46 protein-coding genes, 1 tRNA gene and 1 pseudogene (1 of these 48 cut by a window edge) are annotated in these 57,671 nt (G+C 58.9%); 30 read left to right on the top strand and 18 right to left on the bottom strand.

Annotation, left to right across the window (positions count from 1 at the left end; translation table 11 throughout):
* Nucleotides 1–175 precede the first annotated feature (175 nt).
* Nucleotides 176–1,129 (bottom strand): D-2-hydroxyacid dehydrogenase family protein, encoded by a 954-nt coding sequence (locus BT199_RS13090; protein ID WP_072434629.1) that lies wholly within the window; start codon nucleotides 1,127–1,129, stop codon nucleotides 176–178.
* 25 nt (nucleotides 1,130–1,154) lie between these two features.
* On the bottom strand, nucleotides 1,155–2,159 hold the full coding sequence (locus BT199_RS13085) for an alpha/beta fold hydrolase (RefSeq protein ID WP_371914257.1): 1,005 nt from the start codon (nucleotides 2,157–2,159) through the stop codon (nucleotides 1,155–1,157).
* A 196-nt stretch (nucleotides 2,160–2,355) separates the two neighbouring features.
* On the opposite strand from BT199_RS13085, the gene BT199_RS13080 reads away from it, so the two are divergent.
* The 3 genes from BT199_RS13080 to BT199_RS13070 all read left to right on the top strand — a co-directional run bounded on the left by BT199_RS13080 (nucleotide 2,356) and on the right by BT199_RS13070 (nucleotide 8,478).
* Entirely contained in the window at nucleotides 2,356–4,344 is a 1,989-nt protein-coding gene (locus BT199_RS13080) for an RCC1 domain-containing protein (protein WP_072434627.1), read from the top strand.
* Nucleotides 4,345–4,452: 108 nt separating this feature from the next.
* Nucleotides 4,453–6,429, top strand: a complete 1,977-nt coding sequence (locus BT199_RS13075; protein ID WP_072434626.1) for an RCC1 domain-containing protein — start codon at nucleotides 4,453–4,455, stop codon at nucleotides 6,427–6,429.
* A gap of 144 nt (nucleotides 6,430–6,573) precedes the next feature.
* Nucleotides 6,574–8,478: an RCC1 domain-containing protein gene (locus tag BT199_RS13070; protein WP_050587225.1), complete on the top strand. Its 1,905-nt coding sequence runs from the start codon at nucleotides 6,574–6,576 to the stop codon at nucleotides 8,476–8,478.
* Nucleotides 8,479–8,574: 96 nt separating this feature from the next.
* Here the strand turns inward: BT199_RS13070 and BT199_RS13065 are convergent, their stop codons facing one another.
* The 5 genes from BT199_RS13065 to BT199_RS13045 all read right to left on the bottom strand — a co-directional run bounded on the left by BT199_RS13065 (nucleotide 8,575) and on the right by BT199_RS13045 (nucleotide 14,295).
* On the bottom strand, nucleotides 8,575–11,601 hold the full coding sequence (locus BT199_RS13065; RefSeq protein ID WP_072434625.1) for a hypothetical protein: 3,027 nt from the start codon (nucleotides 11,599–11,601) through the stop codon (nucleotides 8,575–8,577).
* Nucleotides 11,602–11,723: 122 nt separating this feature from the next.
* On the bottom strand, nucleotides 11,724–12,164 hold the full coding sequence (locus BT199_RS13060) for a YqaA family protein (protein WP_072434624.1): 441 nt from the start codon (nucleotides 12,162–12,164) through the stop codon (nucleotides 11,724–11,726).
* 3 nt (nucleotides 12,165–12,167) lie between these two features.
* A complete protein-coding gene (locus tag BT199_RS13055) occupies nucleotides 12,168–12,614 on the bottom strand; it encodes a DUF411 domain-containing protein (protein ID WP_014718602.1) in 447 nt (148 codons plus the stop codon).
* Between the two features lie 93 nt (nucleotides 12,615–12,707).
* Complete coding sequence (locus BT199_RS13050; RefSeq protein WP_038450277.1) at nucleotides 12,708–13,166, bottom strand: SRPBCC family protein; 459 nt, start codon at nucleotides 13,164–13,166, stop codon at nucleotides 12,708–12,710.
* Nucleotides 13,167–13,299: 133 nt separating this feature from the next.
* The gene (locus tag BT199_RS13045) at nucleotides 13,300–14,295 is read right to left on the bottom strand and encodes an aldo/keto reductase (protein WP_072434623.1); all 996 of its coding nucleotides are present in this window, start codon (nucleotides 14,293–14,295) and stop codon (nucleotides 13,300–13,302) included.
* A 116-nt stretch (nucleotides 14,296–14,411) separates the two neighbouring features.
* Here BT199_RS13045 and BT199_RS13040 point away from each other — a divergent pair, with 116 nt between their 5' ends.
* Entirely contained in the window at nucleotides 14,412–15,323 is a 912-nt protein-coding gene (locus BT199_RS13040; RefSeq protein WP_072434622.1) for a LysR family transcriptional regulator, read from the top strand.
* Here the strand turns inward: BT199_RS13040 and BT199_RS13035 are convergent.
* Nucleotides 15,320–16,225, bottom strand: a complete 906-nt coding sequence (locus tag BT199_RS13035; protein WP_058409931.1) for an AraC family transcriptional regulator — start codon at nucleotides 16,223–16,225, stop codon at nucleotides 15,320–15,322. The genes BT199_RS13040 and BT199_RS13035 overlap by 4 nt on opposite strands.
* 103 nt (nucleotides 16,226–16,328) lie before the next feature.
* Here BT199_RS13035 and BT199_RS13030 point away from each other — a divergent pair, with 103 nt between their 5' ends.
* Genes BT199_RS13030 through BT199_RS13010 form a run of 5 tightly spaced genes read left to right on the top strand, consistent with a single transcriptional unit; the run spans nucleotide 16,329 to nucleotide 20,734 of the window.
* Entirely contained in the window at nucleotides 16,329–16,889 is a 561-nt protein-coding gene (locus BT199_RS13030) for a carboxymuconolactone decarboxylase family protein (RefSeq protein ID WP_032902407.1), read from the top strand.
* 39 nt (nucleotides 16,890–16,928) lie between these two features.
* A complete protein-coding gene (locus BT199_RS13025; RefSeq protein ID WP_072434621.1) occupies nucleotides 16,929–17,990 on the top strand; it encodes an acyl-CoA dehydrogenase family protein in 1,062 nt (353 codons plus the stop codon).
* Nucleotides 17,987–18,790 carry an ABC transporter ATP-binding protein gene (locus BT199_RS13020; protein ID WP_014718595.1) on the top strand — a complete coding sequence of 268 codons (804 nt, stop codon included), beginning with the start codon at nucleotides 17,987–17,989 and terminating at the stop codon, nucleotides 18,788–18,790. Before BT199_RS13025 ends, BT199_RS13020 begins: the two co-directional genes overlap by 4 nt.
* Nucleotides 18,777–19,976, top strand: a complete 1,200-nt coding sequence (locus BT199_RS13015) for an ABC transporter substrate-binding protein (RefSeq protein ID WP_072434620.1) — start codon at nucleotides 18,777–18,779, stop codon at nucleotides 19,974–19,976. Before BT199_RS13020 ends, BT199_RS13015 begins: the two co-directional genes overlap by 14 nt.
* The gene (locus BT199_RS13010) at nucleotides 19,973–20,734 is read left to right on the top strand and encodes an ABC transporter permease (RefSeq protein ID WP_032902405.1); all 762 of its coding nucleotides are present in this window, start codon (nucleotides 19,973–19,975) and stop codon (nucleotides 20,732–20,734) included. Before BT199_RS13015 ends, BT199_RS13010 begins: the two co-directional genes overlap by 4 nt.
* A 50-nt stretch (nucleotides 20,735–20,784) precedes the next feature.
* Here BT199_RS13010 and BT199_RS13005 read toward each other — a convergent pair whose 3' ends face one another.
* Both BT199_RS13005 and BT199_RS27480 read right to left on the bottom strand, forming a co-directional pair.
* Nucleotides 20,785–25,704, bottom strand: coding sequence for a membrane-targeted effector domain-containing toxin (locus tag BT199_RS13005; RefSeq protein WP_072434619.1), 4,920 nt, complete (start codon nucleotides 25,702–25,704; stop codon nucleotides 20,785–20,787).
* 235 nt (nucleotides 25,705–25,939) lie between these two features.
* Nucleotides 25,940–26,071, bottom strand: a complete 132-nt coding sequence (locus BT199_RS27480) for a hypothetical protein (RefSeq protein ID WP_256575962.1) — start codon at nucleotides 26,069–26,071, stop codon at nucleotides 25,940–25,942.
* Nucleotides 26,072–26,243: 172 nt separating this feature from the next.
* Here BT199_RS27480 and BT199_RS13000 point away from each other — a divergent pair, with 172 nt between their 5' ends.
* The gene (locus tag BT199_RS13000; protein ID WP_014718591.1) at nucleotides 26,244–26,438 is read left to right on the top strand and encodes a hypothetical protein; all 195 of its coding nucleotides are present in this window, start codon (nucleotides 26,244–26,246) and stop codon (nucleotides 26,436–26,438) included.
* 10 nt (nucleotides 26,439–26,448) lie between these two features.
* Here BT199_RS13000 and BT199_RS12995 read toward each other — a convergent pair whose 3' ends face one another.
* Nucleotides 26,449–26,829 carry a fe2+ zn2+ uptake regulation protein gene (locus BT199_RS12995; RefSeq protein WP_072434618.1) on the bottom strand — a complete coding sequence of 127 codons (381 nt, stop codon included), beginning with the start codon at nucleotides 26,827–26,829 and terminating at the stop codon, nucleotides 26,449–26,451.
* Nucleotides 26,830–27,071: 242 nt separating this feature from the next.
* Here BT199_RS12995 and BT199_RS12990 point away from each other — a divergent pair, with 242 nt between their 5' ends.
* From BT199_RS12990 to BT199_RS12965, 6 genes are all read left to right on the top strand, one after another.
* The gene (locus tag BT199_RS12990; protein ID WP_072434617.1) at nucleotides 27,072–29,351 is read left to right on the top strand and encodes a bifunctional acylase PvdQ; all 2,280 of its coding nucleotides are present in this window, start codon (nucleotides 27,072–27,074) and stop codon (nucleotides 29,349–29,351) included.
* Nucleotides 29,352–29,565: 214 nt separating this feature from the next.
* A tRNA-Cys gene (locus BT199_RS12985) sits at nucleotides 29,566–29,639 on the top strand.
* A gap of 344 nt (nucleotides 29,640–29,983) precedes the next feature.
* Entirely contained in the window at nucleotides 29,984–30,703 is a 720-nt protein-coding gene (locus tag BT199_RS12980) for an META and DUF4377 domain-containing protein (RefSeq protein ID WP_233085901.1), read from the top strand.
* A 218-nt stretch (nucleotides 30,704–30,921) separates the two neighbouring features.
* Nucleotides 30,922–31,089: a hypothetical protein gene (locus tag BT199_RS27255; protein ID WP_166644900.1), complete on the top strand. Its 168-nt coding sequence runs from the start codon at nucleotides 30,922–30,924 to the stop codon at nucleotides 31,087–31,089.
* A 136-nt stretch (nucleotides 31,090–31,225) separates the two neighbouring features.
* Nucleotides 31,226–31,834 (top strand): LysE family translocator, encoded by a 609-nt coding sequence (locus BT199_RS12975; RefSeq protein WP_069868529.1) that lies wholly within the window; start codon nucleotides 31,226–31,228, stop codon nucleotides 31,832–31,834.
* 767 nt (nucleotides 31,835–32,601) lie between these two features.
* Nucleotides 32,602–33,585 (top strand): GlxA family transcriptional regulator, encoded by a 984-nt coding sequence (locus BT199_RS12965; protein ID WP_019817121.1) that lies wholly within the window; start codon nucleotides 32,602–32,604, stop codon nucleotides 33,583–33,585.
* A gap of 110 nt (nucleotides 33,586–33,695) precedes the next feature.
* On the opposite strand, the gene BT199_RS12960 is transcribed toward BT199_RS12965, so the two are convergent.
* The 5 genes from BT199_RS12960 to BT199_RS12940 all read right to left on the bottom strand — a co-directional run bounded on the left by BT199_RS12960 (nucleotide 33,696) and on the right by BT199_RS12940 (nucleotide 40,228).
* Nucleotides 33,696–34,943, bottom strand: a complete 1,248-nt coding sequence (locus tag BT199_RS12960; protein WP_072434616.1) for an NAD(P)/FAD-dependent oxidoreductase — start codon at nucleotides 34,941–34,943, stop codon at nucleotides 33,696–33,698.
* A gap of 2 nt (nucleotides 34,944–34,945) precedes the next feature.
* Nucleotides 34,946–36,517 (bottom strand): aldehyde dehydrogenase (NADP(+)), encoded by a 1,572-nt coding sequence (locus BT199_RS12955; protein ID WP_072434615.1) that lies wholly within the window; start codon nucleotides 36,515–36,517, stop codon nucleotides 34,946–34,948.
* 162 nt (nucleotides 36,518–36,679) lie between these two features.
* A complete protein-coding gene (locus BT199_RS12950) occupies nucleotides 36,680–37,627 on the bottom strand; it encodes a dihydrodipicolinate synthase family protein (RefSeq protein WP_038450257.1) in 948 nt (315 codons plus the stop codon).
* A gap of 37 nt (nucleotides 37,628–37,664) precedes the next feature.
* A complete protein-coding gene (locus BT199_RS12945; RefSeq protein ID WP_072434614.1) occupies nucleotides 37,665–38,591 on the bottom strand; it encodes a 4-hydroxyproline epimerase in 927 nt (308 codons plus the stop codon).
* 11 nt (nucleotides 38,592–38,602) lie between these two features.
* Nucleotides 38,603–40,228, bottom strand: a complete 1,626-nt coding sequence (locus tag BT199_RS12940; RefSeq protein ID WP_072434613.1) for an APC family permease — start codon at nucleotides 40,226–40,228, stop codon at nucleotides 38,603–38,605.
* Between the two features lie 187 nt (nucleotides 40,229–40,415).
* Between BT199_RS12940 and BT199_RS12935 the strand changes: the two genes are divergently transcribed.
* Together BT199_RS12935 and treS are read left to right on the top strand one after the other, a co-directional pair.
* On the top strand, nucleotides 40,416–41,225 hold the full coding sequence (locus tag BT199_RS12935) for an AraC family transcriptional regulator (RefSeq protein WP_069868523.1): 810 nt from the start codon (nucleotides 40,416–40,418) through the stop codon (nucleotides 41,223–41,225).
* A 153-nt stretch (nucleotides 41,226–41,378) separates the two neighbouring features.
* Nucleotides 41,379–43,442 carry a maltose alpha-D-glucosyltransferase gene (gene treS / locus BT199_RS12930; RefSeq protein WP_014718575.1) on the top strand — a complete coding sequence of 688 codons (2,064 nt, stop codon included), beginning with the start codon at nucleotides 41,379–41,381 and terminating at the stop codon, nucleotides 43,440–43,442.
* Nucleotides 43,443–43,506: 64 nt separating this feature from the next.
* Here the strand turns inward: treS and BT199_RS12925 are convergent, their stop codons facing one another.
* On the bottom strand, nucleotides 43,507–43,935 hold the full coding sequence (locus BT199_RS12925) for a glycine zipper domain-containing protein (protein WP_014718574.1): 429 nt from the start codon (nucleotides 43,933–43,935) through the stop codon (nucleotides 43,507–43,509).
* Between the two features lie 227 nt (nucleotides 43,936–44,162).
* Here BT199_RS12925 and BT199_RS12920 point away from each other — a divergent pair.
* Nucleotides 44,163–44,621: pseudogene (locus tag BT199_RS12920) on the top strand (Hsp20 family protein).
* Between the two features lie 66 nt (nucleotides 44,622–44,687).
* On the opposite strand, the gene BT199_RS12915 reads toward BT199_RS12920, so the two are convergent.
* Complete coding sequence (locus BT199_RS12915) at nucleotides 44,688–45,584, bottom strand: LysR family transcriptional regulator (RefSeq protein WP_072434612.1); 897 nt, start codon at nucleotides 45,582–45,584, stop codon at nucleotides 44,688–44,690.
* Between the two features lie 338 nt (nucleotides 45,585–45,922).
* Between BT199_RS12915 and BT199_RS12910 the strand changes: the two genes are divergently transcribed.
* From BT199_RS12910 to BT199_RS12860, 11 genes are all read left to right on the top strand, one after another.
* A complete protein-coding gene (locus BT199_RS12910) occupies nucleotides 45,923–46,612 on the top strand; it encodes an isochorismatase family protein (protein WP_003191543.1) in 690 nt (229 codons plus the stop codon).
* A 63-nt stretch (nucleotides 46,613–46,675) separates the two neighbouring features.
* Complete coding sequence (gene ycaC / locus BT199_RS12905) at nucleotides 46,676–47,302, top strand: isochorismate family cysteine hydrolase YcaC (RefSeq protein WP_003191542.1); 627 nt, start codon at nucleotides 46,676–46,678, stop codon at nucleotides 47,300–47,302.
* Between the two features lie 445 nt (nucleotides 47,303–47,747).
* Nucleotides 47,748–48,779: a phosphate ABC transporter substrate-binding protein PstS gene (gene pstS / locus BT199_RS12900; RefSeq protein WP_020302728.1), complete on the top strand. Its 1,032-nt coding sequence runs from the start codon at nucleotides 47,748–47,750 to the stop codon at nucleotides 48,777–48,779.
* 74 nt (nucleotides 48,780–48,853) lie between these two features.
* Nucleotides 48,854–49,819: a phosphate ABC transporter permease subunit PstC gene (gene pstC, locus BT199_RS12895; RefSeq protein WP_003191517.1), complete on the top strand. Its 966-nt coding sequence runs from the start codon at nucleotides 48,854–48,856 to the stop codon at nucleotides 49,817–49,819.
* Nucleotides 49,819–50,712, top strand: a complete 894-nt coding sequence (pstA, locus tag BT199_RS12890) for a phosphate ABC transporter permease PstA (RefSeq protein WP_014718563.1) — start codon at nucleotides 49,819–49,821, stop codon at nucleotides 50,710–50,712. The genes pstC and pstA overlap by 1 nt, the downstream gene beginning before the upstream one ends.
* 76 nt (nucleotides 50,713–50,788) lie before the next feature.
* Nucleotides 50,789–51,550: a phosphate ABC transporter ATP-binding protein PstB gene (gene pstB, locus BT199_RS12885; protein WP_019817112.1), complete on the top strand. Its 762-nt coding sequence runs from the start codon at nucleotides 50,789–50,791 to the stop codon at nucleotides 51,548–51,550.
* A 56-nt stretch (nucleotides 51,551–51,606) separates the two neighbouring features.
* Nucleotides 51,607–52,305: a hypothetical protein gene (locus BT199_RS12880; protein WP_019817111.1), complete on the top strand. Its 699-nt coding sequence runs from the start codon at nucleotides 51,607–51,609 to the stop codon at nucleotides 52,303–52,305.
* Nucleotides 52,305–52,922, top strand: a complete 618-nt coding sequence (locus BT199_RS12875; RefSeq protein WP_072434611.1) for a hypothetical protein — start codon at nucleotides 52,305–52,307, stop codon at nucleotides 52,920–52,922. The genes BT199_RS12880 and BT199_RS12875 overlap by 1 nt, the downstream gene beginning before the upstream one ends.
* Nucleotides 52,923–53,291: 369 nt before the next feature.
* Nucleotides 53,292–55,151 carry a calcium-binding protein gene (locus BT199_RS12870; protein ID WP_072434610.1) on the top strand — a complete coding sequence of 620 codons (1,860 nt, stop codon included), beginning with the start codon at nucleotides 53,292–53,294 and terminating at the stop codon, nucleotides 55,149–55,151.
* Nucleotides 55,152–55,422: 271 nt separating this feature from the next.
* Nucleotides 55,423–57,144, top strand: coding sequence for a ShlB/FhaC/HecB family hemolysin secretion/activation protein (locus BT199_RS12865; protein ID WP_083535075.1), 1,722 nt, complete (start codon nucleotides 55,423–55,425; stop codon nucleotides 57,142–57,144).
* Between the two features lie 33 nt (nucleotides 57,145–57,177).
* Nucleotides 57,178–57,671: the beginning of a hemagglutinin repeat-containing protein gene (locus BT199_RS12860; RefSeq protein ID WP_083535074.1), read on the top strand. 16,495 nt of this gene lie beyond the right edge of the window; only the first 494 of its 16,989 coding nucleotides appear in the window; the start codon lies at nucleotides 57,178–57,180; its stop codon lies beyond the right edge, outside the window.

Genomic DNA, 57,671 nt, shown 5'->3' with positions numbered 1-57,671 from the left:
GTAGGACAAAAAACTTTTATCGATATACCGCCCTGCCTCTGTAGGAGCGAGCTTGCTCGCGAAAAACCAAAGGCCGCCGAGTAAAACCAGAATGACCGCGTTATCGTTGGCGTTTTTCGCGAGCAAGCTCGCTCCTATCAAAAGACAGGGTGAAATAACGCACTAAAGTGGTGCGTCAGGTGAGCCCGCGAATGGGCACACCCTTGGCCCAGGCTTGGATATCTTCGATCATCTGCTGATAGAACTGCCGGTAATTCTGCTCGCTCACATACCCCACGTGTGGCGTCGCCAGTAGATTGGGCAAGTGGCGAAACGGATGGTCAGCCGGCAGCGGTTCCTGGGCATATACATCCAGCGCCGCCCCGGCCAGACGACCGCTGCGTAACGCTTGCACCAGCGCCTGCTCATCCACAATCGGCCCGCGTGCGGTGTTCACCAGCCGCGCGGTGGGTTTCATCCAGCCCAACGCTTGCGCATCCACCAGGCCACGGCTGCGCTCGCTGAGCACCAGGTGGATGGTCAGAATATCCGCCTGCTCAAACAGCTCGCGCTTGCTGACCCAGGTCACGCCCGATTCAGCCGCACGCTCCGGTGTGAGGTTTTCACTCCAGGCAATCACCCGCATACCAAAGACCTGGGCGAACTTTGCGACTTTCTGGCCAATGCTGCCCAGCCCCAGAATGCCCAAGGTCTTGCCATGCAGATCGCCGCCCAGACCGACCTGCCATCCGCCCGCACGCAGTGAGTTGGCTTCGGCGAGCAGGCTGCGTGTAGAGGCCATGATCAAGGCCCAGGTCAGTTCCGGTGCGGCGTGTTTATAGCTGTCGGTGCCGCACACCTGGATGCCCAGAGCGTTGGCTGCGGGAAGGTCGATGGCGGCATTACGCATGCCGCCGGTCACCAGCAATTTGAGCTGGGGCAGCCCTTGCAGCAGGGCTTTGTCAAAGGTTGAGCGTTCGCGCATCAGGCAAATCACCTCGAACCCTTTCAAGCGCTCGATCATGGTGGCGGTATCGGCGGGGTAGTCGTGGAGAAAATGCACCTTGCCTACGCTGCCCAGCGTCGACCAATCCACCACGTCGCTGGCCACGTTTTGCCAGTCATCCAATACTGCGATCTGTATCGACATGCACGCGGACCTCGAAAAGTGGCAATTAAAGGGCCTTCAGCCCCTGCAACAGGGCTTTATGAAACTGCTCAGGTTCTTCCATCTGCGGTGCATGGCCCAGACCGGGGAACTCCACCAACGTGGCGCGGGGAATCAGCTTGGCCACCTGCTTGCCCAGTACCTCGTAATGACCAATTTTGGCCTTGACCGCCGCCGGCGCCACATCTTTGCCGATAGCGGTGGTGTCGCTGGTGCCGATCAGCAGGAGGGTGGGCACCTGCAAGTCCTTGAACTCGTAGTACACCGGTTGGGTGAAGATCATGTCGTAAATCAACGCCGAGTTCCAGGCAACCTGAAGATGCCCCGGGCCTTTGTTCAAGCCGGCGAGCATGTCTACCCAGCGCTCGTATTCAGGTTTCCAGCGCCCCACGTAATAGGTGTTTCGCTCATAGTTGCGTACACCGTCGGCGCTCAGTTTCAGCTCGCGCTGGTACCACTGGTCGACGCTCTGGTAAGGCACGCCGAGGGCTTTCCAGTCTTCCAGCCCAATGGGGTTCACCAGCCCCAACTGTTCGGTTTGCTGGGGGTACATCAGCGCATAGCGTGTGGCGAGCATGCCGCCGGTGGAATGGCCGATCACCGTGGCCTTTTGAATGCCGAGCTTTTCCAGCAGTTGATGGGTGTTGGTCGCCAGTTGCTGGAAGCTGTACTGGTAGTGGTCGGGCTTGCTGGAGGTGCAAAAGCCGATCTGGTCTGGGGCGATGACGCGGTAACCGGCGTCACTCAGCGCCTTGATCGAACCTTCCCAGGTGGCGCCGCAGAAGTTCTTGCCGTGCATCAGCACCACGCTGCGACCGTTTGGAGTACCGGTGGCGGGGACGTCCATGTAGCCCATTTGCAGGGATTTGCCTTGGGATTGGAAGGCGAAGTGTTGGAGGGGGTGGGGGTATTGGAAGCCTTGGAGTTCAGGACCATAGGCGGGGGATTCGGCGAATGCCGGCGCTGCGCCAACGAGTAGCAGGCCTGTGAGAGAAACTGTGTGCAAATTCACGATGGGGCTTCTCCAAAGATAAAAAGAAGAGGGTGAGTCTGCTGCATTAACGTTTGATTAATCATCGGTGCGCGCCGCTTGGCAGCGTGCCACCGAAATCGGACGGATGGTGCACTTACCTGTTACTTCTGACAGTAGACGGGTTATGTCAATACGCGCCAACTAGTGGGGTCAAGCAACGTTGGAGAAGAGTACCATGAGCAAAACTACTTTATCGGTTCCCATCGCAACCCATGTCACTATCATTGGCGAAAATATGCCCGGAGGCACGGTACGCGGAAGTTATAAATACAATGCGACAGGAGGAGAAACGGAAGAAGGGCGGTCACTGTGCCGCTGGTATGTGGGTGAAACCCCGGGGCCTCTTACGGACAATTTCGACCTCACTATTAAGCAAGGTATGATTGGGCAACAAGTCCGATTTGCAGTCACACCTGTATCCGCTTCCGGGGTTAGCGGTATTGAAGTGTATTCGCAAGTTAAAACCATCGTCAGTGGCTATCAAAACATTTCGGAAGAGGAAAGCAATAGTAGTTTCATTAAGCAGTACGGTGCTTTTTCCTTGTATCGAAACGAACCCAATGATCGACTCGTAAACTCCACTTCGGGCGCATTTGCGTGGATGAGTGGTACCACACAAAGTATCTTTGTGAAGGGCCGCAACGATTCTGGTGGTATCCCGCCAGCAGAAATAGCTCAGTACCTGAAAAATAACCCCGCCACTCGGATGTTTTCAACCGCATGGGATTTTGCTGCGTTGGTGCCGGTGGTTGGCACTGCAAACCAACTGCTCCTGTGGGGAAGAAATATCGGGCCTATTCCACATGATTTGGATTTGAGCAATATTAAATACGTGTATTGCAATGAGTCGGCAATTGCCTGGATTTATGATAATCCGCCGCCGGGTAAAAACAGGATTGGTGCGTTCGGCAGCGTTGCCAACGGCGGCGGGGTACCTGATGAGATACAAAAGTTTCTTTTCTTTGATCAACCCAAGGCTATCTACAGTACTGCGGCGGCTTTCGCGGTTCTCACCGAAAGCGGGCGGGTTTACGCGTGGGGGAGCCCAGCAGCGGGAGGTACCTTCGACCAGAACAAGCGAAAAGAGTTGGATCAGATAAACGTCACCCGAATTGTTGCCACAGCAGGCGCTTTTTGCGCGATCGGTGCGGTACGCATTGGTGATCCTACCGTTAGCACCTTGGTAACTTGGGGCCCGGCCAACAGTGGTGGTGCAATCTCCTCGGCTGACTTGGAAAGAATCCTGGATGGTGATGGTGCAAAACATGTGGTCGCCAATCGTGACTCTTTTGTCGTGATTACCAAGCGACGCGCAACCGCGTTGAGTTGGGGCGGCCCCTATGGTGGAGTAATGAGCGAAGAGGCCCGGGTACTGGCCGCACGCGGCTACATCGTGATGTGTGCAAGTACGGCATATGCGTTTTGCATTGTTAACGATGGCGGCGGTATTGCGGCCTGGGGCGTCAATGGCATGGGCGGAAACACGCCCGCTGCCGAGGGCACCGCGGACTCAGAGGAGTCGTTCACGGTCGTAGATGCGGGTGAAGTGCTTGAAGCCAGCGGTGCGAAGGAGCGTGTGCGGGCTGTGTTCGAAAAATTGCAGGTGGCAAATGTAAATCCACAGCGGTCGCACACGTCTGACACCGCCTGTGTCTGCCATAGCATCGGCAAGCAGCGCGTCAGTCTGACCCATCTTGTGACTCAGTTGGGCGATGTCACGTTGAGCTCGAATGATTCGAGTTTTTTTCTGTCGAGCAAGGGCAGTGGTGGTGTAACGATTGATTTGATTACGTGGGGCCATGCAGGGTTTGGCGGGGCGATGCCTTCAGCGACCCGTCAAGTGTTGATGGCCAGTCAAATCACCGATGTGTATTGCACGAACGGTGCCTACGCAATGATCACCAATCAGGGGGGGGTCACCGGGGCCGTCGTCGCGTTCGGCGCCAATAATGCTCAGCAGGAAGCAGGGCAGATACCTGATCTGCTCCAACCGCATTTGCGAACGGAGATTAAAGAGCTCTATTCCATCCAACAGATGCCACCCTATAACCCAAATATTGGTCGGTACGGCGCTTTCTCTGCAAGGCTTGGCAATGATACATGGGTCAATTGGGGAGGCACGGTGCTTGTTCCGAATGAACATCTTGACCCCACAAAACCGTAAATCCGAAACGACTGGAGGAGGCTCCTATTGGAGTCTGTAACGGTAGGCGCAAACGCGGTCAAGTCTTAAGACTTTCAACGTGCCTAACCTGCCGAGTTGGAGGGTATTATGAAAATAACTGAATCTACCGACACTGTACCGGAAGCAACCCAGGTTCTGATTTTGGGTGATGTGCATGTCAGTGCTACCGTGCGGGGGTTTTATCTCTACAGCAACAACGGTGGCAGCCCAGAGGGATTGTCTGAGTTTTATTGGCATCTCAATGGCGAACGACTTGAAAAAGAAGGCCAATTGGACCTGAAACTAAGAGCCGCTGATGGCGGTAAGTACTTACAGTTTTCGGTCATTCCTGTTGCGTCTGACGGTACGCGAGGTATGGAGCGATTTTCTGAAACCTATAAAGTAATTTCAGGTTTTCAGAATATATCGGACGATGAAAATGAGTGGTGCTTCCTGAAGCAGCGCGGCAACTTTTCCTTTCACGTTCCGGAGCCTGCGGATCGGCTGTTCGTTTCGACGGGCGGGGTGTTTGCGCTGCTCGAGCCTAATACGGGTGACGTTCATCTGGAAGGTCAGACAGGCTGGGGTTTGCCGGTGCCACCGGAGATTGTGAATTTTCTGAAAAACAACAAGGCAATCAAGTTGTTTTCTTCAGAGGTGAGTTTCGCGGCGCTCATTCCATTGGGCGGTACCAACCAGTTGTTGATGTGGGGGCCCACCATTCCACCAACCCTTCCGCCGCTGCAAGGCATACGGTCGGTCTACAGTACAAGAAGTGCATTCGCGATCATTTATAGCAACCCTCAGGGTGCCAGTAACCGAATCGCTGCCATCGGTCCGGTGGGCAGGCCCGTTTCCACTGTGCCCGATGAGATTCAATCAGCGCTGGTATGGGATCAACCGGAGGCCATTTATGCGACAGATGATGCATTTGCCGTGCGAACCAGTGGCGGTAAGGTTTACGCCTGGGGGCATCCTCACAACGGCGGCATCATCCCCGATGACGTCAGGAGACGACTCAACGCAATGTTTGTCACTCGGATTGTGGCAACGGCGATGTCGTTCTGCGCCATTGATGACAAGAATGGTGATTGCGTAGCGTGGGGGAACCCCGGTGGTGGCGGCGTCATCCCAGTTGCCCAGTACGGTAAAATTATTGAGGAGGGCGGCATTGAATCGCTGATTGCCGCCGAGAACGCATTTTGTGCCATCACTCGAAACCCTCGTCGGGCCTACAGTTGGGGGGCGGCCGGCCAGGGCGGAACCATGTCGGCCGGTGCGGCAGACTTGGCTGTTCGTGGGAATATCATTCTTTGCAGGGCCAATCGTTGGGCTTTCTTGATGGCCAATGCTTCCGGCCAGGCGGAGTCGTGGGGCGCAGCGCTTTATGGTGGTGCTCCACTGCCCAACAACGTGAAACGGGAAATAGAGAAGGCCTTCAGGATCAGCGCGGATCCTAACGTATCGCCCACGGACCTTCTCGCCGTGCCGGGGGAGCCAGAGCGCTCGCCTATCAAAGGGCAAAAGCCGAGGCACCACCCTAACGTTTCGTCCCGCGCCATTGTGCTGGAAGGCAATATCAGCGTGTATGCCAACGATGTCAGTTTCTTTCTGTTGAGTCGTCACGACGATGGAAGAACTCATGCGATCGTGCTGCACGGCTACCCTAGCCATGGGGCCGTCATGAGCCAGGGACTTCGGCAAACATTGATGGCCAGTTTGATCCGCGACGTGTACTGCACCAACGGGGCGTACGGTGTGATTACCACTCAGGGGGGCACAGTCGGGGCCGTTTCAGTCTGGGGTGCTACGCTGGCGATGGAGGATGCCGGAGAAATACCGCCTGAACTGGCCGAGCATGTTCGCAGTGACGTAGTGGAGCTATATTCCATCAAGCGTTTTCCCTATGTGAAGCAGCCCGATCCTCCACCTCGGCCGCCACCTCCACCACCGCCTCCACCGCCACCACCAAGACCTGTGCACATCGATCCCTCGTTTGCTGCGCGACGCACCGATGACACTTATGTGTTATGGGGCGGCAATGTAAAAAACCAACATTACGACCCTCGGGAGCACGATACGTAAAAACAGCCGCTTGGATGAACCTTATAACCCGCGCTTGCGCGGGTTATTTGCAAGCGACCTTGGTCTTTGTAACGAAGATTTGCATTCGAAGCACCCTCTCATTGTTACATCCAACTACGCCCTATGAAGTGCTTGGAGAACGCTATGAAAAAAATCAAGGCTAAACTTGTGATCCCGGAGGCCACTCATGTTCAAGTGGTGGGGGATGTTTTTGTCGGCGCAACCGTACATGGTTTTTATCTTTACAACAGCAATGGGGGTAGCCCAGAAGGATTGTCTAAATTCTATTGGTATATCAATGGTGAACGCCTGACGGACGAAGGGCAATTGGACATAAAGTTGAGAGCAGCGGACGGTGGGAAATTTCTACAGTTTTCGGTGGTTCCCGTATCGTCTGACGGCGCGCTGGGTGAAGAGGCTAAATCCCCGCTTTATCCAATAAATTCGGATTTTCAAAATATTTCTGATGAAGAAAACGAAGCATGTTATCTAAAACAGCGCGGTAATTTTTCATTTCACGTGCCCGAACCCACTGACAGGTTGTTTGTTTCCACGGGCGGCGTTTTTGCATTGCTTGACCCCTCCAGTGGCGATGTTCATCTAAAAGGGCAAAATGGATGGGGCTTACCGGTTCCACCCGAAATAATCAGTTTTTTGAAAAATAACAAGGCCGTTCGGTTGTTCTCGTCCGAACGCAGTTTCGCGGCGCTGGTGCCGCTGGGAAGTACTAACCAGTTGTTGTGTTGGGGGGGCGATGTTCCCGCCACGTTGCCACCCTTGCAGGGCATTCGCTCTGTTTACAGCACCCGAAGTGGCTTCGCTGTTATTTATAGTAACCCCGCTGCCGGGGCCAACCGTATTGCCGCAATTGGTCCAGTAAATAATCCCATTGCCACGATCCCCAATGCTATTCATCAAGCATTGCTCTTTGACCCACCCTTGGCTATTTACGCGGCAGATGACGCCTTTGCTGTGCGAACCCAGAACGGCCGTGTGTATGCGTGGGGTGATCCGAACAAAGGCGGCACGATACCACCCGCCGTTCGGGACCAGCTCAACTCGATGTTTATTACCCGGATTGTAGCGACAGCTATTTCCTTCTGTGCCATAACCGCTGATGGCGATTTTGCTGTATGGGGACATACGACGGGCGGCGGCACCATTCCCGTTGAACAATTGCGTCAGATCCTCAATGACGGCGGGATCGAATCGGTGATCGCGGCAACGACAGCCTTCTGCGCCATCACCCGAGGGCGTCGCATTGCTGTCAGTTGGGGGAGAGTGGGTGAAGGCGGGAACATGTCTGACGGTGCGGCCAACTTGGCCTTGCGTGGCAATATCATTCTTTGCACGGCCAACCGTTGGGCATTTGTGATCGCTAACCAATCGGGTCAGGCCGAGGCGTGGGGGGCCATCGGATTCGGGGGCGATCCGATACCACCTCAGGTAAAAGTGCAGTTTGAGGCGGCCTTTAACGGCGCTAATGCAGTCCCAGGTGACCCGCCCCGGCCTGGCACAAACAAGGAGCCGCAGAGACAACACAAAAACGTGTCGTCCAGAGCCATTATTGTGGATGGTCATCTCAGCTTATATGCCAATGATCACAGTTTTTTCTTACTCAGTCGCCACGATGACGGCAGGACCAATGCGATTGTTTTGCATGGCCTTCATACGTCTGGCGGCGAAATGAGTGCTGCGCTGCGGCAAACGTTAATGGCCAGCCTCATACGGGATGTTTACTGCACCAACGGGGCCTATGGGGTGATTACCACCCAGGGGGGAACGGAAGGGGCCGTGTCTGTATGGGGCGCCACTCTACGGATGGAGGATGCGGGTGAAATTCCTCCCGAGTTGGCTGATTATGTGCGCAGCAATGTCGTTGAATTGTACTCGATAAAACGATTCCCTTATGTTGGAAACCCTCCACCGCCAAGGCCCGTTCATAACGACCCTTCATTTGCCGCGCGACGCACCGATGGTACCTATGTGTTATGGGGTGGCAATGTGGATAACCAATACTTCGACCCATCAGCCGAAAGCAACGATTAGTCATCCGGAAGAGTTCAACCGGCTTACACCCAAAGAAGAGGCAGCCACTGTGCGACTGCCTCTCAACATCCCCTCTCATTTACTCATCGCATGTATTCATGTCACCAGGGAAGTTTCCTGAACGACAATTTGATCCACCATAAACGTAGCAGCGGTCCCGACTGAGAGTGAAAGGCGGGCAGTGAGATTTTGCACGGGCGGAGCAGCGGGTGTAGTGAACACATGGCTGACCTTTGCCCAGTTTCGATTCGGCTCCACCGACCTGGTCGCGCTCATCGCTCCCAACTCAAGGCGTGCAGTAGTCATAGAAGTCGTGCCGGAAACCTTGCAATAGAAACTAACCTCATAGCGCGTGTTTACCTTCAGATCAAGGTAGGTTTTTTGTAGACCTGGTTGCACGGTTTCACCTGCAGTTTTGCTGGTACGCCAACAAATGTTTTCAGCCCCTTCCACCGCAAGCTCACCTCTTGCGTTGAGAATGTTTTCCCAGCCATTGCGGTCGTAATTGAAGAAATTCGTCAAATCACTGAAATAGGTCGCTCGTACGGTATAGGTTTTAGTGGGAAGCGGTATGGCCCTGGTGATGTCGGGGATACCGCTCAACGCCACCCAACCTTGAATCGTGAGGGGCGAGCCGTCCATCAGCAAACGTAATTGCTCTACCGGTGCGCGGCGGTTCAAGCCGATTAACGCGCCATCTTCACCTAAAGGTTCACCGGTATAGGTGCTTGTGTGAAATGGAAGGCCATTCGTGTCGGTGCCATAAAAGTCTTGCCAGACGATGCAAACAGGATGAATAAAATGCCAAGTGGGCGTTATGGTACGCGCCCCGGCAGTCAACCGAGAGAGCTGGAGTTCAGGCACATCGCCGATACCTTCGATATAGGTATTGGGCAACCCGGTGAGCGTCAGCAGATCCAGGGGTACGATCTCGGACTCATAAGGAATTGCGTCGCGCAAGAAACGGTACTGCACGCTTATTCGATGATTGGCCTCGCGGATTCCCTCGGCGATGATGCGCTCCGGTATCGGCGCCTCAACTTCCTGGGTCGTCGCGTTACCCTTGACCGCTACAGTGGTGCTGCCGGTGCCGTCAGCGGTCAGCCAATCCAGAAAAATATCCTCGTTGTCGCGCATTGGGAATCTTATGATCACCTGGGTGCCGCTCAACGCTGCCAGAGGGTTCAGTTGGTCAGGGAAAACAGAGGCGCCTCGAATAACAGGACGCCCCAAATTGATTCCAGCGCCCACAGTAAGCTTGAGTACCTCGGAGCGTAGCACTTGCTCGGGGGGAGCCTTGCGCAGCAGGCTGTAGGTGATAGTCAGGGTACCGCCGTTATTACGGTCAACGATATCTCGCGGCACCGCTAATGGCAGTTCTTTGCCCTCTGTGCCTGTATTAATGTTGATCGTGCCATGGAGCGAGGCGTCAGGTTTGGAACCCAGTATGGTGTAGTGAAGGACGTCTTTGTCTTGGGTGCCCGTATAAGTAAATATCACCCGTACCGTTGGCCCTATCACATGTTCTGGGTTGATGTTATTGCCAATGCTGCCCTCTAGCCGTGCCACCGGCATTGTAGGGTTGCGTGCACCGACCTGGATGCCCAGCTCCACGGATTTTCGAACGGTGAGTACGCCAAGGCCAGGCGGTTTTTTTGCCTTGCCATCGTCGACCAGGTAATAAGCAACGACATTGCTGCGCCCCCTGAACCTTTGTAGTACCGCTTGGGAGATCAATCGCGTGCCACCCGGTTCGCCCGCCAACTCGCCCTGCTCGTAGTAAGCGCCACCACCGCCGGCAACGACTTCCTCTATGACTAAGGTTTCCCATAAATCGAACGCATACGGAATGTAGTCGTGGGGGATGTGGGCTACGCAGTAATGATCAGGGTCAATCAACCCCAACTCAATCGGTTCGATGGTGAGCGGCGGCATCCTTACCGGCGTGCCCACCACCACGATCATGATGCTGGCTGATTGCCCGAGTGTGTTGCCGGCGCTGTCACGCCATTCGTAAGATGCGTTGAACGATCCTCCTACAATTTCAAAGATGATTTCAGCGGGAACCGACGTGATGGTCTCGCCGATGTTTTGGTCTTCTACGCTATCTAATACGAAGGATTTCGTCGTGCCATCCGCCAGGGTCGCCCTCAAGGTAACGGTGACGAGGTGACGGGGGGCCGGAATGGGAGGGGGGATCACATCGGGGCGTGCTTTCACACTGAACTGCGAGGCGTGATCTCTATCAAAATCTACCTGTGGTGCCGCAGTTCCATTTATGAGGAACTCGGGTGCGCTACGTAAGTTGGGATCTAGTTCACTGATAAGTTGGTACGGCTTGGAAAACTGATATTTTTCACCACCAGAAATATTCTCCACAAAGTCGATCACTCGGTACCTGATGGTAATTGATCCTTTTAGGCTACCCTGAGTAATAATATCCTTCGGAACATGTACTTTGACTTCCCCGGCGTTGACGTCGGCTTGGGTCAACCGCTGCTTAACTTCGATACCGTCCCACCGCAGATCGATAAGATCATTCCTGCGCATATGGAGATACGGGTGTATGACACACCACAATCCATTGGTGATATCAGCAGGCTTAATAGGCTCACCTTCTGCAAAACCCTCCACCTCCATGGTCAGCCCATCATGCCATCCGGGCAATCCCGGTTCTGGGTCTTTACTGACCCCGCCCGGGCGAGTGGTCTTGACGTAAATAAATTGCCCGGGTGAATCGCTGGGGGTGCCAGGGCCTACACGCACGACACGTCCTTTGATAAAGACTTCGCCTCTAGGAACATTGTGTTCAGGTACATGCAGCGGGTAACGAGCCTCTGTGGTCGAAATAACTGAATCACGGGCGAGCGGAAGCGTATCCCTGTCCGTGTACAGCTGGTATTCATCAAACTGATTGAGTGTCGCCCAGCGCTCGAACAGCATGGTGAGATGAGGCACTACTTGGCGGATACCTAGTCCGTAATCATAGGGTTCGTCAGGAAAAGGAGTCATGTCCACTTTAGAAAACCTTGAATAAGGCTCATCTAAGTCAACATGAACCCTTTGCCCTGTCGGAAGGGATTGAGGGCTTTTATCAGGTGGGATAATGGGATCAGTCGGCATGGTCAACACTCCTTGCACTAAGGGACGCACCTAGTAATCGCGGGCGCATGGGCAAGAGTGATGAGGCGCTGGGCAGCAGCGGATGTCTAGCTGTCAGGGTTGACAGTGGCGACAAGTGGTCATTATTGAGCAGAGAGGTGGAGCAGGGTGAGTACAGTCAGCGCGGCATACCGCGCACTCTTGGCCACGCTGACCAACAGCAAAAAACGCCACAACGGCTCACGCATCACACCAGCCACCAACGTCAGCGGGTCACCAATGATCGGCACCCAGCTGAGCAACAACGTCCAATGCCCCCAGCGCGTGTAATGGCTGCGAGCCTTGTCCAGCTGCCTGGTGCTGACCGGGAACCAGCGCCGTTCCTTGAAGCGTTCCACCGAGCGCCCCAGCAGCCAATTGACCAGCGAGCCCAGCACGTTACCCAAAGTCGCGATGCCCAGCAGCAGCCATAGGTTGTAATGCCCGCTGAGCAGCAGGCCCACCAACACGGCTTCCGATTGCAGGGGCAATAACGTCGCGGCGCCAAATGCCGCGACGAACAGCCCCAGGTAACCCATCAACACCGGTCAGTGAGCCGGGTAGTCCGCTACCACTACATCTTTACCGTCTCGGGTCAGGCCAATGATTTGATAGGCCTCGCTGCGTCCGTCCACTTCCATCCCTGGTGAGCCTAAGGGCATACCCGGTGCGGCAAGGCCCAGCAGGTCGTTGCGCTTGCGCAAGGCCAGGACCTGCTCGGCGGGTACGTGGCCTTCGACGAATTTGCCGTCGATGACCGCGGTGTGGCAGGAGCCAAGCCGTGGCGCGACGCCCAGGCGCTGCTTCACCGCGCTCATGTTGGCTTCAACGTGGTCGTTGACCTTGAAACCGTTGCTCTCCAAGTGGCTGATCCACTTTTTGCAGCAGCCGCAGTTGGCGTCGCGGTGGACGTCGATGGGGATCAACTCGGCGGCCTGGGCCAAGGTAGTGGTGAACAAGGCACTGAGCAGGGCCAGTCGCAATGGGGTTTTCATCGTGGGTCTCACTGAAGGCGCGGCGATAAGCCGGGCATTCTCCCTGCTTTTGCGGGTATGTTTGCAATGTGACGCCGTTGTAATGTTTCTAAATTATACGAAGCGCTGGTTTTCCAGTCGCTGCTTGAGCCGGTCCAACGCAATCGCCGACAACGCGACCATGCGCTCGTGCAAAGACGCCAGTTGCAGTTCGGTTTCATAAGTCAGCACCCGCTTGAACAGCGTGCCGCCCTGATGAGCGCGCAAGTAGTAATGAATGGAACCATCAACCGCCAGGGAGGTGAACACGGTTTTGAACTCGCTGGGGCGGCGGGCGATTTGTACGCGGTAACTCATGGAGACGCGTATGCCCAGCAGGTCGATGATTTCGGTAAAGCGCGTGCCGATCGGCAATGAGCCGGTGTTGCCGGTGTCGGCGCTAAGGGAAGTGGGGTGCCACTCGTGCCAGCGGTCGGGCTGGGTCACATAGTCATAAACCGCCTCGATCGGCGTGTGGATGAAGCGTTCCTGACTGATCTGCTCCAAGCGGACCGAATGCTCAGTCGCGTGCATGACACACCTCCTGTGTGGCGGTTTTTACACTAGGAGCTGTGAGGATAGTCTGACGCCCGCGCTTTGCACGGGCGTCGGCAGGCCGTTCGTCAATCCCGCTGAGAACGGCCCGGACAAGGGCTCCCAGCAGGCACTAGATATCCAGCATGGCCAGCACGTCCTTGGGGTAACGCAGGCCTGCGGTTGCATCGGCAGGGAAGATCGCATCCAGCGCAGCCAGTTCGTCCGCGCTGAGAGAAATCGACAGCGCCTCCACATTCTCTTGCAGATAGGTGCGCCGCTTGGTGCCGGGAATCGGGATGATGTAATCGCCTTGAGCCAAGACCCAGGCCAGCGCCAGTTGCCCGGCCGTCACACCTTTGTCTGCCGCCAGCGTCTTGACCTGTTCTACCAGCCGCAGGTTTTTCGCAAAGTTCTCACCCTGAAAGCGCGGGCTGAAGCGTCGGTAATCATCGGCGCCGAAATCATCCGGGCTCTTCAACGCGCCGGTGAGAAAGCCTCGGCCCAGTGGGCTGTACGGCACAAACGCGATGCCCAGGCGCTGGCAGGCCGCGAGGCAGCCATTGTCTTGCTGGTCGCGGCTCCATAGCGAATATTCACTTTGCAGGGCGCTGATGGGATGGACCTTATGCGCCCGTTCCAGAGTAGCGGCGGACGCCTCGCTCAGGCCCAGGTAGCGCACCTTGCCCTGTTTTATCAGGTCGGCCATGGCACCCACGGTTTCTTCGATGGCCACGTCGGGGTCGATACGGTGCTGGTAGTACAGGTCCAGCGTATCCACCCCCAGGCGTTGCAAGGTGCCGTCGATGGCGTTGCGGATATAGTCGGGCCGGCCATTCACCCCGCGCACTATGGGGTTGGCAGGGTCGCGCACAATCCCGAATTTACTGGCCAGGAACACCTGGTCGCGCTTGCCGGCAATAGCCTTGCCGATCAGTTGCTCATTGGTGTGCGGGCCGTACATGTCAGCGGTATCTAGAAAATTGACGCCCAGCTCTAGGGCGCGGTGCAAGGTTGCGGTGGCTTCGGTGGTATCGCTGCCGGGCGTGTAGAAGTCGGTCATGCCCATGCAGCCAAGGCCAATGGCAGATACATGCGGGCCGTTTTTACCGAGTTGTCGAGTGTGCATAGGGAAGCTCCTGGTGATGAGGGGTCCATTGTTACCCTTGAAAAAATGCAGATAAACCCGCTAAAAGTGCTATCACTGTTCGTAATATCTAAACAATCTCCCACGGGAGCATTCTCTTGGATCGTTTTAACGCCATGCGCGTGTTCACTCGGATTGTCGAGTTGGGCGGGTTTGCCAAGGCCGCCGACAGCCTGCAATTGCCACGCGCCTCCGTGACAATTCTGATCAAGCAACTGGAGGCCCATCTCGGCGTGCAACTGCTGCAGCGCACCACGCGCCACGTCAGCCCGACCCTGGATGGCGCGGCGTACTATCAACGTTGCGTGCAGTTGCTGACCGATCTTGAGGAAACCGAGGCGGTGTTCTCCACGCGGCGCCAGAACCCTCGGGGCATCTTGAGCATCGATATGCCCTCAGGCATTGGGAGCTTGATTGTCATTCCGGCCTTGCCAACGTTCACCGCGCTGTACCCACAGATCGAGTTGGAGATCGGCCTCAATGACCGGCCAGTGGATTTGATTCGCGAAGGCGTCGATTGTGTGTTGCGGGGCGGTCCGGCCTTGGACGAATCGCTGGTGGCGCGGCCCTTGGCGATGATGGAACAACTGACGCTGGCCAGCCCCGCGTACCTTGAACGCATGGGCACGCCCACCTGCCTGGAGCAGTTGGCGGGTCACCAAATGGTCGAGTATGTTTCCAGTGCCAGCGGTAAACGGTTTGGCCTGGAATTTCTGCTGGGCAGCGAGTTGCATCCGATCAACCTGCCGAAAGTGGTTGCCGTGAACAGCTCCGCGGGTTACTTCGCTGCGTGCGAAGCCGGCTACGGGCTGATCCAGGCACCTCGTTATCACGCCCTGCGCCAACTGGCCGAGGGCACCCTGGTGCAGGTGCTCCCTGATGTGGCCGTGCCGAAGATGGCGCTGACTGCGTTGTACCCGCCCCATCGGCAATTGTCGCAGCGGGTGCGGGTGTTCGTCGATTGGCTGGTGCAGTTGTGCGCCCGGCCCGGCACCGGTTTACAAGGCTAGGCTTGCGCCCTGCGATAGGCGCCAGGCTGTTGCCCGGTAACTTTATGAAAGGCTCGGGTAAACGCCGCCACCGATTGATACCCGGCTGCCAGCGAAACCTCGGCCACGGTCTGGTCCGCCTTGAGCAACCCACAGGCGTGGCGCATGCGGATCATCAGCAGTACTTGCCCGGGTGACTGCCCGCACAATTCGCTGAAGCGCTTGAAAAACGCCGAGCGCGACAACCCGGTACAGGCCGCCATGCTTTCCAGGCTCCAGGGCTCGGCGGGGCGGGCGATCAATTGTTCCAGCAAATGCGCAAACGCCGGTGCCCGTCCCAGCGCCGCCAAGCCGCCAAGCTCGGTGTTGTCGAGTACTTGCTGGCGCAATACATACAGGAACAGCAGGTGGCACAGGCGCTCCAGCAGCGCGGAAGAGGGCGCTGGCGTGCGTGCGCATTCGTGCAGGATCAACTCGAACAGGCTGCGTGCGGCCGTCAGCGACGGGTCGCCGGCGCGCAGGATGATCCAGCTGGGCAGGGTGTCGACGATCAGTGTCGACAAGCCGGATTGAAAGTGAAAGAAACCGCAGACTAATCCCACACCGTCGGTGGCCGTGTTGTCGAGGGGCAGCATCGCACGGCGTGGGCACTCCTGGGCGCCGGCTGCCGTGGCTTGGCCGGACAGGCGAAAAGCAAAGTCACGCAGCAGAAACACCGCGTCACCATTATTCAGGTGGTGGGGCATTGGATCGCCGTCGATATGCAGCCAGCATTCGCCTTGCACAATCAAATGGAAGCTCGCCTGTGCCAGGCCGTGGGTGCTCGCGTGCCAGTCACCGCAATAACGGCCGACGTGAAACAAACTGGTGTTGAGTTCGAGGCTATCTAATAACCAATCGACAAGTACATCGGACGAATTCATCTAATGGAAAGACTCAAGAGCAAGTAATCGCTACTTTAGCCTATTGAGCGCTTTTTTTAGAACCAACAGACTGGGGCATTGAAACCCAACAGGAGTCCACTTCATGTCCCGTGTACCGTTGCTCACGCCTGAAACCGCACCGGAAGCCGCCAAACCCTTCCTGGAAAACGCGCTCAAAGCCTCGGGTTTTATTCCTAACCTGCTGGGCGTACTGGCCAACGCACCGGCCGCGCTGGAAACCTACATCACCGTCTCCGGCTTGAATGCCAAGGCAGAACTGAGCCTGGCCGACCGTGAAGTGGTGCAATTGATTGCCGCCACCAGCCACGGTTGTGATTTCTGTGTCGCTGGCCATACCGCGGTTGCCCGCAACAAAGCGAAGCTGCCCGAGGAGGTGATCGAGGCCTTGCGCCGCCGGGGTGAGTTGCCTGACGCACGCTATGAGACACTCGCCGCCTTTACGCGTGAGGTGATCGCCACCCGTGGGGATGTGAGTGACGCGGGCTTTGAGGCGTTCCGCGCCGCCGGCTACACCGACGGCCACGCGCTGGAAGTCATCCTGGGGGTCAGCCTGGCAACCCTGTGCAACTTCGCCAACGTGTTTGCCCGTACCCCGCTGAACCCGGAGCTGGCGCAATACCGTTGGGAAAAACCGGCCAACTGATTTGGCGTTGGCCCACCTGCTGTAAAAGGAGAAACATGAATGCTTGACCCAATCTTGAGCCGTTGGCTCGATGTTCAAGCGCAGGCCCTGGACGTGGGCAGTTGCGATCCACAGGAAGTGCTGCCGCGGATGGCAGAAGCCAATATTCTGAAAATCGGTGTACCCACCCAGTTGGGCGGCCTGGGCGGTGACGTGGCGGGTGCGGTCGAGGCCATCGCCAATGTAGCCAGCCATTCCCTGGCGGCGGCGTTTGTGTGCTGGGGCCAGCGCTCGTTTATCGAGTACTTGCTGCAGAGTCCCAATCAGCGTCTGCGCGAGCAACTGATGCCTGACCTGCTCAGCGGCAAGTTGGCTGGGGCCACCGGGCTGTCGAATGCGATGAAGTTTCTGTCGGGTATCGAGTCGTTGCAGATCAGCGCCGAGCCCAACGACCACGGTTGGACCCTCAACGGTCGCCTGCACTGGGTGACCAACTTGCGCAAGAATGGCTTTGTCGCTGCGGCGGCCATCGAGCATGCAGGGGGCGGCGCGCCATTTATCCTGGCGATTCCGGATTCGGTGGCCGGGTTGCAGCGCTCCCGCGACCTGGAGCTGCTCGGGCTGCAATCGAGCAACACCGCAGCGCTTGGCCTGGAAGGCGTGGAGCTGAGTCGCGAATGGTTGCTGCACGAGGATGCGCGCAAGTTTTTACCGGCGGTACGCCCGGCGTTTCTAGGCTTGCAGTGCGGCATGTCGATTGGTTTGGCGCGGCGTTCCCTGGCTGAAGTAGCCCACCATTTGGGCGCCAGTCGCACCGTGTTGCGCGACGAGTTGGAAGCCCTGCGCGTGACCCTGGATCATCTGGTCAGCGAGCTTAAAAGCGGGCTGTTGGCCGGGCGCTTTACCGCCGAGCCGATACCGCTGTTCAAGCTGCGTATCGCGCTGGCCGAAACCGCCGCCAGCGCTGTGCAGCTTGAACTGCAAGCCAGCGGTGGCAAGGCCTACCTGACCGCCCACGGCAGCGGCTTTGCCCGGCGCTGGCGCGAGTCGGCCTTTGTACCGATCGTAACGCCCAGCCTGGTGCAACTGCGTACCGAGCTCCACCGCCAGGCCAATCTATGAGCCAGGCGGTATTGACGGCCCAGGGCATTTGCCTGGGGTATGGCAGCGGGCCGGTGTTGCAAGGCTTCGACTTGCACTTGCAACCGGGTGAAGTGGTGTCGATCCTGGGCCCGAGCGGCGTGGGCAAATCCAGCCTGCTGCGCGTGCTAGCCGGCTTGCAGGCACCTCAGGCTGGCCGCGTGCAGGTATTGGGCGAGCCGTTGAGCGGCCCGCATCCGCGCGTGGTGGTGGCTTTTCAAGACCCGAGCCTGTTGCCTTGGCTGACCCTGGAAAAAAACGTTGCCTTCGGCCTGGATTTCGCTCGCCAACCGCACTTGAGTGGTGAAGAACGCCGCCGTCGTGTTGACCACGCCATTGCAGCGGTGGGGCTGGAGCCTGCGCGTCAGCAGTTTCCGGCGCAATTGTCCGGTGGCATGGCACAGCGCACGGCACTGGCCCGCTGCCTGGCGCGTCAGCCACAAGTGTTACTGCTCGACGAGCCCTTCGGCGCGCTCGATGAAGTGACTCGCGCCGATATGCAGCACCTGTTGCTCAAGGTCAATCGTGAGCAAGGCTCGGCGGCCGTATTGATCACCCACGACATCGACGAAGCGCTGTTGCTGTCGGACCGCATCCTGCTACTGGGTAACCGCCCGGCGCGGACGTTGGGCGAGTGGGCTATCGACCTGCCGCACCCTCGGGAAGAGCAGGTCGAGGCCATTGGCGCGCTGCGTATCGAGATTTTGAAAACCTTACGGCAGGCGAGCCGCCCTCAACCCAACCCCCTTGAACAACAGGAGTTTACCCATGTGTCTGGATGACCTGACCCACTCGCGCCGTGACTTTCTCAAGCTCTCTGCCGTGCTCAGTGCCGCGGGCGCCTTGCCCCTGTTGAGCAGCCTGCAGGCGCGCGCCGCCAATGAGCCCGACGCGCCGGTCCGCATCGGCTACTTGCCCATCACTGACGCCACGCCACTGCTGGTTGCCCACAACAACGGCCTGTTCGAAGCCGAAGGCATCAAGGCCGAGCGCCCGGTGTTGTTGCGTAGCTGGGCCCAGGTGATCGAGGCGTTTATCTCCGGCCAGGTCAACGTGATACACCTGCTGTCGCCAATGACCGTATGGGCGCGCTACGGCAGTAAGGTCCCGGCCAAAGTCGTGGCATGGAACCATGTGGGCGGTTCGGGCTTGACCGTATCCCCTGGCATTACCGACGTGAAGCAACTGGGCGGTAAGTCGGTGGCGATTCCGTTCTGGTACTCGATCCATAACGTGGTGGTGCAGCAACTGTTCCGCGATAACGGCCTCACGCCGGTCACCCGCGCCACCGGCAGTTCGATTGCTGCCAATGAGGTCAACCTGATCGTGTTGCCGCCCTCGGACATGCCTCCGGCTTTGGCGAGCAAACGCATCGACGGCTACATCGTCGCCGAGCCGTTCAATGCCTTGGCAGAAAACCTCAGGGTCGGTCGCGTGCAACGCTTCACGGGTGACGTGTGGCGAAACCATGCCTGCTGCGTGGTGTTCATGCACGAGCACGACCTGGCCAACCGTCCGGAGTGGTCGCAGAAGGTGGTGAACGCCATCGTCAAGGCCCAGGTGTGGACCCGCGACAACCGTGAAGAGGCAGTGAAGCTGCTGTCCAAGGATGGCCCGAACCGTTACACGCCCCATGCCGAGCCGGTGTTGAGCAAAGTCCTGGCGCCGGCGGCCAGCGACCGCGCCTCCTACGTGGCCGACGGCGCGATCCAGCACGCCAACTGGGACGAGCACCGCATCGACTTCCAACCGTACCCGTTCCCCAGCTACACCGAAGAACTGGTGCGGCGCTTGAAGGACACCTTGATCGAAGGCGACAAGAAGTTTCTCGCAGGCCTGGACCCTGCCTTCGTGGCCAAGGACCTGGTGGACGACCGCTTCGTGCGCAACGCGATCGAAGCCGTGGGTGGCATGCAGACCTTCGGTTTGCCGGATGGTTATGAGCGGCACGAGGAGATCGGCGTTTGAACAACAGCAGAATCCCCGGCTGGTGGCTGGGGCTGATTGGCTTGGCGGGTTTGTTGGTGCTGTGGTGGCTGGGCGTGAACGTGTTCGGCGAGGCTGATGGCCTATCGGCGCGCTTTTCCCTGGAGGCCACCGCCAGCAGCTTGTGGGAATTGCTCGGGCGGGGTGAGTTGTACCTGCATATCGCCGTGAGCCTGAAGCGTATTTTCGTCGGGCTGTTTATCGCGTTGTTGGTAGGCGTACCCCTCGGGTTGCTGGTGGGCAGTTCGCGTAACCTAGAGGCGGCGACCACGCCGGCGTTCCAGTTTCTGCGGATGATTTCACCACTGTCCTGGATGCCGATCGTGGTGATGCTGATGGGTGTGGGCGATCAGCCTATCTACTTCCTTCTGGCCTTTGCCGCTGTCTGGCCGATCATGCTCAACACCGCAGCGGGCGTGCGTCAGCTCGACCCGCGCTGGTTGCAGTTGAGCAAGAGCTTGAGCGCGACGCGTTGGGAGACATTGCGTCGGGTGATCATTCCTGGCGTCGTCGGCCATGTGCTGACCGGCGTGCGCCTGGCCATCGGCATCCTGTGGATCGTACTGGTGCCCTGCGAAATGCTTGGGGTCAGTGCGGGACTGGGGTATTACATCCTCGATACGCGTGATCGCCTGGCGTATTCGGAGTTGATGGCGATGGTGGTGGTGATTGGGGTGCTGGGGTTTGCGCTGGATGCGTTAGCGCGTTGGTTGCACCAGCGGTGGGTGCATGGCGGCTGATGGGCTCGAACGTTGCCTGCGTGCTACGCAGGCAACTATTTAGCGTGTTATCAGGTTGCTGGCGAAAAGATTTGCAGATCTCCCGCCAGATCGTTGTCAGCGTTCAGGGTACCCAGCGGGCCCGGTTTGGCATCCGTGGAGTTCGTGCCGTAGCCCACCTTCATGCCTGTTCGTTCGTAAACACCGATGCCAATGCCTCCGGTCGCCTCAGCCAAGCCGGTGACGCCTTGAGTGGAGTTGATGTGTTGGCGGCCCACCAAGGCGATCACTTTACCCTTATGCTTGTGTTGTTCAATGACGCGTGCGGCGTAGTAGTTGAACTCTTTGAGTCTTTTCAGGTTTCGTTCGGTTTCGCTTAGCGTCGTGTAGGCCTTACGGTCATGCCGGTGGCGTGTCAGATAAAAGTGGTCAAGGGGCACGACTTCTATTCCGGCATCCTTGAATTTTCTGATCAACGTCTGCAGATTGAATTGAGGGTGGGCGGGCCGCAAACCGTGGCCTGTATGGCCCATGCCATCGTCCTTGAGTAGTCCATTGTTGTCATAGACGACACCTTCAATGCCGACCACCTTTACATTTTTGCGCTTGAACAGGTCGATGCTTGCGTCAATTTCGCGGAACATGGCCAAATGCTGGTGACTCTCCCCGAATACCACCACGTCCGAATTGTCCAAGGCTTTTTCGATCAGGTCGGGCACTGTCTCGTAAGGTTTCGTTTCTGGAATTATGGGGCGATTTTGTGGGTTCAACGGGTCCAGTTTTTGATGGAAAGCATCCATTTCTGCGTTGAACCGCTCTTGTGTCGGTTGCCTTCGGCTGGGTGTGAAGTGGCCTTCGTTGGGGGCGCCTTTAATATGTTTTACGTATTCGTCTTTGATGGCGTCCAGATGATCTGTTTTGTTTACGATCGTCGGCGTGTGTCCATTGATGTTCGGCGCTTTTGGGGTGGGTCTTTTGTAGGGTTGAAATCGCGTGTTTTGCCGAGCGTTCATGTGCCCCCGAGGGGAAAAGTCAGCATGGGGTGAGGGTGGCATCAGCGTATGCGCAGGATCAAAAGCTTGAGGCGCACCGTAAGCCTCCTGCTTATGCACATCGTAGGGGTACCATTTACCGTTGTGTTTGACGGCAGAGCCATGAACCCGCTGGTTGCCCACCTTGAAGGTCCCGGTTGCCGCTGCCTCGTAGCGGCTTGCGGCGCTGATCAGCGCTTCGTGGCTTGCGCTTCCCTTCAGGGATGGCACCGCACCAGCTATCGCTTCAACGCTTTCGTAAATGAGTTTACCCGAGCCCTTTAGCAGATCACTCACGCCGTTTAACGGGTTCAACTCCTTGAGCAGGGCTGGCACCATGATTTTCGTTGCCTTGAGCGCCTTGCTCACTGCTGACCCAGCCGTACCCAGTACTTTTCCGAGTTTGGCCGCCAGGCCGATGCCGGCGGTGACCAAACCGAAAATATCCAGGGTGACGTCAGTGATACCCTCGCCGTAGTTGCCGTCCATGAAATTGACGATTGCGGAACGGAAGGGAATAAGGTCGAGCAAAAACTCTTTGAAGTTCGTCAGCTTTTCATGATTACGCTCAAAGGTCGTGGTCCCCGCAGCGGCTTTCTTGATGGCGGGGTTGTCCAGGTCCAACGCCTTGAGCACGGAGTCGGCGATATGGTGAGTGCGTGGGTTCAGGAACATATACGGCTGGGGTGCCGTGGAGGGCTGTTCGCGATCCAGCTTGCTTTCCTTCAAATCACCCAGGTCGATCCATGAAAACGGCACAGGGTTGGCCGGGATACTTGCGAGAATCGATTGCCCACTGTCAACGATCTTGACGTTGTCTCTGTCCGGATAAAATGGCTCTTCCCTGATTATCTCGTTGGAGAACTTGACAGGGGCCGCCGGTGTTTTTCTGTTGCCCCGGCTTCGGATAACGCCATTTACCGTATCGAACTCATAGGTGGTTGTTTGTCCATTGTTTTGCGCGGTGACCAGTACGGTAGGGCTGGTGTGAAACAAGGTGTCGCCTTCGAAAGGGATGATGCCCACCTTGTAACTTTTTTCTTGAAAATAATTGAGCTTGCCCTGGGTCAAGTTTTTTCTGTCTTCGGGCGGCAGGTTGCTGAGTGCGTTGAGGAGAGCTGTTTTTTTAACGGTCTTATGATTGTCCAAGGCGGTAGAAAAGGCATCCTCAAACGCTCGTTGAATATTGAATGGCGCGCTGTGGGTGAAGGCAATAACCGAATCAAGGTCCACGCCGGTATTTTCTTTCGTGAGTACCCAGCGACCCTCCATGACCCGTTCTTCCATGACGATTTCCACCAGTGAGCGCGGCGCGCTCGGCGTATCGCCATTGTATCTGGAGAACATCTTGAGCTCGAAGTCCATGCCGGGGCCGAATGTCTTCACGAGCAGGTCCAGCGCCATGTGTTTACGGCTTGGAAAACTCCCGCCGATGAGCGATGAGGCTTCTATCAGCGTATCGAGTTGTGCTTTGAACAGCGCCTGGGCTTTTTCCAGGTCGGCTGGCTGATACAGGGCATCGTCTTTCGCTGGAAGAATGTCATTGGCCACGGCCCAATCCAACATCACTGCGGCTTGCGCAGAGGCGGGCACGGCGCCAGCAGTGTCGGCGGTGATCATCACTTCGGCATAAGACAGGGCGGCCACGCGGCCTGGAGTCTTGGCTTCAATGGCGGCTACTGCAATGCAAAGGTTCGCCCACGCGGCGCTGCCGTAAACTACCGAATCAGGAATGTCCTTGACCAGCAATTGCGGCGCAGTGCGTCTGAGTAACAGATGTGCGGCCGCGCCAGCGAGCTCAGGGGATTCGCGCCCCGTGTCAATCAAGTGTTGGCGCAGGCTGTTGGTGATGGTCGAAAGCGGTTTGCCCCAATGACTTTTCTGCGCCAGGTCGAAACCCGCCACATGGTTTTGCACAGGCGCCGTCAACGACTCGGGGTCCAGCATCAATTGGATCGCCGCCAGGGCATAGTCGTTTGCGCTGGTGTCGGTGGCGATACCATTCATTTTGGTTTGCATGGCTTGGCCGAGAGCCTGGCCATCCTTGGAGCTGATCAGGGTTTCGAGCACCTTGACCGGGTCCGCCAGTGCCTGCTCGGAGAAACTCAGGTTTCTACCCAGATGTTCCAGTACGCCGCGCTTGGGATTCCCCTGCGGTAAGTCGGGATCGCTGTTGGCATGTTCGACGGCGGCCGTGCGCAGCGTGTCTTGTTGGCTGACATCCAAGGGGATCGGCCAGGACAGGCCCCCTGCGAAGTTGCCCAAGGGGTGTTGCTGTGCGCGTGCTTTTGCGCTTTGCGCCAAGGCCAGCAAGTCGACCACGGTCTTGGGCAATGGCACGCCGTTTTCAAGCAGGAAGGCTTCGAGGCTTACGGACATGCCAGGTGTCCGTATGTAGGCTTGGTAATGGGCTGAGTCTGGCGCGATATTCATCGGCGTATTTTTCAGCAGGGCCGACACCTCACGTTCTGTTGGGCTTTGCGGCAAGGCCTGGGCAGACTCGTTGAGTTTTTGCGCAAGGTATCGCCAGTTTTTCTGATCACCCAGGCGTTGATCCAATGCCTGGCGCGCGTCGATGCTGTTCGCGCGCTCGTCCAGCCATTGCGCACGCGCCAACAGGGCGCTGTTGCCGTCGAAATGCGGTCCCAGGTCGGCAGCCTCAGGCAGGCCCGTCTCAGTCAGTAGATGCCCCCATGGGTCGACAAGCGTCGGCTCAACGTTGTTCGACTCATACAACGCCTGCAGTGCGTTACTCACCTGATGCCGCTGGCGCTCCAGCAACTGCGGCACGCCTGCGGCAATGACGTCGCCGGTCACTGGGGCGAGGTCCTGGCTCAAGTGGTTTTTCCAGTCATCCTTCAAGCCGTTTTGAACCTCCATCGGCAAACTCTGCAGTAGCTGCGCTGCGGCTTCGGGGTCGTCATTAATGCGTTGACGCAAGGTCGCAAGTGCCTTGGCCGGGCTGTCGAGTGTTTCGTAGCCATCGCGAGGTGTGTAGAGCACCGTCAGGCCTTGCTGTTGGCCAGGAAGTAAGGTGCGGTCTGTCTGTGCGCTACTGAATGGGCGTGTCGCCGACGATCCATCGCTGCTGGTGATCAGGAAGGCCCCTGCCAGCAGGCTGCCCTCTGGGCTTGGGGTATCCAATTTGAGCGGGTAGACACCGGGCCTTTCGCCATCCCTCATCGCGCTTTCCCGAGCCTGCAGGGTTGGATACTCAAGCGCCTTGTCGATCAATGATTTGGCGGCGGGCGTTAACGCACCGTCTTCCACGCCCAAGGCGGCGAGGGTGGACAGCATCTCTCGGTGGATACTGAGCAATTCGTTCTGGGGTGACTCGGGGTTGGGTTCGCCCGTGCGTGGCTCGGTCCAGAATCGGGAAAGGCTCAGGGGCAGTTCTTTTTCGATGGTTTGTGCAATCGAAAGGAGGGTGTCGCGAGCGTGCAATTGCTGGCTGCTTTCGCTTGGCGAGGCGCTGGTGTAGAAGCCGACTTCCGTGCTGGCAGTACTGGTCGAGGCCTGGGCGCCGGGAGGTGCCTTGAGCTGGCGCAGTGCGTTGAACAGGGCTTCGGTGATGCTCTGCACCGAGATTAATGTGCGTTGGCCGTGTTCATCAGTGTGATAGCGATGCACATACAGTGACGAGGCGTCTACAGGCGGTGTAGTACCGAAGCTGCGATTCAATTGCTGCTCGATAACACTGCTGAGCGTCGGCTGGCGCAGCAGCAGTGCCTGGATGTCCTGGTTGAGTTGTTGGTATTGATTGAGCAACAAGCGTTGATCAGTTATTTGAAGGCCCTTGATCAGGTCAGAACGAATCGCACTGACCGGCGTGATCGCATCCACGTCCGGAACGGCTATCGTCTGGACCGTCCCTGGCACCGGACGGGTGTGGGCAGGAGGGGCGATTTCATCGCTGGAGACGTTTCGGCGCAGGCGATGGTGGGCGATACCTGAAATCAAGTGAGTTATTCCAATGGCATTGGCCCACGCGTCCTGATGATAATCCGAGGGATGATTCTTCCTTGTTTGGGCCTCGAATGATTGGGATGAGAGCGACGGAAGGTTCCGAAGGCACCCGGGGAAATGTTATTAACGAATATGTAACGCGTCGGTGCAGCAACACGGGGAAAGTGGGCTTGCTGCACACAGTGAGCACGCAGGGGCAGCTCGTTAGAGCGGAGTACTCCCGAGGGGATCAGCGACGTTCGTAAATTCGGCCGCCATCATCGTGGCGATCATGCCAGCCACCGCCGTGCGGAAAGAAGAAACAACCGCCCAGGCTCAGCATGATCATCAAGGGAACCAGCAGGATGAGTCGTCGAAGCATTTCACAATTCTCCAAGGGGCATCAAAGGTCTGTCAGGCGTAGGACAAGCCAAATCTGTTCATCGCCTGTAACATAAGACCCCGCCGACGCCGTGCCATCCCCGTAATTGGGTATGTGCTTGGCATGCGCGGCGATACACAGTGGATACATCCTTCAGGTCCAGGAATTCGTCATGACCCAAAAGCAACGCTTGAAATACTCGCTTCTGATTGCCCTGGCTGTACTGGGCGCGATGTTTGGTCTGTCTTATCTGCAGAACACTGGCGTGATCAGCGAGAAAACCTTCCAGTACCTGGCCATCGCGATTGCCGTGGTCGTCGTGGTGATCAACGGCATCATGCGCCGCAAGGTCAAGCCTAACTTCTGACGCGTGTCAGTCAGGCACGACCTTCGAGTACCTTGGCAGCCTCTTCATGGAGGCTGTAGCTCTTGTCGGCGTTCAGGGTGATCACACCCTCGCTGCACAGACGCTTGAGTACCTCGCGCACGCTGAGAAACGACAACGGAATGCCCAGCTCCAGCAGGTGGCTGTGCACGCCGCGTACCCCGAGGGTGCGCTGGTTGTCGGCAGCGGTGAGGAGGGCGTCGATGACCTTCAGCCGAATCAGGCTGGTGCGCAAGCCGAAACACTTGAGCAAGTGGCGTATGCGCTGGTTGCCTTGCTGTTCGGGCGCGTTGCCGAACGCCTGTGTATCGTTGCCAAAGTGAGTATCGGTGGCCTTTGAATGTCCATCCGTGGGCACTTGCGGGTTATACATGCAAAAACTCCTTTTCTTTTCAGAGCCTGATCAGGAAAAGATGGTGCTCTTGAGTAATAAGACGAACGAGTGAGGCAAATCATGAAACGATGAATGTAGAAAATTTGTCGGTATCAGATTTGTCACCTTTCAAGCGCTGACGATATACAGCCTTGTGCGGCTAAATTATTCCGGTCGATTTGCGTTCTTACGGTGGGGTAACCATCCCTTGTGAGGGTGTTCAATTTGACTGTGGAGTCGGCGTGATTATTTCCAACGGGTTGTCCAGAGTGGGCGTGGCAGGGCTGTTGCTGGGGTTGAGCCTGGCCGTATCGGCACGGGAACAGGTAACGCAGGCGTCGGTGGATATCCGGCGTACCAGTTATGGCGTGCCGCATATTCGCGCCTTTGACGAGCGTGGCCTGGGGGTGGGTATGGGGTACGCCTATGCCCAGGACAACCTGTGCTTGCTGGCCAATGAAGTGGTCACGGTCAATGGCGAGCGCGCCAAGTTTTTCGGGCCGGACCAAGCGACCCTGGAAGAGCGCAACAACCTCGCCAGCGATGCGTTCTTCAATTGGTTGAATACCCCCGAGGCAGTGGCGGCATTCTGGAAAGCCCAGAGCCCGCAGATGCAACAGCGCCTCGAAGGGTACGTGGCCGGCTACAACCGTTACCTCAGGGAGCAGGGCGCACCCGCGCATTGCCAGGCCGCGTGGGTACGGCCCTTGGTAGTCCAAGACCTGGTCAAGTTGACCCGCAGGCTATTGGTGGAAGGGGGCGTCGGCCAATTCGCCGAAGCCCTGGTCGGGGCAACACCACCCCAAGCCACCGCCGATGTCCAATCCGACGCCAAAGGCTTTGCACTGGCCGCGGCCAACCAGCAACGCTTCACGCTGGACCGAGGCAGCAATGCCGTCGCCGTGGGCCGTGACCGCTCATTCAATGGCCGTGGCATGCTGCTGGCCAACCCGCATTTTCCTTGGCTGGGCGGCATGCGTTTTTACCAGATGCACCTGACCATCCCTGGCCAGCTGGATGTGATGGGCGCCGCATTGCCAGGGCTGCCCGTGGTGAACATCGGTTTCAACCAGCATGTGGCGTGGACCCACACCGTCGACACCTCCAAACACTTCACCCTGTACCGCTTGACCCTCGACCCCAAGGACGCCACCCGTTATCTGCTGGACGGCAAGTCCATCCCACTGGAAAAAACGGCCGTAACAGTCCAGGTCAAGCAAGCTGACGGCAGCCTCAAGGCCGTGTCCCACAACGTCTACAGTTCGCAGTTCGGCCCCGTGGTGCAATGGCCGGGCAAGCTCGACTGGGACAGCCACTACGCCTTCAGCCTGCGCGACGCCAACCTGGGCAACGACCGGGTGCTGCAACAGTGGTACGCCATGAACCGCGCCAGCAGCCTCAAGGAACTGCAAAGCTCGGTGCATACCCTGCAAGGCATCCCCTGGGTCAACACCCTGGCCGCCGATGACCAGGGCCAGAGCCTGTACATGAACCTGTCGGTGGTGCCCAACGTCAGCGCCGCTAAACTGGCAACATGCAGCGACCCACGGGCCGGCCTGCAAATGATCATGCTTGACGGCGCCCACAGCGCCTGCGCCTGGGATATCGACCCGCGCGCGGCCCAGCCCGGTATCTTTCCGGCCGACCAGTTGCCCCAACTGCAACGCACCGACTACGTGCAGCACTCCAATGATTCTGCCTGGATGGCCAACCCCAAGGCGCCGCTGAGCGGCTTCTCGCCGGTGATCAGCCAGGACAACATCGGCCTCGGCCCGCGCGCGCGCTTCGCGCTCCAGCGCCTGCAAACCCTTGAGCAGCAGCCGATCACCGTCACTGATCTGCAAGACATGGTCATGGACAACGAGGTGTACCTGGCGGGCCAGGTCATGCCCGACCTGCTGGCGTTCTGCGCCAAAAACCTCGGGGCCGATGCCGCTGCACTGCAACCGCTGTGCACCAGCCTGAAAAACTGGGACCAGCGCGCCAACCTCGACAGCGGCGTGGGCCTAGTGCACTTCATTAACCTGATGCAACACCTGCAGCAAATCCCCGATGCCTGGCGCGTGGCCTTCGACCCGGCCCATCCACTGAGCACCCCAAGCGGCCTCGCCATTGACCGCGCCCCTGTCGCCAAGGCCCTGCTGGAAGCCATGCTGGCCTCCAGCGTTGAGGTCAGCAAATTGGGGCAGACCCGCTGGGGCGATATCCAAGTCTCCGGCCAAACCCCCATCCACGGCGGCCCGCAAGAACTGGGTATCTACAACGCCATGCAAACCGTGCCCCGCGCCGACGGCAAACGCGAAGTCGTCAGCGGCACCAGCTACCTGCAAATCGTCAGCTTCGACGACAAAGGCCCCAACGCAGTCGGCGTCCTGGCATTCTCCGAGTCCAGCAACCCGGCGTCCGCTTATTCAAAGGACCAGACCCAAGGCTTCTCCGAGAAAAAACTGCACCCGTTGCCCTTCACCGAAGCCCAGATCAAGGCCGACCCGCACTACAAAATCCAAACAGTGAAGGAGTAGGGCAGACCCGCAACCCCTTGATGCCAAGGCAGAATATTTTTTGAAATCAAGGGGTTGCAGGCCTAGGCAAATGAGTACATAATGGCGCCCATCGAACGCAATGAAGCATTAAAAACTTCAATGTATTCAATGGTTTAGAGTAGAGGCAGGCATCACGTAGCCCACTCAAGTTTGTATGCGGTGAATGTCAGCAACAAGGGCATTGATCGTTTGAGGCCGAGTAGCAAAATGGTTATGCAGCGGATTGCAAATCCGCCTACGCCGGTTCGATTCCGACCTCGGCCTCCACTCTTAGAAACCCCGTAGATTAGCGTCTACGGGGTTTTTTATTGTCTGGGATTTGCCTGCACTTCCAACGCCTCGTGAAACTGAACCAAACAAATGATGTCCGATTGCTATCGGCCAAGGACGAGGTCCGCCAAGCGCGCATTGGGTCTACGCTCAGTAAGGCCTCAAGCGACCTCCTCATGCCGGTTTAGCCGCGCGCTTATCCTGCCAGCGCAAGATAACGCCCGCACTCATCAAAGCTGACAGAGTGACCCATGAAACAAAAAATTCTTCTTGTAGCCGTGTGTGCTGCACTCATCCAAGGCTGTGCCGCCCCTTCCAAAAGCCATGAAGAATCACCTTCAATGCCTACTACCTCAGCAGCTGTAGCCCAGCCAACCTTATCCGCTTACGACTGGAACCTGGTCTCGGCAACGGACGCGTCGGGCAAGCCTCTTGTGGCGATGAACAAAGGCATCGAGCGCAAGTTGCGCGTTGCCTTCGGTGACAAGAACCTGAGCATCAGCGGTGGCTGCAATCGTCAGTTCGGCGGCTTTCACTATCAGGACGGGGTTCTGAAGGTTCAGCCACTGGCCTCTACGCTGATGGCCTGTGACAAGAGCCTGATGGACCTTGATGCCCAGGTAGGGCGGCTGTTCAAGGGTGAGCTGCGCGCTGTGATCACCGGCGATAACGTGGCGCCGATGCTGCAACTGACGACAGCGGATGGCTCGGTGCTCAAGCTGCAAGGCGAGGCCACCCCGCAGACCCGCTACGGTAGCGAGGGTGAGGTCAAGTTTCTGGAAGTGGCGGCCAAGACGGTCAAGTGCAGCCATCCTTTGATTCCAGATTATCAGTGCCTGCAAGTGCGCGAGCGTCGTTATGACGACGCGGGCCTGCAACTGGCGACCCAAGACACCTGGCATCCGCTGTACCAGCCTATCGAAGGCTTTGTGCATCATGACGGCGTGCGCACTGTGCTGCGGGTCAAACAGTACGAATGGAAGAATCCGCCAGCGGATGCGCCTTCGACGGTCTACGTGTTGGATATGGTGGTCGAGCAGGACGCTTCTGGCAGCAAGTAAGCTTGCGCAAACCCCGTAGATTAGCGTCTACGGGGTTTTTTATTGCCTGTGATTTATGCGTTTTTTCGACGAGTGACGTGTCTAGATCAAGGGTTCTGGTTCGAACGGGGGTTGTCACCTGAGCTTTTGCCGACTACCCTGAAAATGTTTGAATTATTACAAACAATTTCGGTGTGTCTGTTTTTTAGGTCACACGGCTTCAGGACGAGGAACGAAAAATGTTTTCACACGAAGGTACCGCACTAGAGCTGTTGGTCTTGGTTTTTGGCGTCACGGGGTTGTTATTGGTTGCCTGGTTTATTCACCATCAATACGAGCTCAGGTCGCGTAAGCATGTAAAAAAACAACATGCCACTGACCAGCAGCGTGAAGCTCAAAGCCGCTGAGTGTCCATCCTCCTGTGCCAGCCTTCGCGGCTGGCTTCAAAAGTGTATGCCTCGATCCCCCCCTAGCTGTACGAGGCGCAGCGCGCCATAACCCACTACTGTCGCAGGCACATCACCACCGCTTGGATGCCGCGCCATGATCATGTCTACCAGCCTGTTATCAGCTTTCGTGCTGTTCGCGTTTGTCTCTTCGATCACCCCGGGGCCCAACAACACCATGTTGCTGGCCTCAGGCGTGAATTTCGGCTTTCGCCGTTCGATGCCCCATGCGCTGGGGATCAGTATCGGTTTCATGCTGTTGGTGATTTGTGTGGGGCTTGGCTTGGGCGAGGTGTTCAAGCTGTTTCCGTGGGCCTACACGCTGTTGCGTTATGTCGGCGCCGCGTATTTGTTGTATCTGGCGTGGAAGATTGCCAATGCGGGCGGTATGTCTGATAACCCAAATGAACATGGCAAGCCGATGACCTTCCTCGGTGCGGCGGCCTTCCAGTGGGTCAATCCCAAAGCCTGGATCATGGCGTTGGGGGCGATTACCACCTACACGCCGGCCGAGGGTTATGTCACCAATGTGCTGGTGATCGCCCTGGTTTTTGCGGTGGTCAACCTGCCGAGTGTGTGCGTATGGGTGGGGTGTGGCAGTGGCTTGCGCAACTTGCTGCGCGAGCCGCGCTGGTTACGGATGTTCAACTGGTCCATGGCCGGGCTGTTGGTGCTGTCGCTGTATCCGATGCTGTTTGTGGGCTGAGGCGGGCGTAGGTAACCACGATGCGAAGCCTGCGTTCGGGCACACCGAGCCAAGGCGAGGTGCCGAGGGGTGGGGCAAGAGCCCTTTGGTTACTTTGGGCTGGGCCGGCATTCCGGCTCTTTTCCAAAGTGACCCGCCGTTGGCGGAACCCTAAGTGGCCGTTACCGCAGCGATGGATATGCACACAATCCAATTGTGTCGGCTGTCAGGCCGCCTTCGCGAGCAAGCCCGCTCCCACAGTTTGATCGCGGGGTGTCAGGTAGATAGATGTCGGCTGGCAGGCCGTCATCGCAGGCAAGCCAGCTCCCACAGTTTGATCGTGGGGCGTTAGGTAGATCGGCGTCGGGTATCAGGTCGTCACGGGAGCAAGCTCCCTCGCCACGATGCGGGCTTAGACCGGCGAGATGGTCGCCAACATGCCGATGCCAATGGTCAACACCAAAAAGCCAAACAGGAAAATTGCCATCTTGGTCATAAGGCCTCCGAGGGGAAGGGGACGACAGGAATGTCGGGATGGGGCTATTGTCCGCCTCAAGCGGTTTTCAATACAGGCGCAGATTGAAAAGAAAAAACCGTATCAGATCAGCGCGCAGCGCCTGGGCCGTGGCTTTTGAAGCGAACAGTTTTTATCAAGATCAGTGCAATGGCCGCTACCCGCCTTGAGCGTCACCTGAGACAGCCACTGCATTTGCCCCTAAGATAGCGCCCACTGCACAACAATAAGCGTGGGCCGACCCTCGATGGAAAGACGCCAGTTCAGCGGTGGCATGCAAGGCAAGAACCTGCGCTACCTCAGTGATAACCCCCAGCAATCAACCTCGGTCACCCGTGTCGGTTTCCTGCTGCTCGAACACTTCTCCTTGCCGGCCTTTACCCAGACCCTCGATACGCTGGTGACTGCCAATCTGTTGCGCCCTGATCTGTTCGCTACGCGCACCTTCGGCTGGGGTGAGGGCGAAGTCATCAGCGACCTGGGCCTGGTCATTCGCCCGGATGCGAACCTGATGCTGACGACCTTGCAGGACTTGGACCTGTTGGTGATCTGCGGTGGTTTTCGTACCGAACTCAAGGCCAGCGAGCCATTTATCCAATGGCTGCGCAGTGCGGGTGAAGCGGGCGTGCGCCTCGCCGGTTTGTGGAACGGCTCGTGGTTCCTCGGGCGTGCGGGGCTGCTGCAGGGTTATCGCTGTGCCATCCATCCCGAGCATCGGCCGGCACTGGCCGAAGTGTCCAAGGCGGCGCAGGTCACCAGCGAACCCTACGTCATCGACCGCGACCGCCTCACCGCGTCCAGCCCCTCGGGGGCTTTCCATATGGCCCTGGACTGGATCAAGAGCCTGCATGGCAAAGCCTTGGTCGAAGGCATCGAAGATATTCTGGCGTTCGAAGAATCGCGCTACCGCCGCATCAAACCCACCGAAAACATCTGTGTCAGCGCGCCGCTGCGCGAGGTGGTGAAGCTGATGGACGCCAACCTCGAAGAGCCCCTGGAACTCGATCAGCTCGCCGTCTACGCCGGCCGTTCCCGCCGCCAGCTGGAGCGCCTGTTCAAGGAACAACTGGGTACCACGCCGCAACGCTACTACATGGAATTGCGCGTCACTGAAGCGCGACGCCTGTTGCAGCACACCGAGTTGTCACAGGTGGATGTGCTGGTGGCGTGCGGGTTTGTCTCGCCGAGCCATTTCAGCAAATGCTACAGCGCGTATTTCGGCTATCGCCCCTCCAAGGAGAAGCGGTTGGTCAAGTAGCAGGTCGAGCCCTGGGCGATACAGACTCTGCGGTGCTTCAGGGGCTGCGCGGCGATCCCTTCGCAGCCTCGCTGGGGCTCGACAGCTCCCACATTGGGTTCTCGGTATTCTCAGAATCGCTCCAGGCGGTAGAGGTGCAATTGCGGCACCCGCTCACCCGCAGCAAGCTGCCCAACCCGCTCGGCCGTCACCGCCGCTTGTGTCAGCCCCAGATGCTGGTGACCGAACGCAAGCAGCACTTTGCCTTCGCACACCCGGTCAATGATCGGCAGTGAGTCGGGCAGGGAAGGGCGAAACCCCATCCAGGGCGTGGCTGCGCTGTCGCTCAGGTCATGTCGGAACAGCCCTTTGCTCAACCGGTGCAACTGCCAGGCCCGTTGCATATTGGCCGGGCGGTCGAGGCCGGCGAATTCGACCGTGCCGGCCAGGCGCAGGCCACCGGTCATGGGCGTCATGATGAATTTGCGCTCCAGTGAAGTGACCGCGAAGGGCAGGCGCTGTTGTTCGTGGGGCAGCATCAGGTGGTAACCGCGTTCGGTGTCCAGCGGCACTTGTTTGCCGGTGAGAGCTGCGGTGAGTTTGGCCGAGTGGGCGCCGCAGGCGATCAGCACTTGCTGCGCTGTCAGTACGCCTTGGTCGGTCATCAGGGAAACGCCGTTACTCTCCAGGCGTCCGTCCAGAACGCGCTGCTGAAGAAATTGCACCCCCTCAGCCTTGGCCGCGTTCACCAGTTCGCCAACCACCGTGTACGGGTCCAGAAAGTGTCCGGTAGCGGGGAAGAACAACCCGCCTTGTATGGCGTCGCTCAGTTGCGGCGCAGCCTTGCGCACCGCATCGCCGCTCCAGAAGTCCACGGCGACGCCTTGCTGCCGCATGCGTTGCTGCACTGCATCCAGTGCAGCGCGGGATTCGGCGCGCTCATACACCAATAGCGAACCGTCTTCACGCAGCAATTGCGTTTGACCCATCGATTGCAGCAAGCGTTGCCACGCGCCCAGGCTACCTTCGTTCAGCGCGCGAAGACCGGCCACGGTGCGCTGGTAACGCGCTGGCCGCAGGTTGAGCAACAGGCGGATAAACCAGGGCAGGGCGCGGGGCAGATAGGTCCAGTCCAGGCGCAGCGGGCCCATGGGGTCCAGGAGCATGGCGGGCAAGCGCTTGAGGATCGACAGGTCGGCGATGGGAAACACCTGTTCCGTCGCCAGGTGGCCGGCGTTGCCGTAGGAGGCACCCATGCCGGGTGCCTGCGGGTCGAGCACGACGACTTGGCGGCCTTGGCGTGCCAGCTGCAAGGCGCAGGCGACGCCGATAATGCCGGCGCCGACTACTACGATGTCTGCTTGCTTGGGATCGGCCATGATTATGCTTCTCGCTGGCCGTCGAGCAGGCGCCGCAACCGCAGCGGGTTGTCGTGCTGCAGCGCGGTGGGCAGCAAGGCGTCCGGGACGTCCTGGTAACACACCGGGCGCAGGAATCGCAGGATCGCCGCCGTGCCCACCGAGGTACTGCGCGCATCCGAAGTCGCCGGAAAGGGCCCGCCATGCACCATGGCGTCGCACACTTCTACGCCGGTCGGCCAGCCGTTCACCAGCAGGCGCCCAGCCTTGCGCTCCAGCACCGGCAGCAATGCCCGCGCCTTTGGCAGGTCGTGGTCATCCATGTGCAGGGTGGCGGTGAGTTGACCTTCCAGGTGCTCGGACACCTGGCGCATGTGCTCGACATCGCGGCACTGCACCACCAGCGAGGCGGCGCCGAATACTTCGGCGTGCAGGTGTTCATTGTCCAGGAACGCCTCGGCCTGGGTCACGAACAGATGGGCCTGGCCCTGGTTCGGCCCGGTCGCTGGCAAGCCCTTGGCGGCGATGTGAGCGTGCTGGGCCAGGGTCTTCAGGCCGGTTTCGTAAGCGCAGAAGATGCCCGGTGTGAGCATGGTCTGGGACGGGCAACGCGAGAGCCGCTCACTGGCAGACTGAATAAAACGGTCCAGAGCGGCGCCTTGCAGGGCAATCATCAGGCCAGGGTTGGTACAGAACTGGCCGGCGCCTTGGGTCAGCGACGCTACGAACCCTTCGGCCAAGGCTTCGCTCCGAGCTTCAAGCGCAGCAGGAAACAGGTACACCGGGTTGATCGAGCTCATTTCTGCGTACACCGGGATCGGCTCCGGGCGTGCCTGCGCCGCTTGGCACAGGGCAATACCGCCACTGCGCGACCCCGTGAAGCCCACAGCCCGGATGCGCGGGTCGCGCACCAATGCGATACCCATCTCGTTACCCGCACCATAGAGCAGTGAAAACACACCCTCCGGCAAGCCACAATCTTTGACCGCCCGGGCGATGGCGCGGCCCACCAGCTCGCTGGTGCCGGGGTGCGCGTTATGCGCCTTGACGATCACCGGGCAACCGGCGGCAAGGGCCGATGCGGTATCGCCGCCCGCCACGGAGAAGGCCAGAGGGAAGTTGCTGGCTCCGAACACGGCTACCGGGCCCAGGGCGATATGGCGCTGGCGCAGGTCGGCGCGGGGCAGGGGTTGGCGCTGGGGCTGTGCGGTATCGACGCGCACGTCGAGCCATTCGCCCAGGCGCACGGTGCGGGCAAAAGCGCGCAGTTGCCCGCAGGTACGGCCGCGTTCACCTTCAATGCGTGCGCGAGGCAAGCCGGTTTCGGCGCAGGCGCGTTCGATCAACTCATCGCCCAGGGCTTCGATGTGGGTGGCGATGGTTTCAAGCAACGTGGCGCGATCTGCCAAGGTGGTTTCGCGGTAAGCGTCGAACGCGGCCCACGCCAGTGCGCAGGCCTGGTCGACGTGCTGCTCATCCCCGCCAGCGTAGGCGGGTTCCAGTGGGGTGTTGGTAGCGGGGTTGATCGCCCGGATCGCATCGCGATGGCCGCAAACGGATTGCTGACCGATCAGCATCTTGCCTGTCAGAGTCATGGGGGCATCCAGAAAAACAGAGGAGTGTTGTAGGCGCGAGCTTTTGTGGCGAGCAAGCTTGCTTGCGCTGGGGTGCGAAGCGCCCCCAATAAAAGCCGGAGGCTGCTGCGCAGTCAGCGGGAGCAAGCTCCCTCGCCACAGCAAGCTCGCGCCTACAGAAAATCAAGCGACGTTCTGTTCAGCCGACCAGTTGGCATACCACTGGCGGAACAGCGCGTACTGCTGCTCGGCATACCGGCGCTGGGCAGCGCTGAGGTCGTCGGTTTCGTTGAAGTGCAGGGCGTAGCCCTGGTCGCCGTTGAGCACCATCAAATGCTTGTAGTACAGCACCAGGTCGCAGCCCTCGTCGAACGACGACAACACCGCCAGTGCAGCTTCCAGCTCGCGGGCCTGGCGACGCGCCTTGGCATCGCCCTTGGCGGCTTTTTTGCTCAGCGCCACCAGTTGCAGCACTTCGCGGGGCAGTGCATTGCCGATGCCGGTAATGGCGCCGGTGGCGTTGCAGTTGACGAAGCCGTGCACCACTTGGGTATCGACGCCGACCATCAGGGTCACATCGTCATCCTGGGAGGTGATGTTTTCGGCGGCGTAGCGCAGGTCGGCGGCGCCGCCGAACTCCTTGAAGCCGATCAGGTTCGGGTGCTCGCGGCGCAGTTCGAAGAACAAATCAGCGCGGGTGGCGAAACCGTAGTAGGGGCTGTTGTAGATCACCGCCGGCAGGTTGGGGGCGGCGTTTAGGATCGCTGCAAAGTGGGCCTTTTGCGCAGTGGCCGAAGCACCTCGGGACAGCACGCGGGGAATCACCATCAAACCATCGGCGCCGACTTTGGCGGCATGGGCTGCGTGAGATACGGCTTCACGGCTGTTCACCGCACCGGTGCCGACGATGGTCGGCACACCCGCAGCCACCAGGCGCGCCACGCCTTCCTGGCGCTGGGCCTCGGTGAGCAGCGGCCAGTCGCCCATGGAGCCGCAATACACCACGGCACTCATGCCGATGTCGATCAGCTCGCGGCCCTTGGCCACCAGTGCATCGAAGTCCGGTTGGCGCTCGGCGGTGCAAGGGGTCATCAGGGCGGGCATGCAGCCGGTGAAGATGTTGTCGCTCATGGTGCTAACTCCGGTTTCAGTTGAATGAATAATGGGCTCAGATGCCCCAGGCAAACGGGTCTTGTTCGTCGATCAGCAAGGTGCTGTCGGCGGTCATGTAGGCGCGGCCGGTGATGAATGGGCGTACGTGTTCGCCGTCCCACTCATAGCGGCCCAGGAACTGGCTGCCGGTGATGCTGGCTTGTACCCAGGGTTCTCCTGCGGCCAGTTTTGCGTCGGCGGCCAGGCAGGCGAGCTTGGCGCTGGTGCCGGTGCCGCAGGGGGAGCGGTCATAGGCTTTGCCGGGGCACATTACGAAGTTGCGGCTGTCGGCGTGGGCGTCGTCGGCGAACAATTCGATATGGTCGATCAGCGCACCGTCTGCGCCACGGATGCCTTGGGCTTCGAGGGCCTTGAGCATGGCCCAGGTGTAGTCGGTCAGGGCCTCCACGTTATCCATCTGCAACTCATGGCCGTGGTCCGACACCAGGAAGAACCAGTTGCCGCCCCAGGCGATGTCGCCCAGCACCACGCCATGCCCAGGCACCTCAACCGGCACCTGCTTGCGGTAGCGGTAAGCGGGCACATTGCGCAGGGTCACGCTGCCGTCTTCGTGCAAGGTGGCCGCGACCGGGCCGACCGGCGTGTCGAGACTGTGCACGCCCGGTTGGATCAGCCCCAGGTGGTGCAGCGAGGCAATCAGGCCAATGGTGCCGTGGCCGCACATGCCGAGGTAGCCGGCGTTGTTGAAGAAGATCACCCCGCAGGTCGCCCCCGGCGTGACTGGCGCACAGTACAGCGCGCCCACCAGCACATCGTTGCCCCGGGGCTCCAGCAGGCAGGCGCGGCGCCATTGATCGTGGTGGGTGCGCAGGTGGTCCAGTTGATCGGCGATCGAGGCACCCGCCAGTTCGGGAAAGCCGTTCATGACCAGGCGTGTAGGTTCACCGCCGGTGTGTGAGTCAATCACATGCAGTCGTTTCATAAGGCGCTCCATCAGTGGGTAGTCGGGGACAGTGGGGCGCTGTAGTGCGCGTCGCTGACGGCTTCGCTTTCGTCCTCTTCCTGCTCCAGGCGTACCAAGTGGGCGGGTACGCCGGTGGCTGCGCCCCAGTAGTAAATGCCCAGGGCGCAGGCCGCCACCACGAGGGTGTCAAACGGGTGGCTGATCACACCAATACCGCCAAAGCTGCCTAGCTTGGAGAGCAGGATGGTCACGGCGTAGAAGCCGATCAGCCAGGCCGATGAGCGTACTTGTTGCTTGAGGTTCAGGTGCGCGGTCGGCACCCAGCGCGCGCACAGCAGGTACACCACAAACATCAGGATTTGCAGGCCCAACAGCCAAGACACCGTGCTCCAGCCCGACCAGTAGACGATCAACGCAGCGATGATGAATGACAGCGGGCCCAGCACCGCCATGCCCTTGACCCGAAACGGGCGCGCCATGTCGGGTGCATTGCGGCGCAGGGCGGCGACCGTCACCGGGGCCACGGCATAACTGAGGATCAGGGCGGCAGACACCACGTTAATCAGCGCTTCCCAGGACGGGAACGGCAAGGTCCAGAACACCGACAGGCCAAAGGTCAGCCACAGCGCCGGGCGCGGGATGCCGGACTTTTCATCGATGCGCGTGAATATCTTGAAGAAGGTGCCAGTCTGCGCCCAGCCATACACCACGCGCGGGGTGGCGTTCATGTAGATATTGCCGCAGCCGCTGGGAGAGATCACCGCATCGGCCACCACCAGGTAGGCCAGCCAACCCACGCCCAGCGCCAGGGCGATATCGCGATAGGGCAGGGCCAGTTCCTTGCTGATGCCGGCCCAGCCATTGGCGAGCATTTCGGTAGGCACGCCGCCGAGGAACGCGGTTTGCAGCAGCACATAGATGGCCGTAGACAACAGTACCGAGAGGATCAGGGCGATGGGGATGGTGCGCTGTGGGTTTTTCACTTCGCTGGCCACCGAAATGATCGGCGTCAGGCCCAGGTAGGCAAAGATCACCCCGCCTGCCGACACGGCCATCTCGATACCTGATAAGCCGAACGGCGCGAAGCCATGCACCTGGAAATTCGCCGGCTTGAAGAAGGTGAACAGCACGCCGATCACCAGTAACGGCACGATGAACTTGAACACGCTCACCAGGTTATTGGCGATCGCAAAGGTCTTCACGCTGCGGTAGTTGAGCACAAAGAACAGGCACAGCAGGGCAAATTGCACCAGCCAGCCCAGGGTAGTGGGGTCGCTGGAACCTGCCTTGGTCAGCTGCGGAAACCAGGCTGCGGCGTATTGGCGCGAGGCGACCACTTCAATTGCTACCAGGCTGGAAAACGCGATCAGCGTGATAAAACCCATCAGGTACCCGAGCAGCGGACCGTGGGAATACACCGGGTAGCGCACCACGCCACCGGCGCGGGGCAGGGCGGCACCGAGTTCGCAGTAGACAATGCCCAGCAGCAGCACGGCGAAACCACCGAGCAACCAGGAAAAAATTCCCGCCGGGCCTGCGATGGCAGACACGTGGCTGGCGGCGAACAACCAACCCGAACCGAAGATGGCCCCCAACCCGATAAAGGTGAGGTCCATCAGTGACAGCTGTTTCTTGAACTTGCCTTGGCCTGACATAGCGGCGCCTTCTTGTGAGTTATTGGATAGGCATGCAGTGGCGCTATCCTGAACCCACATGCCCGGCTGACGATTGATGTTTTATGCGGCGATGGATGACGAATTCAGCACAATTTGCCGCGCTCGACAGCGCTCGTTCCATGGCGCAATCTGCTGGCTGTCGACGAAAAAAAGGGCAGATAAAGTCATGTTGCAGAGCGCGTTCGCGAGCCTTTTCCAGGGCAGCCGACCCCACAACATCGAGCAGCTATTGAGCGGGGTAGAGCAGTTGCTGCCGATGCTCGATGTACTGCCCAACGCCGCGATTTTCATCAAGGACATCGACGCCCGCTACGTGCTCGCCAACCGCACCCTGGTGCAACGCTGCGGCCTCAAGCACCTGCAACCGCTGCTGGGCAAGACCAGCGCCGAAGTGTTTCCCGCACAATTGGGCCCCGGCTATACCGAACAGGACCGTCGTGTGCTGAGGCAGGGCCTGGTGTTGGAAGATCAACTCGAATTGCACCTCTACGGCACCCGCGAACCCGGCTGGTGCCTGACCCACAAGTGGCCGCTGTACAACCAACTCGGCGCGATCATCGGCCTGGCCGGAATTTCGGTGGACTTGCAGTCTGCCAGCGAAACCCACCCGGCCTATCAGCGCCTGGCGGCGGTGGACGAACACATCCGCAGCCACTTCAACCGCCGCGTCACCCTGGGTGAATTGACCCGCATCGCCGGGATTTCCGTGGCGCAACTGGAGCGCTACTGCAAACGCGTGTTTCACCTCACGCCTCGGCAAATGATCCAGAAAGTCCGGCTTGAGCATGCCCGGCGGTTGTTGCATACCGAGCTGCCAATTACCGAGGTGGCGCTGCAATGCGGCTACACCGATCACAGCGCGTTTACCCGGCAGTTCAAATCTTCAACCGGGTTCACCCCGAGGCAGTACCGGCAAGCGACGCAAGGCGGCAGGCCAGATGAAAATCTAATGTGGGAGGGGGCTTGCCCCCGATAGCAGTGTGTCAGTCAGGCTATTTTTATCTGATCCACCGCCATCGGGGGCAAGCCCCCTCCCACATTTGGATGAAGCCAAGTCGATGCAACGAATGCCGCGCACGCCCCTCATATGCTTACACCGACCCTTTTCACCACGACAGGTACCGAGCTTATGACCGCGGCGAACAACGACCATGTGAACTGGCTGGTGCAACATTCCATGCTCCACGCAGCGCGGCAGCGGGCCAAGCTTTATTCGGGGCAAGGCCGCCTGTGGCAGCAGCCCTATGCACAGACCCGGCCGCGTGACGCTTCGGCCTTGTCGTCGGTGTGGTTCACGGCCTACCCCGCCTCGATTGTCACCCGCGAAGGCGGCACCGTGCTGGAGGCGCTGGGGGACGAAACCTTGTGGCATACCCTGTCCAAGATCGGCATCCAGGGCATTCACAACGGCCCGTTGAAGAAGTCCGGTGGCTTGTCTGGCACCGAGCACACCCCGACCATCGACGGCAATTTCGACCGCATCAGTTTCGACATCGATCCGCAACTGGGCACCGAGGCACAATTGCAGGCCTTGACGCGCATGGCTGCCGCGCACAATGCGGTGATCATCGACGATGTGATCCCGTCGCACACCGGCAAGGGCGCGGACTTTCGTCTGGCAGAAATGGCCTATGAGGACTATCCCGGCCTGTACCATATGGTCGAAATCCGCGAGGAAGACTGGCCGTTGCTGCCCGACGTGGCCGCCGGGCGCGATGCACACAACCTCAGCCCCTCCCAGGTAGACGCACTGCGTGACAAGCACTACATCGTCGGCCAATTGCAGCGGGTGATTTTCTTCGAGCCCGGCGTCAAAGAAACCGACTGGAGCGCCACCCCGGTGGTGCTCGGCGTGGATGGCAAGCCGCGGCGCTGGGTGTACCTGCATTACTTCAAGGAAGGCCAGCCGTCGCTCAACTGGCTCGACCCTTCGTTTGCTGCGCAGCAGATGATCATCGGTGATGCGCTGCACGCCATTGATGTGATGGGCGCGAAAATCCTGCGCCTGGATGCCAACGGCTTTCTCGGCGTGGAGCGCAAGCTCGATGGCACGGCCTGGTCCGAAAGCCATCCGCTGTCGATCACCGGCAATCAGTTACTCGGCGGCGCCATTCGCAAGGCGGGCGGGTTCAGTTTTCAGGAACTCAACCTCACCGTGGACGACATCGCGTCGATGTCCCACGGCGGCGCTGACCTGTCTTATGACTTCATCACCCGGCCGGCCTACCAGCATGCATTGCTGATGGGCGATACCGAATTCCTGCGCCTGATGCTGCGCCAGATGCACAGCCTCGGCATCGACCCCGGCTCGCTGATTCACGCGCTGCAGAACCATGATGAACTGACCCTGGAGCTGGTGCATTTCTGGACGCTGCACGCCCATGACAGCTTCCTGTTCCAGGGCCAGACCTTCCCCGGCAACATCCTGCGCGAGCATATCCGCGAGCAGATGTATGAACGCCTCACCGGCGAACATGCGCCGTATAACCTCAAATTCGTCACCAACGGCGTGTCCTGCACCACCGCCAGCATCATCACCGCAGCCCTGGGTATCCGTGACCTGGAGGCGATCACTTCGGCGGATATACAGCAGGTTCGCCAGATCCACTTGCTACTGGTGATGTACAACGCCATGCAACCTGGGGTGTTTGCCTTGTCCGGCTGGGACCTGGTGGGCGCGCTGCCGTTGGCGGCCGAAGAGGTGGCGCATTTGATGGCCGATGGCGACACCCGCTGGATCCATCGTGGCGCTTATGATCTGGTAGACCTGAACCCCGACGCCGAACTGTCGGCGGGGCAAATGCCGCGCTCAAAAAGCCTGTATGGCAGTCTGAACAGCCAGCTGCAGGACCCGGACTCCTTTGCCTCCCAACTGCAAAAAATCCTCGCCGTACGCCGCGCCTACGACATCGCCGCCAGCCGCCAGATCCTGGTGCCGGACGTCGAGCATCCCGGCTTGCTGATCATGGTCCACGAACTGCCGGCGGGTAAGGGCACTCAAATCACTGCGCTGAACTTTGGCGCCACGCCGATCACCGAAACCCTGCACCTGCCCAACATCGCACCGGGGCCGGTGGTGGATATCATCAATGAGCGGGTGGAAGGCGATTTGACAGAGGAGGGTGCGTTCACGATCACGCTGGACGCGTATGAAGGGTTGGCGTTGCGGGTGGTGAGCAGCACGCCGATGTAAAGGGATATTGGCCCGGCGTAGGAGCGAGCAAGCTCGCTCCTACATGGCAAGCCGTGCCACGCGATCAGTGGTGCTTGTTCTTGTGCTTATGCTTGTTGCCTTTGTGCTTGGCACCGCCTGAACGATGGCCGCTCTCGTCATCGGCCAGGTTATTACCCAGCGCGCCACCGGCTGCGCCCCCCACGCCGGCGCCGATGGTCGAGCCGGTGGTGCCGCCCAGGCGATTGCCAATCAGCGAACCGCCTGCCGAGCCCAAACCGCCGCCAATCGCCGCTTCGGTCTTGTTGCCCTTTTGCGCCCCCACCGCACTCCCGGCGGCGCCCCCCACGCCGGCGCCGATGGCCGCACCGGTCGAGCCACCAAGCTGCTGGCCTACCACGTTGCCCAACACACCGCCGACACCGCCTCCCAGCGCGGCCGTACCATCTCCAGCGGCCAGGGCCCCTTGGGAGATCAGAATGCCCAATGCCAGGGCCGGGAATGTCATTTTCATTTTTTTGTACCTCAAGGGCTGTCTCAGGCGCTCACGGGGTAAAGCACGCCTGGCATTTTGATTAGAGCACACGTCATAACACTTGGGCTTCGGTGATCGCCCCTTGCACAAGAAAAATTTTTTCCAGCCCTCTTGAATTCCTTTTGCGCGTCCATAAATTTTGGATCACGCGATGCCGAATCCGGGTTGCGTACTAAATCACTTGGAGAAACTCAGAAGATTTTAAAATGGCTACTACCCTGTCGTTGGCCCCACTGTTCCGTCAATCGGTGGGCTTTGATCGCTTCAATGACCTGTTCGAGTCGGCGCTGCGCAGCGAGGCTCCGAATTCCTATCCACCTCACAACGTGGAAAAGCACGGTGACGACGCGTAACGCATCGTGATCGCCGTGGCTGGCCTGACCGAGGAGGATCTGGATATCCAGGTCGAGAGGGGTGTATTGACGGTTTCCGGCGGAAAACGCGAAACCGACGATAAGGTCGCTTACCTGCACCAGGGCATTGCCCAACGTGCGTTCCGGTTGTCGTTCCGCTTGGCGGACCATATCGAAGTACGTGGCGCATCCCTGACCAACGGTTTGCTCAACATCGACCTGCTGCGTGAAGTGCCTGAAGAGGCCAAGCCAAAACGCATCATGATTGGTGGTGAGGCCAAACCCGAGCTGCGTCAGGTCAGCCTGCAGTAAAACAATCGGCGGTAAAAAGGCGCTCTACGGAGCGCCTTTTTTGTGCGCGCTGCAAACGCAGGCCGGCTAAGCGTGGGTATTGGGTGCAAACAACTGCCTCGCCTCGGCAAAACACTTCTCTGCAATGACCGAGCGCGGTTCGGTTTTGCGCATCACCATGCCCAGGGGCGCAAGGACGCTGGCGTCTGGCAGGTGGATAAATGCCAGGTTTTCGATGGGGTTTTCCAGGCCGCTGTCCAACGGCATGATCGCGCAACAGAAGCCTTCGTGGATGGCCTGGAACAGTTGATAGGTGGAGTCGCTTTCCAGAATCGGCTGGGGATCGAGACCGCGACTGCGGAAACTCAAGTCGATGGATTTTCGGTAGTGCATGCCATTGCTGATCATCCCCAGGGGCAGTTCGGCGGCTTCTTCCCAGCTCATCTGCGTGCCTTCGAAGTGGAAGTGGCGAGTGTCGTACAGCAGGCCGACACGGGTTTCGCCCAGTTCGAAAAATTCCAGGTAGTTGGGGCTCACGTGGTCCAGGTAGCACACGCCCAAGTCCAGTTGATTGGTGCCCAGCGCTTCGATGATTTTGTCCGAACTCATGGAGGTGAGGCTGAACTTGAGTTCCGGGAAGCTGTGGGACAAGCCCTGGATGAAGCTGATCGGATTGAAGCCGCTCAGGGGCACCAGGCCCAGGCGCAGGTTACCGACCAACTGGCCGCGACACGCAGCGGCTTCGGCGAACAGGCCGTCATGGGCGGCGAGCAGGGTCCTGGCCCAGGCCAACACGCGTTCGCCGGCCTGAGTAAAGCCTTCGAAACGTTGACCGCGGGTCACCAGCTCCAGCCCCAGTTCTTCCTCCAGGTTGCGCAGGCGCATCGACAGGGTGGGCTGGGTGATGTTGCAGCGGGCAGCGGCCTGGCCAAAATGGCGCGTCTGCTCCAGCGCGATCAGGAATTTAAGTTGTTTGATATCCATGAAGGCACCTGCCTGGAAATAAGTGAACGGTCATGATTGGCGCAAGTGCCTGAAATCCACGGGATGGAGCCGATGATCGCATTGTAACGACCGGCACGTCCAAGTGCCCTTGCCACCGTGCGGCTGCATTGTTCCATTTTTGAGATGGAGCGGCCCGTTTCAGCCACTACCTAACCCTGAACGCGATGATTAAGGTGGTTCCACTGTTTTTTTGGGTGGGCCTGCTGACACACGTCCAGGTCGTTGCCCAAGCGTGTCTGTACAGGAAGTGCAGGCACGGCCGGGCGCTGTTCCGGCGCACACGCCAGGGAGGTATCGCCAAGCAAGAGGAAATGCAAATGACTGCATCAGGTAACGCTGCAAACTTCAATGGTCAAAAGCCGACGATTGACCCCGCTGACACCGCCATGTTGCTGATCGACCACCAGAGTGGTCTGTTCCAGATCGTCAAGGACATTGATGTTCCTCAATTGCGCGCCAACGCCATCGCGCTGGCCAAGGCCGCAACCCTGCTGAAAATACCGGTTATCACCACCGCTTCGGTGCCGCAAGGACCCAACGGCCCGTTGATCCCGGAAATCCACGAAGCCGCGCCGCACGCCCAGTACGTGGCCCGCCGTGGCGAAATCAACGCGTGGGACAACCCGGAGTTTCATGCCGCCGTCAAAGCCACCGGCAAGAAGACCCTGGTGATCGCCGGCACCCTGACCAGCGTGTGCCTGGCGTTCCCATCGATTGCGGCGGTGCATGAAGGCTACAAGGTGTTCGCGGTGGTCGATGCCTCGGGCAACCACTCCAGGCTGGCCACCGACCTGACCGTTGCACGCCTGGCCCAGGCCGGCGTGGTGCCGATCGACATCATGGGCACGCTGTCGGAGTTGCAAGGCTCCTGGAACCGCCCGGATGCCCAGGAGTGGGCCAACGTCTACACCCAGGCCATGCCGCACTACCAGCTTCTCATCGAGAGCTACGTCAAGGCTCAGGAAGTGGCAAACAACCACGAAGTACTAGACTCACAGCGCAAGTAAACACGCTGGGTTCTTTACGGGGCGCCTACTCGGGGCGTCACCTTCTTTATCAGGAGTACCACGATGTCTACACCTTACGTTCGCTTGGACAAAGACAACGCCGCTGTGCTGTTGGTTGACCATCAGGCCGGCTTGCTGTCACTAGTCCGTGACATCGACCCGGACAAATTCAAGAACAACGTGCTGGCCCTGGCTGACTTGGCCAAGTACTTCAAGCTGCCGACCATCCTCACCACCAGTTTCGAAACCGGCCCCAACGGCCCGCTGGTGCCCGAGCTCAAGGCCCTGTTCCCGGATGCGCCGTACATTGCGCGCCCAGGCCAGATCAATGCCTGGGACAACGAAGACTTCGTCAAGGCCATCAAGGCCACCGGCAAGAAGCAATTGATCATTGCCGGCGTCGTGACCGAAGTGTGCGTAGCGTTCCCGGCGCTGTCGGCCCTGGCCGAAGGCTTTGAAGTGTTTGTGGTCACCGACGCCTCCGGCACCTTCAACGAACTGACCCAGCAGTCCGCCTGGGCCCGCATGTCCGCCAACGGCGCGCAACTGATGACCTGGTTTGGCCTGGCCTGTGAGCTGCACCGCGACTGGCGCAACGACATCGAGGGCTTGGGGACGTTGTTCTCCAACCACATTCCGGACTACCGCAACCTGTTCACCAGCTACAACGCGTTGACTGAAGGCAAGTAAGCCTGATGGAAGGCGGCCGCTAGCCGTGGGGGGGAGCGGTAGAACGCCTATTTCCCTGACACCCCTAGGTCCAAATGTGGGAGCTGGCTTGCCTGCGATGGCGACATTGCGCCCGACGCCTATTTACCTGACACACCCGCGATCCAACGGTGAGGTGTCAGGTAAATAGGCGTTGGCTGTCCGACCGTCATCGCAGGCAAGCCAACTCCCACAGTTGGATGGCGCAGCATCAATGGGATCAGCTTCGACCGTCACGGGCGCAAGATCAGTACCGCTAGAGGGATGACAGCACTGTAGTCGTATTTTGTTACTAACCCATGCCCTAAAAATACAGCGCTGTGGCGGCAAAGCGGGACAAAACACCCCCTCGCCATTCAATTTTCATAAAAATGTAACAACCCTGCTTCACAGTTCGGGAGCCCGTCACCACAACGAGTTCCTTTTAATGAAAAGCTTGATGAAGTCCGCAGCACTCGCCGTTACGGTATCCCTGTGTGCCTCCTCCATGACCTTCGCCGCCGAAAACGTGCGCCTCACCGGCTCTGGCGCCAGCTTCCCTGCACCGATCTACCTCACCTGGTTCAAGGATTTCAGCAAGAAGACCGCTGGCGTCACCGTGGATTACCAGTCCAAGGGCAGCGGCGCAGGTGTGCAGGACTTCCTGAATAAAACCGTCGACTTCGCCGCCAGTGACTCGGCCATGAAAGACGAAGACATCGCCAAGGTCGCCGAGGGCGTGCAACTGCTGCCAATGACCGCCGGTGAAATCGTGCTGGCCTATAACCTGCCGGGCAATCCCAAGGGCCTCAAGCTGCCACGCGATGTTTACTCCAATATCTTCCTGGGCAAGATCACCAAGTGGAACGACCCACAGATCGTCGCCGCCAACCCGGACCTGAAGCTTGGCGACACGCCGATCACCGTGGTGGTGCGCGCAGACTCCAGCGGCACCACGGCGGTATTCACCAAACACCTGGCGACCATCAACCCTGAATTCAAAACGGCACTGGGGGAGGGCAACACCGTCAACTGGCCGGCTAGCGACAAATTCATCAAGTCGCCCAAGAACGATGGTGTGACTGCCACCGTACGCCAGACCCCAGGCGCGATTGGCTACATCGAATACGGCTTCGCCAAACTGGCCAAGGTTGACTTCGCCCAGTTGCAGAACAAGGCCGGCCAGTACGTAGTGCCGAACGCCGAAAGCGGCGCCGAGGCCCTGGCCGCCGTGAAGATGCCGGAAAGCCTGGTGGCCTGGTTGCCGGACCCGGACGGTGCCAAGTCTTACCCGATCACCTCGTACACCTGGATGATTTTCCGCAAGGACAACGGCAACCCTGCCAAGGCCAAGGCCATGCGCGAAATGGTTGAGTACAGCCTGACCGAGGGGCAGAAAATCGCCGACTCGATGGGGTACATCCCGCTGCCGCCATCGGTGGTGGAGCAGGTACGCAAAGCCTCCGCCAACATTCAGTAACACCCGTGAGGCCGCTCTCGGTGTGGGCTGTTTGCCGCGCCGGGGGCGTTTCCCCCCTGTTCCGGAATTAGCCAATGAACAAACCTTTCGTCGTACCGGTTAACCGGGATTCTGCTTGCCAACCTCCCTCGGCCAAAGACTTCCTGGTCGATCGCACCTTCCGTGGGCTCGCGCGAATCGGGGTGGTACTGATTCTGGCGTTGGTCGCAGCCTTGGTATTCGAGGTGGGACGCAAGGCCTTGCCGGGCATGGAAAAGCACGGGTTCGATGTGCTTTTTGGCAGCGTCTGGGACGTTAATCAGGGCAAGTACGGGATCTTGCCGGCCATTTGGGGCACGCTCTACAGCGCTTTCATCGCGCTGCTGATTGCAGGCTTTTTCGGTGTCAGCATGGCGATTTTCCTGACTCAGGATTTTCTGCCGGCCAAGCTGGCCGCTGTGTTTCGCACCATCGTTGAACTGCTCGCCGCCATCCCCAGCGTAGTGTACGGCCTGTGGGGCATCTACGTGGTGATCCCGGCCATTCGGCCACTGACCACCTGGTTGAACAGCGAACTGGGTTGGATCCCGTTTTTCGGCACGTCCTTGAGCGGGCCGGGGTTGCTGCCGGCGGCGCTGGTGTTGGCCATCATGATTCTGCCGACGATTGCCGCCGTGTCCCAGGACGCGCTCACCAGCGTGCCGATGAAGACCAAGCAGGCCGCCTACGGCATGGGCACCACCCATTGGGAGGCGATTCTCAAGGTGATGGTGCCATCCGCCGCCACCGGTATTTTTGGCTCCCTGGTACTTGGCCTCGGTCGTGCGCTGGGCGAAACCATGGCGCTGGCGATGCTGGTGGGCAACGCCAACAACATTTCCCTGTCGCTGTTCGCGCCGGCCAATACGTTGGCAGCCTTGTTGGCGCTGAACTTCCCCGAAGCCGGGCCCAACGAGGTGGAGGTATTGATGTACGCCGCTCTCGTCTTGATGTTCATCACGCTGCTGGTGAATGTCATCGGTTCCATGATCATGCTCTACGCCCAACGGGGTAACCGATGATGACGAATCTCACATCCCCTATCACCGCTGTACCGAGCTTGCAGCGCAAGTTCGAAGGCCGCGCCTTGCGCAGCCTGGTGTTGACCACGTTGGTATGGTTTGGCGCGCTGCTGGCCAGTGTGCCGCTGATTTCCGTGCTCTACATGCTGATCACCCGTGGCGGCGCACGCCTGAGCCTGGAGGTGTTCACCGAACTGCCGCCCACCGGCTTCGAAACAGGCGGCGGTTTCGGCAACGCCATGGCAGGCACCTTTGTGATGGTCGGTATCGCTGCGGCGATTGCGGTGCCGGTCGGCATCATGGCCGCGATCTTCCTGGCCGAACTGGGGCCGGACAGTAAATTGGCCAACGCTGCACGCTTTGCCGCCAAGATGCTCACCGGCTTGCCTTCGATCCTGGCCGGCGTGTTTGCCTATGCCTTGGTGGTCATGACCACCGGCACCTACTCGGCACCGGCAGGCGGCGTAGCCCTGGCGGTACTGATGCTGCCCATCGTGGTGCTGACGGCTGAAGAGTCGATGCGCATGGTGCCCAAGATCATGAAGGACGCTGCCTACGGCATGGGTTGCACCCGCTCGCAGGTGATCTGGAAGATCATCTTGCCGACCGGCCTGCCGGCGATCCTCACCGGCGTAATGCTTGCTGTGGCTCGTGCCGCAGGCGAAACCGCGCCGTTGTTGTTCACCGCGCTGTTCAGCAACTACTGGATCTACCACGACGGCGACCTGGCGGTGATGAACCCCACGGCCTCCCTTGCCGTGCTGATCTACAACTTTTCCGGCATGCCCTTCGACAACCAGCTGGAGCTCGCCTGGGCGGCCTCGTTGGTGTTGGTGATGATCGTGCTGGTCGTGAATATTGTGAGCCGTATCTTCGGCAAGCCTAAGTATTAAGAACGGGAGCATCTGAATCTTGAACGTCTCAACTGCGCAAATAGCCGCTCCGTTTGTTACCCAATCGCCTGTGGTCATGGACTGCAAGCTGGACAGGATTTTCTACGGCAACTTCATGGCAGTGCGTGACAGCCATGTGCCGATCGAGAAAAACAAGATCACCGGTTTTATCGGCCCGTCCGGCTGCGGCAAAAGTACGGTACTGCGCAGCCTCAACCGCATGAACGACCTGGTGAAAGGCTTTCGCTTCGAGGGCCATGTGCACTTCCTGGGGCAGGACGTGTACGGCAAGGGTGTAGACCCGGTGGTGGTGCGCCGTTACATCGGCATGGTGTTCCAGCAGCCGAACCCGTTTTCCATGAGCATCTTCGACAACGTCGCCTTCGGCCTGCGCCTGAACCGCTACAAAGGCGACTTGGGCGATCGCGTCAAGCACGCCCTGCAAGGCGCTGCGCTGTGGGATGAAGTCAAGGACAAGCTCAAGGTCAGCGGCCTGTCGCTCTCCGGCGGCCAGCAGCAACGGCTGTGTATTGCCCGCGCTATCGCCACCGAGCCGGAAGTGCTGTTGCTCGATGAGCCGTGCTCGGCACTCGACCCGATTGCGACTCGCCGGGTAGAGGAGCTGATGGTGGAACTGAAGAAGGATTACACCATCGCCCTGGTCACCCACAACATGCAGCAGGCCATTCGCGTGGCGGACACCACGGCGTTTTTCTCGGTGGATATTTCCCAGGGCACGCGTACCGGCTACCTGGTGGAAATGGGCCCGACCGCGCAGATTTTTGGCAGCCCGCGTGAACAGATGACCGAGGATTACATCAGTGGCAAGTTCAGCTGAGTAACTCCATGTTCGATAGAAACCACAGGTGCGCCACCGTCAGCCCAGGAATGCCAATGTCTGCAACGCATCGTCTTGATTTGTCAGCGATTGAACGCGCGCTCCGTAAAGTGCAGAGCCGCTTTGCCGAGCTCAGCACGCAATTTACCGAGCCGCGCGACCCCTTGACCGACGAAGTGCTGCACAACGTGCTTGAAGGCTATGCGCTGGTTGACGACTATGTCGCACGGGGCGTTGACCTGTTTGACCTTCATCATCTGGACCTGATGCTGGAGATCAACGCCACGGTGCTCTGCGGTAGCGACCCGGCGCGCCGCGTGGAATACGCGCAGCACCTGGCCGCCACCGAGGAGCACTTCTTCAACAACGTTGAAGGCGGTATCAAGGACTTGTTCAATTGGTACTGCGCGTATCGCAGTGAATCGGTGTGGAAGCGTGCGGCCGGTGTGTATGTGCGCATCCTCAGCAAGCCGCAGTTGTTCATCGAAGGCAACAACCGCAGTGGTTCGCTGATCGTCAGTTATCTGCTGATGCGGGCCGGGTTGCCACCGTTCGTGCTGACGCTGGAAAATGCCGAGGGTTACTTCAATCCTTCCTCGGTAATCCGCAACTCGGCCAAACATGGGGTCAAGGCGTTGTATGAATTGCCCAAGATCAAGAAAAAGTACGCCGCCTTCCTGGAGGAACAGGCGCCGGATCCCAAGGCGTTTTTCTTGAACGACGCACCACAGCCTATTTATCAGGGAGGCCATTAATGCGCCGGTATCCAACACTCGCCAGCCGAGCCGTGCAAGCCATCCAGCAGGCGCTTCTCACGCGTGCCGCCAAGCGCCCGCGCGTACGCATCTCCTTTGATATCGACGACACATTGGCTTGCCAGCTCCACCACGCTGACGTCGAGAGCAGCTGGCTACCGGCTTGTGCTCATCGTTGGTGGGGAGAGCCGCTGCGTATCGGCACTCGTTCGCTGACGCGGCAGCTGCGGCGCCAGGGTTGCAGTATCTGGGTCTATACCTCATCGGGAAGGGCGCCTTCCTACATCAGGCGTTGGCTGATGCTGTACGGCATTCGTGTCGACGGCGTAGTCAATAGCGAGCGGCATAACCACGCCCTCACGGTGCATGGGCTGTCGAACACCCCCTCGAAATTTCCGCCGGCCTTCGACATTGATTTGCACGTGGATGATTCCGAGGGCGTGCGCCTTGAAGGCAACGACCACGGCTTTCGCGTGGTGGTGGTCGATCCGCGGGATGAGCACTGGGCACAACGAGTGCTTGAAGCCGTCGCGGGCGTGCAGGCGCAACTGGCCCGGCAGCAATTACCCAGGTTCAAGCAGCCTGTATGCCAAGGTGCTGAGGTTTATTCTTCCTGAGTTCCAGAGAAACCTGAACTTCTTGAGCACTTATTGCAGCTCACAACTTGCTATAAGGGTTTGATTTTCTTTGACTCGCCAGTCACGAACAACACAGAACTTCACCTCGTGTTCGTCAAACAGCGCTTATGGCGCTTTTGTCGTCTATCTCCCTAAGTACATACCCTTATCATCCGATAGTCGGTCACTTTAACGCGGCACTTCTAGGCTAGTGTTGACGAGCTTCCTTAATGGTCAACCTCGATATTAAGCAACGAAGCAGCCTGAACAGAATGCACAACAACAACTTCAATGCATATTGTTTAGCCCGACGCATCAGGTATTACCGTTGACTTTCGGTGTTGATCGCTGGGCTCAAGGAGTACTGACATGGCTATATTCGATTACAAGGGGCAAGATGCCCGCGTCCTGATTTCAGATGCCTGGACCCTTGCCACTTACACCAGTGGTGTCGCGACCGTCGGCGCGCTCTACAACATTCCGGGACTTGTGCTGGGCGAGGGCAACACCTTCGCGCTGCCCAAGGGCTGGCGTGAAATCGGCGCGAGCGAACTGCAGGTGGATAGCAGCCACACCGACATCACTGGAAGTTTTACCGGTGACGGCGTGTTCGGCTCCCAGGCCAGGGTGTTTGGTCAATACGATGACAGCGGCCAATTAGTCAAAATGGGTTTTTCCATTGCAGGTACTAACTCACCCATTGATCTGCTGGGTTGGCCGGCGATGATCGATAACTCTTATATCAACGGCTACGACTACCTGCTCAATTCAATCAAGGATTACGCCACCGACCACAACCTGAGCGGCAAAGATGTTCTGGTAACCGGCTACAGCCAGGGTGGCTCCGTTACCAACAGCATGTATATCGGCAAGGACACTTTGGCAGACGGTTTTTTCAAGGATTCGGACTACTTTGGCATGGAGTCGCCCAAGTCCAGCAACAGCGACGGAATCTTCAACTTCGGTTTTGAAAACGATGTGGTCCACCGCCTCACGGGGCAAGAGACCAACGTGGGCAGCGCCATTATCGATGCGCTTCAAGGCAGTGACGCCAGTTACACTTCGGCGACTGACAACATCGTGCTGTTCGACACGATCTACGCGCTGCCAACCTGGCCCAATGGTCCGTTCTCAATTGCCAACCTGTCAGGCTGGGCCGCGCATCTGGAAGGCATTTTCATCAACCCTATCCAGCGTATCGCCCAATCGACCTTCTACGATTACATCGAACGCGACAGCACCATCATCATCAGCAATCTCGACGCCATCAGCCGCAGCTTTACCTGGGTCAGCGACAAACAGACCGCCACCTCCAACCATTACGGCACACCGGCCTTCCTGCTGGGCACCGACAGTTCGGACAAGCTGCAGGACGGGCGCAGCGATGACTTCCTCGACGGGTTCAAGGGTGACGACAGTTTCCGCGTGAGTACCGGTACCGATATTGTCGCCGGCGGTGAAGGCAACGACAAAGTCTTCCTCAAAGGCACTGCATCTTCCTACGAAGCGGTGAAACTCAGCGATGGCACGTTGTTTTTGAACGACAGCAGCGGCCAATACGGCCTCAAGGAATTGCACGGCGTAGAGCATGTGGAGTTCGAAACCGGCTTGGCCAATAGCCTCGGCCAGGTGCCCGTGTTCGGCGGGCTCTTCGGTGGCATTGGCGAGGTCCTCACGCCGGCCTATACGGTGACCAGTGGCAAACTCGACTTCGAAGGCCTGTTCGGCGCCGATAAGGCGTATGCCAAATCCATCGAAGGCAGCCAATTGGCCGACACCCTCAAAGGCACCGCCGCGCGCGACCTGATATTCGGCCAGAACGGCAATGACCGGCTCGACGGTGGCGCTGGCAATGACCTGCTGCACGGCGGCGACGGCAACGACACACTGCTGGGCGGCACGGGTAACGACGCGCTGTATGGCGCCAGCGGCAATGACGTCCTGATCGGCGGGTTGGGCAATGACCAACTCAGCGGTGGCGTGGGCAGCGACCTGTTTGTTTTCGATCAACGCGGGTTTGGCCACGACGTGATCAGCGACTTCAACATTCACCAGAATGGGCAGGACCTGCTGGTGTTCGCCAAGTCGCTGTTTGCCAGCGCCGATGCCGTGCTCGGTGCCACTACCCAGCATGGCAGTGACAGCGTAATTCTGGCGGGGGACAGCAGTGTCACCTTGGTGGGGTTCAATGCGGCGCAGTTGAGTGCAGAGATGATCAGCGTGGTGTGATGCGACACCTGCGAAACGGAAGGTAAAACCTCACAGGTTCCCCGAAGCTGTGGGGTTTTTTATGGCCTGCTGTTTGACGCAATGGCTCGGTACCACACGCAGCGTCAGTGCCTAGCGGTCGGACTCAAACGGGCAAAAACTCTTCATTTTCACGCCTGAGCCGCTCTGCGTGAAGGGTTGAACGAGTTTGCACTGTTAATTGACGCCATCAAAATGACATCTTATCATCGCCACATTGGATGGCATAAAGCCATATAGAGGGATCTATACAGTGTGGCGTTTACCGCGTCGGACCAGGTTAAGCCTGCTGTCCGCTTTTTTTTGCCTGGGCACCTCCGGATGGGCGCAAGCGGCCACGCCGCAGAACGCCCCCGGCATCACCGACCTGATCCGTGACCGCCAGGACCGCCTGCTCGAAGAGCAGCAACGGCGCCTTGAGGAGCTCAAAGACTTGCCGGGTAAAGCCGCCGCGCCGGCAACCTCGGCAACACCTGTCGATACCCGCTGCTTCCCGATCAAAACCATCGAGCTGGGCGGCGCGGATGCGCTGACTGAAGGTGAGCGAGCTCATCTGATCAAGCCCTACCTCGGCCAATGTCTTGGTGTGCCGCAACTCAACGCAGTGCTCAAGGTGATCACCGACCGTTATCTGGCCAAAGGCCTGGTCACCAGTCGCGCGTATTTGCTGCAGCAGGACCTTTCCAGCGGCAATCTCAAGATCCAAGTGGTCGAAGGTAAGCTGGAGAGCCTGAAGGCTGCCGAAGGCAGCGGAATCACTGACCGTCAATTGACCATGAGCTTCCCCGGCAAGCAGGGCGAACTGCTCAATCTGCGCGAAATCGAGCAGATGGTCGATCAGTTGAACCGCTTGCCGTCGAACCAGGCGCAGATGGAATTGGCGCCGGGCAAGGCCGTGGGGGGCAGTGATGTACTGGTCAAAAACACCTCGCAAAAGCCCTGGCGTGTTGGCCTGTCGCGGCACAACGGCGGCCAGCGCAGCACCGGTGAGCAGCAGTGGGGCGCCAGCCTGGATTGGGACAATCCGTTGGGCCTGGCCGACCAGCTTTCGCTACGTGGCGGCCACGATGCCGTCAGCGATCACCAGAAAACCTCGCGCAATTCGATGCTCAGTTACAGCCTGCCGTTCGGTTGGTGGAACCTCTCGTACAGCTACATCGAAAGTGAGTACCGCTCCCAGGCCGAGGCCAACCACTTCAAGTTCAAGCAGACCGGCGACAGTCAGAATCACCAGTTGCGCCTGGAGCGCGTCATCCATCGGGATGCCTTGAGCAAGACTTCCCTGAACACCGGCATCGCCTATCTTCGCACCAATAATTTCATTGAAGACAGCAAGCTTGCCTTGAGCAGCAACCGCCTCAGCGAAGCGCAAGTGGGTATCAACCATGGTCGGCGTATCGGCGGTTCATTCCTCAACATTGACCTTGGCATGCAAAACGGCATCGGCGCATTCGATGCCCAGGCCAATCACGATCCAAAGCCTGGGCAGCCGGATGCGCGCTACCGCAAGTACACCGCCACGGTGAGCTATCTGTATCCATTCAAACTGTGGGGTGAGTCCCTCAGTTTCAGCAGTCTGATGACCGGTCAGCACAGCGAAGACGTGTTGTTCAGCCCACAGCGCATTAGCCTCGGCGGGCAGTCGTCGATTCGTGGCTACAAAGACCAAATGCTTGCCGGCGACAGCGGCGGCTACTGGCGCAACGACCTGCGCTGGAGTCGGCCGGTGACTTGGGCCTGGATGCAGCCGGTGCTCACTGAATACGGCACCAGCCTGGGCTACGACCAGGGCGTCATCAGCCATGGCCGCTACAACGCCGAGCAGCATGGGCGCATGAGCAGCAACTCGGTGGAGTTGTTTGCGCGCGGCAAGAACGTCGCGGCCAGCGTGACCTTTGCACACTCTTTGGAACGACCGGAAGCGATCACGGACCGTGAAGCGCCGATCTATTTCCGTCTGGACTTTTTCCTTTAAATTTTTGACCGCCTTCGGGCTTCGAGACATGACATGGACGTTCGCCAGTACGCATTCCTCGCGCGCCAGCCTTCTGCTGCCGTAAAAAGCCGCGCCCATTTCCTGGGGCTGCCTAAACGTGGGTTGGCGTTAATCCTGGCCAACGCGATGTTCTGGCACCCATTGCTGGCCCAGGCGGACGGCATTGTGGTGAATGCGCCGGGTACGACGGTTGGACAAGCGGGCAATGGCGTGCCCATCGTCAACATCGCCACGCCAAATGCCAATGGTCTTTCGCACAACCAATTTCATGACTACAACGTCGGCGCCAACGGGGTCATCCTCAATAACGCCACTGACCGTACCCAGTCCACACAACTGGGTGGCATCATTGTCGGCAACCCCAATCTCCACGGCACCGCGGCCAATATCATTCTCAACGAAGTCAACGGCGGCAGCCCCAGCCAACTACGCGGCTATACCGAAGTGGCCGGGCAATCGGCCCATGTGATCGTTGCCAACCCGTATGGCATCAGTTGTAACGGTTG

This window comes from Pseudomonas sp. NFR02 (assembly GCF_900119375.1).
Taxonomy (GTDB): domain Bacteria; phylum Pseudomonadota; class Gammaproteobacteria; order Pseudomonadales; family Pseudomonadaceae; genus Aquipseudomonas; species Aquipseudomonas paracarnis.
The sequence above is the reverse complement of the archived record's forward strand: the minus strand, read 5'-3'. Positions and strand labels throughout refer to the sequence as shown.

Bases quoted from the DNA above. Each gene is read 5' to 3' on its own strand.
- BT199_RS12880 (WP_019817111.1), top strand. From the start codon at position 51,607: ATGTCTGCAACGCATCGTCTTGATTTGTCAGCGATTGAACGCGCGCTC.
- BT199_RS13065 (WP_072434625.1), bottom strand. From the start codon at position 11,601: ATGCCGACTGATCCCATTATCCCACCTGATAAAAGCCCTCAATCCCTT.
- BT199_RS12935 (WP_069868523.1), top strand. From the start codon at position 40,416: ATGTTGCAGAGCGCGTTCGCGAGCCTTTTCCAGGGCAGCCGACCCCAC.
- BT199_RS12945 (WP_072434614.1), bottom strand. From the start codon at position 38,591: ATGAAACGACTGCATGTGATTGACTCACACACCGGCGGTGAACCTACA.
- BT199_RS13080 (WP_072434627.1), top strand. From the start codon at position 2,356: ATGAGCAAAACTACTTTATCGGTTCCCATCGCAACCCATGTCACTATC.
- BT199_RS12960 (WP_072434616.1), bottom strand. From the start codon at position 34,943: ATGGCCGATCCCAAGCAAGCAGACATCGTAGTAGTCGGCGCCGGCATT.
- BT199_RS13020 (WP_014718595.1), top strand. From the start codon at position 17,987: ATGAGCCAGGCGGTATTGACGGCCCAGGGCATTTGCCTGGGGTATGGC.
- pstS (WP_020302728.1), top strand. From the start codon at position 47,748: ATGAAAAGCTTGATGAAGTCCGCAGCACTCGCCGTTACGGTATCCCTG.
- BT199_RS12975 (WP_069868529.1), top strand. From the start codon at position 31,226: ATGATCATGTCTACCAGCCTGTTATCAGCTTTCGTGCTGTTCGCGTTT.
- BT199_RS12940 (WP_072434613.1), bottom strand. From the start codon at position 40,228: ATGTCAGGCCAAGGCAAGTTCAAGAAACAGCTGTCACTGATGGACCTC.
- BT199_RS13025 (WP_072434621.1), top strand. From the start codon at position 16,929: ATGCTTGACCCAATCTTGAGCCGTTGGCTCGATGTTCAAGCGCAGGCC.
- BT199_RS12910 (WP_003191543.1), top strand. From the start codon at position 45,923: ATGACTGCATCAGGTAACGCTGCAAACTTCAATGGTCAAAAGCCGACG.
- pstA (WP_014718563.1), top strand. From the start codon at position 49,819: ATGACGAATCTCACATCCCCTATCACCGCTGTACCGAGCTTGCAGCGC.
- BT199_RS13075 (WP_072434626.1), top strand. From the start codon at position 4,453: ATGAAAATAACTGAATCTACCGACACTGTACCGGAAGCAACCCAGGTT.
- BT199_RS13050 (WP_038450277.1), bottom strand. From the start codon at position 13,166: ATGCACGCGACTGAGCATTCGGTCCGCTTGGAGCAGATCAGTCAGGAA.
- pstC (WP_003191517.1), top strand. From the start codon at position 48,854: ATGAACAAACCTTTCGTCGTACCGGTTAACCGGGATTCTGCTTGCCAA.
- BT199_RS13030 (WP_032902407.1), top strand. From the start codon at position 16,329: ATGTCCCGTGTACCGTTGCTCACGCCTGAAACCGCACCGGAAGCCGCC.
- BT199_RS12915 (WP_072434612.1), bottom strand. From the start codon at position 45,584: ATGGATATCAAACAACTTAAATTCCTGATCGCGCTGGAGCAGACGCGC.
- BT199_RS13070 (WP_050587225.1), top strand. From the start codon at position 6,574: ATGAAAAAAATCAAGGCTAAACTTGTGATCCCGGAGGCCACTCATGTT.
- BT199_RS12875 (WP_072434611.1), top strand. From the start codon at position 52,305: ATGCGCCGGTATCCAACACTCGCCAGCCGAGCCGTGCAAGCCATCCAG.
- pstB (WP_019817112.1), top strand. From the start codon at position 50,789: ATGGACTGCAAGCTGGACAGGATTTTCTACGGCAACTTCATGGCAGTG.
- BT199_RS13015 (WP_072434620.1), top strand. From the start codon at position 18,777: ATGTGTCTGGATGACCTGACCCACTCGCGCCGTGACTTTCTCAAGCTC.
- BT199_RS13055 (WP_014718602.1), bottom strand. From the start codon at position 12,614: ATGAAAACCCCATTGCGACTGGCCCTGCTCAGTGCCTTGTTCACCACT.
- treS (WP_014718575.1), top strand. From the start codon at position 41,379: ATGACCGCGGCGAACAACGACCATGTGAACTGGCTGGTGCAACATTCC.
- BT199_RS12870 (WP_072434610.1), top strand. From the start codon at position 53,292: ATGGCTATATTCGATTACAAGGGGCAAGATGCCCGCGTCCTGATTTCA.
- BT199_RS13045 (WP_072434623.1), bottom strand. From the start codon at position 14,295: ATGCACACTCGACAACTCGGTAAAAACGGCCCGCATGTATCTGCCATT.
- BT199_RS27255 (WP_166644900.1), top strand. From the start codon at position 30,922: ATGTTTTCACACGAAGGTACCGCACTAGAGCTGTTGGTCTTGGTTTTT.
- BT199_RS12925 (WP_014718574.1), bottom strand. From the start codon at position 43,935: ATGAAAATGACATTCCCGGCCCTGGCATTGGGCATTCTGATCTCCCAA.
- BT199_RS13000 (WP_014718591.1), top strand. From the start codon at position 26,244: ATGACCCAAAAGCAACGCTTGAAATACTCGCTTCTGATTGCCCTGGCT.
- BT199_RS13090 (WP_072434629.1), bottom strand. From the start codon at position 1,129: ATGTCGATACAGATCGCAGTATTGGATGACTGGCAAAACGTGGCCAGC.
- BT199_RS12955 (WP_072434615.1), bottom strand. From the start codon at position 36,517: ATGACTCTGACAGGCAAGATGCTGATCGGTCAGCAATCCGTTTGCGGC.
- BT199_RS12995 (WP_072434618.1), bottom strand. From the start codon at position 26,829: ATGTATAACCCGCAAGTGCCCACGGATGGACATTCAAAGGCCACCGAT.
- BT199_RS27480 (WP_256575962.1), bottom strand. From the start codon at position 26,071: ATGCTTCGACGACTCATCCTGCTGGTTCCCTTGATGATCATGCTGAGC.
- BT199_RS12980 (WP_233085901.1), top strand. From the start codon at position 29,984: ATGCCTACTACCTCAGCAGCTGTAGCCCAGCCAACCTTATCCGCTTAC.
- BT199_RS12950 (WP_038450257.1), bottom strand. From the start codon at position 37,627: ATGAGCGACAACATCTTCACCGGCTGCATGCCCGCCCTGATGACCCCT.
- BT199_RS13035 (WP_058409931.1), bottom strand. From the start codon at position 16,225: ATGAATTCGTCCGATGTACTTGTCGATTGGTTATTAGATAGCCTCGAA.
- BT199_RS12965 (WP_019817121.1), top strand. From the start codon at position 32,602: ATGCAAGGCAAGAACCTGCGCTACCTCAGTGATAACCCCCAGCAATCA.
- ycaC (WP_003191542.1), top strand. From the start codon at position 46,676: ATGTCTACACCTTACGTTCGCTTGGACAAAGACAACGCCGCTGTGCTG.